Genomic DNA, 55,246 nt, shown 5'->3' with positions numbered 1-55,246 from the left:
TCGACCTGCTCGCGACGACCCCGATGCTCGAGCGCTTCGCCCGTCTCGGCATGCCGTGGGTGTTCGGGACCGACGCCCCGGCCGCGCTGCTCGCCGCGCGCGGATGGTCGAGCGACGTGCACACCGTGACCGCGGTGTCCACGGCGTTCGGCCGAGCGCCCGCGACCCCCGAGGGCGGGCCCGACGGTTACCTCGTGCACGCGACCCGCTGAGGCGGTAGGACGGGCGCGTGCGGGAGATCGCGGTGGACGACGTCGCCGACACCGTCCGGAAGCTCTGCGTCGAGGCCAACCACGAGCTGCGCGGCGACCACGTCGAGGCGCTGCAACGGGCCCGGGACCGCGAGCGATCGCCGATCGGGCAGGAGGTGCTCGACCGCCTGCTCGCGAACGCGGAGGTGTCCGCCCGCGAGCGGATCGCCTTCTGCCAGGACACCGGCTACGCGGTGTGCTTCCTCGAGATCGGCCAGGACGTCCACTTCACCGGGGGCTCGCTGGCCGCCGCGCTCGACCGCGGCGTCGCCGAGGGCTACCGCGAGGGATACCTGCGCGCCTCGCTCGTGCGCTCGCCCGTCGACCGCGTCAACACCGGCGACAACACCCCGGCGATGGTCCACTACGACCTCGTCGAGGGCGACGGCGTGCGGCTGACGCTGCTGGTCAAGGGCGCGGGCTGCGATAACATGTCGGCGCTGCGGATGCTCACGCCGGCGGCGGGCGTCGCCGGGATGCGGAAGTTCGTCGTCGAGACGATCGAGGCCGCCGGGCCGAGCGCGTCGCCGCCGGTGACCGTCGGCATCGGGATGGGCGGCACCTTCGACCGCGCGGCCGTGCTCGCCAAGAAGGCGCTGACCCGCGAGCCCACCGGCTCCCCGTCGCCCGATCCGAAGCTCGCCGAGCTGGAGGCCGAGCTCGTCGACGCCATCGACGCGACCGGTATCGGCCCCGCGGGCTTCGGCGGCACGGTGACCACGGTGGCCGTGCACGTCGAGGCCTACCCGACCCACATCGCCGCCTTCCCCGTGGCGATCAACCTCGACTGCCACTCCCACCGCGTCCGGACGGTGACCCTGTGACGGAGCTGTCCCTGCCCCTCGACGCCGAGGCCATCCGCGCGTTGCACAGCGGCGACTCCGTGCTCCTGTCCGGTCCGCTGGTGACCGGGCGGGACGCGGCCCACGAGCGGTTCGCGCGGGCCGTCGAGGGCGGCGAGCGGCTCCCCTTCGACCCGGCCGGCGAGACGCTCTACTTCGTGGGCCCGACGCCCGCACGGCCCGGCCACGCGATCGGCGCCGCCGGACCGACGACCGCGTCGCGGATGGACGCGTGGTCGCCGCTGCTCGTCGAGCGCGGGCTGCGCGGGATGATCGGCAAGGGCCGGCGCTCGGAGACGGTCAAGGAGTCGATGCTCGAGCACGGCTGCGTCTACTTCGGCGCGATCGAGGGCACCGCGGCGCTGCTCAGCCAGTGCATCACCGCCAGCGAGGTCATCGCCTACGAGGACCTGGGCGCCGAGGCCGTGCGCCGGCTCGAGGTCCGCGACTTCCCCGCCCTCGTCGTCAACGACCTCCACGGTGGCGACCTCTACCGCGACGGCCCCGCACGCTGGCGGCGCGCGCCCTCCTGAGGCAGCCAGCGCTCGGCACGCGCCAGGCCCCGGACGGTCGCCCGCAACGGCCCGAGCTCCCGCGGGCGGGAGATCATCGACCACGCGAACAGGGGCTCGGGGTCCGTCAACGGCCGGAACACCACGTGCCCGGGCGGGCGGTGCCACGCGAGCGTCGGGACGACGCAGCCGCCGCCCGCGACGGCCTCGGCGGCCGCCGACGATCCGTGGGTGATGCCCGGCCACCGGCGGGGCGTCACGCCGGCCTGGCGGCAGAAGAGCTCGACGAAGCGCACCCACTCGCCCGCCGCGTCGTCGGACGGCAACAGCAGCCGTTCGCCCGCGAGCTCGGCCACCGGGACGTCCGAGGCGGCCGCCAGACGGTGCTCCGCGCCGACGCCGAGCACGACGGGCTCCCGCCGCACGACCTCCTCCGCGAGGTCGTCGACGGGGTCGGTGACCAGGCCGAACAGGAGGTCGAGCCGACGATCACGCAGCATCGGGACCCCGGCGGCGACGCCGACCTCGACCTCGTGCACGAGCACCTCGGGGTGGGCCCGGCGCAGCGCCGCCACGATCCGGGCGCCGGTGTCCAGACCGCTGGAGGAGACGTCGACGCGGACCTCGACGGGCCCCGTCGCCGACCCGCGCGCCGTCGCGGCGGCCTCGGCGGCGGCGTCGACCGACCGGCGGGCCGGGTCGACCATCGCCCGCCCCGGCGCCGTGAGCGCCACGGACCGCGTGGTGCGGTCGAAGACCCGCACGCCGAGCTCGCGCTCGAGCTGGGCGACGAGGCGCGAGAGGCTCTGCTGCGTCATGTGCAGGCGCGTGGCCGCGGCGGTGAAGCTCGCCGTGTCCGCGACGGCGAGGAAGGCCTCGAGGTGCCGGAGCTCCACGACCGCACCGTACGTCCGGGATTCACTCGCCGGGCGTGTGGATCACGCCGCGATCGGTGTTTCCGTCGTCGCCGATCACGGACCTAGCGTCCGCCGCGTGCCGCCGCGCCGCCCCGTCCTGCTCGCCGTCGTCTGCGCCTCGATCTTCTTCGACGCGCTCGACCTCTCGATCACCCAGGTCGCCCTGCCCAGCATCCAGCGCGATCTGCAGGTCGGCCTCGCCGTCCTGCCGTGGGTCGCCGCCGCCTACGTCGTGACCTACGGGGGTGTCCTCCTCCTCGGCGGGCGGCTGACCGACGTCCTCGGCGCCCGGCGGGTGCTGCTGACCGGCCTCGCGGTGTTCGGTGCCGCGTCCCTGGCCTGCGGGATCGCCCCGTCGCCGGCGTGGCTGCTCACCGCCCGCGCGGTCCAGGGCGTCGGCGCCGCCCTGACGGTGCCGGCCGCCGTCGCGGTGCTCGCGGGGTCCTTCGCGGAGGGCCCGGCGCGCACGCGGGCGTTCGCGGCCTTCGCCGTCGCGGCCGCGAGCGGCTTCTCGGCGGGCCTGGTGCTGGGCGGGGTGCTCACCGACGGGCTCTCCTGGCGCTGGATCTTCCTCGCCAAGGTCCCCGTCGTCGTGCTCGTCCTGGTCACCGCGGCCGTCGTCGTCCCCCGGTGGACCCCCGCGGGGCGCCGCGCCCTGGACCTGACCGGGGCCGGCGCCCTCACCGGGGTGAGCGTCCTCGTGGTCCTGGGCGTCACGCTGGCCGGGACGCCCGCGGCGACCGCGGTCACCGTCGGCGTGCCCCTCGCGGCCGCCGCGCTGCTGCTCGCGGTCTTCCTGCTCGCCGAGCGCCGGCGCCGTGACCCGTTGCTGCCGCCCCGTCTGCTGCGACGGCGGCGGGCGATGGCGAGCGACGTCGCGGCGCTGACCGTGCTCGCGGCGCCGTTCGGCGTCTCCTACCTCGTGACCGTGTACCAGCAGGAGGTGCTGGGCCGCTCGCCGTGGGCCACGGCGCTCGTGCTGCTGCCCGGCGCGGTGCTCTCCGCGGCGGTCGGGCAGGTCCTCGCCGCGCGGCTGCTCGAGCGCCACGGCCTGCCCGTCGTCTACCCGGCGGCGCTCGTGGTGGTGGCGGTCGGCAACGCCGTCCTGTTCGCGCTGTCGCCCGCCACGGCGACGTGGGTGACCGTCCTCGCCACCGTCGTCTCCTTCGGGCTCGGCATGGGCGTCGCCTACCCGGCCGCCACGCTCGGCGGGCTGGACGGGGTCGACGCATCCGATCACGGAGCGGCGGCCGGGCTGAACAACACGGCGCTGCAGGTCGGCGGCGGACTCGGCCTCGCCGTCGTCGCCGCGCTGGTCGCTGGCGCGCTGGGCGGGAGCACCGTCGGGGCCCCGCCCGACGTCGCGCTGAGCGCGATCCGTCTCGGCGTCCTCGGGGTCGTCGCCCTTCCCCTGCTCGGCGCCGTCGTCGCCGCCGTCGGGCTCCGGACACCCGCCCCGGACCGTCTCGGGGAAGACTCGGTGGCGTGAGCACGATCGCGTTCGCCGACGGCCAGGAGATCACCGTCGAGGCCTCCGGGCCGGACTTCGTCTTCTCCGCGGTCCTGCCGCCGCGCCACGCCGGGCCGCCGGCCCACCGGCACCGTCACGAGCGCGAGGTGTTCACCGTCGAGTCCGGTCTCCTCGTGGTGCGGGTGGGGCCCGAGCGCCGGCTGGTCCAGCCGGGCGAGACGGTCGCCGTCCCGCCGGGGACGACCCACGGGTTCGCCAACCCCTTCGACGAGCCGGTCCGTCTCCGGACGGTCGAGACGCCCGCGGGACCGCTGCAGGCCCAGCTCCGGGCGATGGCCGCCGCGCCGGCCCGCCCGCCGCTGCGCGAGCTCGCCCGCATCAACGCCGAGCACGGCTTCTCGTTCACCGTGGCCGGTCTCCCCGACCGACCGCAGCGGCTGCTCTGGGCGCTGCTCGCGCGGTGGGCCGGCGGGCGGTGACACTTCGGTCGAACCTCGCCCCCGCTGTGCCGCACGGGCCCCTGAGTGCTCTGATCGAGCACACCAGCACGAGAGCGGAGGTCGCAGCATGCAGTACGACGCGGTCCTGGCCGAGACGATCGGCATCCGCGGGCACGGCGACGACGAGATCGAGGCCTACACCGCGCGCCCCATGGACGGGGCACCGCGCGGCGGCATGATCGTCATCCACCACATGCCCGGCTACGACGCCGCGACGAAGGAGATCACGCGGCGCTTCGCGACCATGGGCTACCACGCGATCTGCCCGAACCTCTACACGCGCGAGGCCCCGGGCGCCGACCCGGACGACGCCGCGGCGACCGCGCGTGCCCAGGGCGGGGTGCCCGACGAGCGGTTCGTCGGCGACGCCGCCGGCGCGGCGCGCTGGCTGCGCTCGCTACCGACGTCCAACGGCAAGGTCGGCGCCATCGGCTTCTGCTCGGGCGGGCGCCAGGCGGTGCTCACCGGCATCGCCGTCGACGTCCAGGCCGCGATCGACTGCTACGGCGCGTTCGTCGTCGGCACGCCCCCGGAGGGCTTCCCGCTGCAGGTCCAGCCGCTCGCCGACCGCATCCCCGAGCTCTCGGCGCCCCTGCTCGGCCTGTTCGGCAACGAGGACTCCTACCCCTCCCCCGACCAGGTCGACGAGCTCGAGAAGCTGTTGCAGGAGAACGGCAAGCCCTACGAGTTCCACCGCTACGACGACGCCGGGCACGCGTTCTTCTCCGTCGACCGTCCGGCCTACCGCGTCGCCGCCGCCGTCGACGGGTGGGAGAAGATCCGCGACTTCCTCGCGCGCCACCTGGGGGACTAGATGTGCACCTACAGCACCGAGAAGCTCGCCCTCGCGAAGTCGAGCGGGAAGGGCCCCGAGGGCTGGTTCCCGCTCGAGACGGCGACGGTCTACTACGACCACCCCGTCCACGCGCCCGACGAGCACACCGTCAACATCGACTTCCTCAACCCCGACCGCGGCCCGGGCGCCCGCGTCGCCGTCGAGCTGAGCCTCGACTCGGCCCGCGAGCTCCTGGCCGCCCTCGCCGTGACGGTGGAGCGCGCCGCGCACCACTGACCCCGCCGAACTGAGCGAAGGGCCCCGCCGGTCGAACCAGTCGACCGGCGGGGCCCTTCGCTCGTCGACGAGGGCTTGCCTTGCCGATAGTCGCGATATATCGTTGACGTGTCGCGAACGAACGAAGAAGGAGGAGCGACATGACGAGCTACGAGACTCCCGGCGGACGCCGGGACTTCGGAGACGGCCCGTTCGGGGACGGCCCCGGCGGGCGTGAGCACGGGCGCGGGCACGGCCCGCACCGGCACGGCGGTTTCGGCCGGGAGGCGATGTTCGGCGGCGAGTTCCCCGGCGGTCCGCGGGGGAAGTTCCGCCGTGGCCGGCGGGGCGGCCCGTTCGGTCGACCGGGTGGCTTCGGCGGCCCAGGTGGTGGCCCCGGCGGTTTCGGCGGCCCGGGCGGCTTCGGCGGCCCGCGCGGCGGTCACCGCGGACGTCGGGCGCGCGGTGACGTGCGCACGGCGGTGCTGGCCCTCCTCGCGGAGGAGTCGATGCACGGCTACCAGATCATCCAGGAGATCGGTGAGCGGTCCGGCGGCGCGTGGCGCCCCAGCCCCGGCTCGGTCTACCCGACCGTGTCGCAGCTGGCCGACGAGGGCCTGGTGCGCACCGAGAAGTCCGAGGGCCGGTCGGTGATCCATCTGACCGACGCCGGGCGCACGTACGTCGACGAGCACCGCGAGGAGCTCGACGCCGTCTGGAACACGGCCGCCGCCGAGGACGGTTTCACCGGTCTGCGCGAGTCCGGGCGGTCCCTCATGGGCGCCGTCGCGCAGGTCGCTCAGGTCGGCAGCGAGGAGCAGATCGCCGAGGCGGTCCGGCTGCTCGACGACACCCGCCGTCGCCTCTATCTGCTGCTCGCGGGCGAGGCGACCGCCGCGCCGTCGGAGGACGACGGGGACGAGACGGGAACGGCCGGGTGAGCGTCACGGGCCGGCAACACGCGTGTGACACCACGTCACACGCCCGGCCTAGGCTCCGATCTCGTTGATCGCGAGATCGAGGAGGCCTGAGGACCGGCCGTGCTCCTGCGCCGACCCCCGTCGGGACCCCCCTCGCCCGGACCCGTCCTCCGGGACGTTCCGGGCGAGGACTGGGCCCTGCAGTACCGCACCGTCCACGGGTACCGCCGTGCCTTCCGCATGGCCGGGTCCGGACCCGTCCTCCTGCTGATCCACGGGATCGGCGACGACTCCTCGACGTGGGGCCCGCTCCTCGACGACCTCGCTCGGGACCACACGGTCCTGGCCCCCGACCTGCTCGGCCACGGCGGCTCGGACAAGCCCCGCGGCGACTACTCGGTCGCCGCCTACGCCAACGGGATGCGGGACCTCCTCGGGGTCCTCGACATCGACCGGGCCACGCTCGTCGGGCACTCGCTCGGCGGCGGGGTGGCGATGCAGTTCGCGTACCAGTACCCCGAACGCACCGAGCGGATCATCCTGATCGGCGCCGGCGGGGTCTCCCAGTCGGTGAGCCCCGCGCTGCGGGCGGCCTCGCTGCCCGGCGCGCAGATCGTCCTCGGGATGCTCGGCCTGCCCGGCATGCGCACCCAGACCGAGGCCGTGATGTGGGCCCTCACCCGCCTCGACCACCCGCTGGGCCGCGACGCCGAGGACCTCGTGCGCCTCGTCGACGCCCTCCCGGACGCCACCAGCCGCAGCGCCTTCCTGCGCACGCTGCGCGCGGTGGTCGACTGGCGCGGCCAGGTCGTCACCATGCTGGACCGCTGCTACCTCACCGCCGGCATGCCGACGCTGCTGCTGTGGGGCTCCGACGACATGATCGTCCCGGTCGAGCACGCGCAGATGGCGCACGACGCCATGCCCGGCAGCAGGCTCGAGGTCTTCGACGGCGCCGGGCACTTCCCGTTCCACTCGCACCCGGAGAAGGTGCTCGGTGCGATGCGCGCCTTCCTCGCCGGCAGCGAGCCCGCGCACTGGAGCGCCGCGGAGTGGCGGGATCTCCTGCGCCGGGGACGCTAGCTCGCCAGCATCTCCGTCATCACCGCGTGGATGCGTCGCGTGTCCTCGTCGAGGAGACCGAACATCGCGAAGTGACCGGCCGGCGTGTCGATCACGCGCAGCTCGCCGTGGGGCATGTGGCCGGCGTCGACCTCGCAGTCCTCGACGGGGAAGAACTGGTCGCCGCCGAACGGCACGACGAAGAAGTGCCCCGGGATCTTCCCGAGCGCCTTGTGCAGCGAGCCGTTCCCGTGCGGCGAGAGGTCGGCCCGCCACCACTTCGACGCCTGCGTGACCAGGTTGTTCGGGTCCATCGGCGCGAAGTAGCCGCGGAGGAAGCCCTGGCGGAAGTCGTCGACCGACGCGAAGCCGAGCCGGCGCCAGTGCTCGTCGCGGTACCACGCGGGGGTGAAGCCGAGCAGCGAGAACGCGAGCGCGTGGCGGGCCAGGCCGAGCCGGACGTCGGCGGAGTCGGCGTAGAAGCCGCCGGCGAAGGCCGGGTCGGAGGCAACAGCTCGAGGTGGAGGTCGATGAAGATCTGGTTGTGGGCCGGCGTCCTCGCGGTGCCGGCGAACGCCGCCGCCCGCGGCACCATGTCCGGGTGGCGCACCGCCCACTCGTAGGTCTGCTGGGCGCCCATCGACCACCCGAGCACGGCGTGCAGGCGCTCGATGCCGAAGTGCTCGGTGACGAGACGGTGCTGCGCGACGACGTCGTCGGCGATCGCCACCGGCGGGAACTGCCCGCGGTCGAACGGTGCGGGGGTGTTGGACGGCGAGCTCGACATCCCGCCGCCGATCTGTCCGGGGCAGATGACGAAGTACCGCGCCGGGTCCAGCGGCGTGCCGGGCCCGATGTGCATGTCGAGCGACGACGGCGACCCCGAGTACATGTGCGGGAAGAGCACCGCGTTGTCCTTGGCGGCGTTCAACGTGCCGTGCGTCCGGTAGGCCAGCGAGGCGTTCGGCAGCGTGTACCCCGACTGCAGCACGAACGGGCCCAGGTCGAGGTACTCGTGCTCGCCCTGCTGCGCGTGCGTGTACCAACCGCGCCCGTCGGTCACCCTGGCCCCTCCCGTCGTCGACCCGCGGGTGGTCATCAGATCACGGCCACGAGCGTCGCCGTCCCGCGATGGGTGAGGATGGTTCGGTGACCTCCGCGAGCTCCCCGACCACCGACACCGACGACCCCTACCTGTGGCTCGAGGACGTCACCGGTGACGACGCCCTGTCGTGGGTCCGGGAGCGCAACGCCGAGTCGCTCGAGGTCCTGACCGGTTCGGAACGGTTCGGCGAGACCCGCGACGGCCTGCGCGCGGTGCTCGACGCCGACGACCGCATTCCCTACGTCCGCCGTCGCGGGGACCTGCTCTACAACTTCTGGCAGGACGCCACGCACACCCGCGGCCTCTGGCGGCGCACGACGCTCGAGAGCTACCGCACCGGCGACCCCGAGTGGGAGCTGCTGCTCGACGTCGACGACCTCGCGACGGCCGAGGACGAGAACTGGGTGTGGGCGGGCGCCGCGGTGCGCTACCCCGACTACTCGCGCGCGCTCGTCCAGCTCTCGCGCGGCGGGGCCGACGCGACGGTCGTGCGGGAGTTCGACCTGGGGACGAAGGAGTGGATCACCGACGGGTTCACGCTGCCGGAGGCCAAGAGCCGCGTCGGGTGGATCGACGAGGACACCGTCTTCGTCGGCACCGACCTCGGGCCGGGATCGCAGACCACCTCGGGCTACCCGCGGGTGATGCGGCGGTGGCGGCGGGGTCAGAACGTCACCGACGCCGAGGTGGTGTTCACGGCCGACGAGACCGACGTGTCGGCGTTCGCCGGCCACGACCACACCCCCGGCTACGAGCGCGACTTCGTCGGCCGCAGCCCCGACTTCCACACCACCGAGGAGTTCCTCCTGCGCCCCGACGGGACGCAGGTGCTCATCGACGTCCCGCCCGACGCCGAGACCGACGTCGAGCGCGAGTGGCTGCTCGTGCGGACACGCTCGCCGTGGACGGTGGCGGGCGTCGAGCACCCCGCCGGGGCGCTGCTGTGCTTCGACTTCGAGGCCTATCTCGCCGGCGACCGGACCGCGCGTCTGCTCTTCTCCCCCACCCCGAGCAGCTCGCTGAGCTACCACGCCTGGACGAAGAACCACCTGGTGCTGGCCGTGCTCGCCGACGTCGTGACGCGTCTCGAGGTGCTGACCCCGGCGCAGGACTGGGCCCGCCGGGAGTTCCCCGCGGGTCCGGAGCTCGGATCGGTGGACCTCATCGGCGTCGACCCGGACCGCGGCGACGAGTACTTCCTGGACACCGACAGCTACGTGCAGCCGTCGACGTTCCTGCGCGGTGAGCTGGGGTCGGAGTCCGATCCGGAGCCGGAGGTCCTGCGGACGGCGCCCGCGCGCTTCGACGCGACCGGGCTGGAGGTGCGGCAGTTCTTCGCGACCTCGTCCGACGGCACGAGGATCCCGTACTTCGTGGTGGGCGACCCGGCTCGTGTGCCGGGCCCGACCCTGATGACCGGCTACGGGGGCTTCGAGATCGCCCTGACCCCCGGCTACAGCGGGATCATCGGGCGCGGCTGGCTCGCCCGTGGCACGTACGTCGTGGCGAACATCCGCGGCGGTGGCGAGTACGGGCCGACCTGGCACACCGCCGCCCTCGGCGAGCACCGCCACCGCGCCTACGAGGACTTCGCCGCGGTCGCGCGGGACCTCGTCTCACGCGGCATCACGACGCCGTCGCAGCTGGCGATCCACGGCGGCAGCAACGGTGGCCTGCTGATGGGCGTGATGCTCACGCGCTACCCGGAGCTGTTCGGGGCGATCGTGGTGATGGTGCCGCTGTTCGACATGCGCCGGTTCCACCTGCTGCTGGCCGGAGCGTCATGGATGGCGGAGTACGGGGACCCGGACGTGCCCGAGGAGTGGGCGTGGATCGCGCAGTACTCGCCGTACCAGAACCTCTCGGCTTCTGCGTCGTACCCGCCGGTGCTGGTCACGACGTCGACCCGCGACGACCGCGTGCACCCGGGGCATGCTCGGAAAGCCGTGGCGCGGCTGCGGGAGCAGGGGCACGCGGTCGAGTACTACGAGAACATCGAAGGCGGCCACGGCGGCGCGGCGGACAACGAGCAGCGCGCGTTCCAGTGGGCGTTGGTGTTCGAGTTCTGCTGGCGGCAGGTGGGGTGAGGGCGTTGCGCAGGCACCGAGTGTGCGCCGTCATGGTCGACTCGGTCTGTTCACCATGACTGACGCACACTCGGCGCCTGGCCGCCGTTGCACGGCTGTCGCGGGCTGTCTCACTTCCTCTTTCTGAATGGCCAACAACCGCTCAGCCATCTCGGTAGCGCACGGGACGGTTCGACGACCTCGGACTCGCCCTCGGACTCGCCCTCGGTCTGCGACTCGCCGGCCGACCTCGATGCTTCGGCCGAGACGGCTCCGATCCTCCTGATGAACCAGAAGGGACAGATCGGGAAGAACCGCTCGGCGGCGTCTACTCCATCACGCTTGTATACCCAACCGACGAAGGCCAGGAACAGCGCGTAACAGAAGGAGAAGAGACCGACCACAGCGACGACGATGATTGCCCAGATCATGACAGTCCCCGATTCTACTGGGGAGAGTCAGTGACACGTGACCGCTAGAAATCTGCTCGTTCCTTGACCCAGTCGACGAGAACCATCCAATCCGTGTGAGTGAATGAGAGTTGCCCGCCGTCGGGATTCTTCGAGTCCCGCACGAGCACGCGATCTTCGCTGAACGCGACCTCAACACAGTTACCCGGACCGCAGAAAGACGATCGAAGGAATCGGGGAGCAGAATCGGTCACACGTCACCTCTCTTGTGTACCGCACGGTCGGCCAACCGTCGGAGAAGACCTGCGCTCTCTTCGGGGGAGAGCGAGGACAGCTGGAGGTCATTGAAGGATGCGAGGAACGGATTCACGTCGTCCGCATCGTAGAAGTACGCGTCGTGGAAAGCGCTCTCGAGGTTGACGACCGTTGGATCGATCTCTCGTTCGCGCGGCAGGAACACAGTGAACGGGCTGAGCAACGCCGAGTGGGGCGGAGCATCGAGCAACCGAACCCGGACATCGAAACGCGTTGCCATATCAGCGAGGTGCTCATACTGGGCCCGCATGAGGGCGGCGCTACCCACAGGTCGCTGAAGCACCGACTCGTCGACCACGATGTGCAGTTCCGGCGGGTCCGGTTGGTCAAGGATTGCCTGCCGACCGATGCGCACGGTTATCAGACCCTCAATGGCCGCGTCATCGAGATCGCTCATCATCGCCCGGATGAGCGCGCCAGCGTACTCGCGCGTCTGAAGTAATCCGTGCAGGTAGGGAGAACAGTAGGAGCGGAGCTCCGCCGCCTCCGCCTCAAGGGATACGTAATGATCCAGGTCTGCGGGACTGGCATCTGAGTACGGGTGCCACCAGCCCTGACTCTTACCCTCGTTCACCCACCGTTCCGCACGGCGGCGGTAGTCCTCGTCCTCGACGCCGTAGAGGGTCAGCAGGTTGCGGACGTCCCAGACCTTGGCGGGCGACTGGCCGTTCTCGAGCCGACTGATCTTGCTCGGCGAGACCTCGAGCTCGCGGGCGACCTGGTCGAGGCTCATGCCGGCCCGGTCGCGCAGGCGGCGCAGCTCGGAGCCCAGACGACGGCGGACGACGACCGGTCCGAACGAGCGCTCGGCCACCGACCCCCCCCTCGCGCCGGCCGACTCATAAGCCCCAACTTCTGCAAGCATTCAGCCGTGCAACTTGCACGATAGACCCTTGCTCAAACGTTGATTCCCGCGACGGCGCACCTTAGCGTCGAGTCAGCGGACGGTCGCACCGGGTCAGACACGACACGCCGGACCCACCCAGGCGACGAACGACGAGTGACGGTTGGGAGAGCACGCACCAGCACCACCTCGCGGGGGAGGCACTCACATGGCACCGGTTCCAGCAGGCGACGACGTACCCGGCACGACAGCACCCGAGCAGCGGTCACAGCGCCCGCGCGACGTGCTCGAGCGGGCGAAGAGAGCCGCGGGAGTCGAGTTCAACCTCCGCCGCCGGGTCGAGGCGATGCTCGCCAACATGCGCGCCTTCGGACGCCAGGAAGAGCTGGGACCGGACGACCAGCGGTGCACGGTGATGGCGTACCAGCTCAGCTGCCTGCGGGCGCGACTCCCCGACCTGGACCCGCGGCCAGCTCCCCCGTCGACCCTCGAACCCGCCTGAGTACACCTGAGTGCAGACGCCCTGATCAGACGCTGTTGCATCGGACGTCCGACCTTCCTGGACTGTCGTCTGTGCTACGTAATACAGTCGGGCGATGCGCACTCCGGGAACCGACTGATGGCGGCCGCCGACTCGTCGCCGGCGACGTTCCGCGTGAGCCCGGAGGAGCGCTATCTCCTCGAAGCCGTGGCGCACTACACCGGGAAGACGATGTCGGCGTTCGTGCGCGAGGCGGCTCTCGTCCTGGCGCGCAAGGTCGTCGACGACGCCGGGCCGGAGGCGGTCCTCGAGGGCGACCGCGAGTGGAGCCAGAAAGGCCGGCTCACCGTCGAGGAGCGGCGCCAGGCACTCGAGCACCAGCGAGAGATGTCCCACGACGACACCCGCTGAGCCCTACCGCACGCTGAAGAGCCCGTTCGGCGGGCCGCCGGTGTCGCGGACGAGCGACCACGCCGCCTCGTAGAGACGGTCGCGGGCGAGGTTCAACAGCGCGCGGTGCTCACTCGACCGTGCGGCGAGATCCTCGAGCACCGGGCTGAGCAGGACCAGCACGCCGACCAGGCTCTCCGTGTCGACCGGTTGGTTCGGCGCCGCGTAGTACCGCACGATCTGCAGGTAGCGCATCGCGTACGCCGCGACCTCCACGGAGGATGCGCCCTCGACGACGTGGTCGACGTCGTGCAGGGCGAGGGGGAACCGCGCCGGGACGTCGAACCCGTCGCGCAGCGCCTCGAAGACACGACCGGACAGTCCGTGGAGGTCGAGCACCTCCTGGGGCTTGTCGCCCTCGGATCGCACCCGGTCACCCCCCGATCCAGCACCTGCACGAACGGTAGGCATTCACTCGGCCGAACGACAGGGGTCGGACGTGATCGCTCGTCACCAGAGGTCGCGGCTGAACCAGTGGTGGGCGTACGGGTTGGCGTTGTACGGCTCCGTCTCGACGAAGCCCTCTGAGGCGTAGAGCGCGCGCGCCTCGGTCAGGTCGTCGGCGGTGTCGAGGACCAGACGGCGCAGGCCCGTCTCGCGGGCGAGGTCGGTGAGATGGGCGAGCAGGCGTCGCCCGACGCCGTGGCCCCGCGTCCCGGGATCGACCCACATCCGCTTGATCTCGCCCGCCCCCGGGGGGACATCGGCGCCCTCGAAGCGCAGACCCGCGCACCCGACGACCCGGTCGCCCTGCTTCGCGACGACGAAGACGCCCAGCGGTGGAGCGAAAGCCAACGGGTCGTCGGCGAGGAAGTCCTCCGACCAGGACGGCTCCGGCGCCTTCTCCGGCCAGCGCCGGGCGAGCTCGCCTGCGTAGGCGCGCAGGGCGGTCAACCCGTCGGGCGAGTCGGGGCGCACGGCAGCCAGGACGATCTCCACACGTCCATCATCCGTTCCAGTCGACGAGCTGCACGATCACCCCGTTCGGATCGCGGACCTGGAACGCGCGCTCACCCCAGGGCTCGACGGTCAGGGGCATGGTGATCGCGACGCCTTCGCCCTCGAGCCGTGCGAGCTCGCCCTCGAGGTCGTCGACGACGAACGCCAGGATCAGCCCCGTGGCGTGGTCGTCGCGCTGGTCGGCGGGCAGGGTCTCCAGTCCGGTGCGCAGGAAAACGACGGACATCCCGGCGTCGTCGCGCGCGAGCGAGGCGAACCCGTCGGCGGCCATCGCCTGCGCGAAGCCGAAGTGGCGGACGAGGAAGGCGGCCGACGCCTCGGAGTCGGCGACGTTCAGCGAGACCGCGGAGGCAGTGATCTTCATGAGCTCCTCGTTTCTCTGTACGCTGTACATCGTACGTTGTACAGGAATTCGTGGGAGCATGCCGCCGATGACCGACGACCCCGCTCGCACGCTCGCCCTGCTCTGGCGCGTCGATCAGCCCACGGGGACGCGCGGACCGCGCCGGGGACTCGACCTCGACGACGTCGTCGCCCGCGCGACCGCGCTCGCCGACGCCGGAGGACCCGACGGGCTCACGACCCTGACGGTGCGCTCGCTGGCGAAGGAGCTCGGGGTCGCGCCGATGACGCTCTACACCTACGTCCCGGGCCGCGAGGAGCTCGCGGACCTCGTCGTCGACGCCGCGTACGCCGCGATGCCCCGGGCCGACACGGCGGGCCGCCCCTGGCGGGAGCGCCTCACCGCGGTCGCCGAGGAGAACCGCGCGCTCCACCGCCGGCACCCGTGGGCGGCGCGGGTCGATCCCTCACGGCCGGTGCTGGGTCCCGGGGAGACCGGCAAGTACGAGCACGAGCTCGCCGCGTTCGACGAGCTCGCGGAGCTCGCCGGGCTCGACGACGTCGACCGGGACGCCGCGCTGACCTTCCTGCTCGACGTCACCCGAGCCGCGGCGCTCGTCGAGCAGGGCGCCGCCGGCGACGACACCGGGTCCTGGTGGGCGGCGCGAGCGCCTGTACTGACCCGCGTCCTCGACCCCGAGCGCTACCCCCGCGCCGTCCGCGTCGGGACCGCAGCAGGTGCGGCGCAGGGCTCCGCGCGCGATCCCGACCGGGCCTGGCGCTTCGGGCTGGCCCGGACGCTCGACGGGCTCGCGGCGCTCGTCGACTGACCTGGCCCGCCTGTCGGGAGCCCGCGCACGCCTACTGGCTGGTATCCCTCGCCAGGAGAGGGATACCAGCCAGTAACCGCCGCCGCTCCCCCCGCTCGAGGCCCGCGGGCGCCGCGGAGCCCGCAGCTACCGGTCAGGGCGGACACCGCGTCGCTGTCGAGATCACGAGCACCTCATCCACCGACGTGCACCCGCCGAGGTGTATGACGTGCTCCTGATCAGCTGATTGCCGGGCGCGACCACGCTGCTGACACTTCCGAGAGATCATTTCGGAGACGTCGCCCGGGCCTGCCCTCGACGATCAGGGCGCCGCCGCTCAGCCGAGCACGTGGCGGTCGCGCCCGGCGTACACGCCCATCAGGACGGTCGGGACGACGAGCACCAGCATCACCACGAGCGGCACCGTCCACCCGCCGCTGAGGTCGTGCAGCGCGCCGAGCGCGAACGGCCCGATCGACGCGAGCGTGTAGCCCACGCCCTGCGCCATGGCCGACAGCTCGGCGGTGTGCTCGGTGTCGGGCGAGCGCAGGGTGATCAGCAGGAGCCCGAGGGCGATGTTCGAGCCCTGCGCGATGCCGAGCACGATCATCCAGAGCACGGCCAGCGACCCGGGCGCGGTGATCAGCCCGATGTAACCGACCACGTAGAACGCGCAGGTCAGCATGATCAGCCAGCCCTGGGAGGGGCGGCGCATCGCGAGGGACGGCGCCATCGCGGAGAAGAAGAGCCCGACGAAGCCGGCCAGTGACAGGAGCAGCCCGGCCTCGGTGGGCTCGCGGCCGGCGTCGACGAAGATCGTCGGGACCCAGGCCGTGATCGCGTAGAACTGCAACGACTGCAGGCCCATGAACAGGGTGACCTGCCAGGCGAGGCGGTCGCGGGCCAGCGCCCGCCACAGCGGCGGACCCTCCCGCGGAGGCGGCGGCACCGTGCGCCGACGGGCCCGCGGCAGCCACACGACCAGCGTGAGGACGGTCAGGATCCCCCACAGCCCGAGGGTCCAGCGCCAGTCGAGCCCGGTGATGCGCTGCAGCGGGACGGTGACGGCGGCGGCTACGGCGCCCCCACCGGTGAGCACCATCGAGTAGGCGCCGGTCATCGCGCCCGTGCGGTGCGGGAAGTCGCGCTTGACCAGGGTCGGCAGCGACACGTTGCCGACGGCGATCGCGGTCCCCACCAGCACGCTGCCGACGAGGATGACGAGGAGCGCGTCGACGAGCCGCAGCGCGATGCCCACGCCGAGCACGAGCAGGGCGGAGACGAGCAGACGCTCGAGGCCCCACCGGCGCGCGAGCCGCGGCGCCACCGGCGACAGGAGTCCGAAGCAGAGCACCGGCAGGCTCGTCAGCAGCCCGGCGACACCGCTGGAGACGCCGAGGTCCTCGCGGGCCTGGTCGACCAGGGGCGCGACACCGACGACCGGCGGCCGCAGGTTGGCCGCGAGCAGCAGGACCGCGAATGCGGCCAGCGCGCCGCCGCGACGGACCGCCGTCGGGGACGTGGTGGACGTGCTCACGTCCAGAACCGCGCGATCTCCTCGGCCCGCGCCCGTCCCTGCGCCCGCCCCGCCTTCGCCGACGCCGGCATCGTCGCGGGGTCGAGGACGTTCGTGCCGAAGGCCGCGACGGAGGTCTCGTCGGCGAGGATCGACGCGGCGGAGGTCTCGGGGTGCTGCTCCTGGCGGTACTCGATCTCCTGGGTCACGGACCGGAACGGCCCGCCGGCCGGCGGGTCGAGCGGCGCGACGACCAGTACGCGGTCGGCCGGGCCCTGGATCTCGAACCCGTCGTCGTCGGCCCGCGCCACGTGCACCACCGACGCGACGCCGCCGTCGATGTAGCGGCGTGTGCCGACCGTCATCGGCGGCCAGACCCCCGGCACGGCGCAGCTCGCGGCGACGGCGTCGACCAGGCCGACCCGGGCGTCGCGGGTGAAGACGGCGAGCTCGCCGGTCTCGGCGTCGACGGCGGAGATCCGCAGGTCCGTCCGGGGCCACTCCTTGACCGGCAGCCGGGCGTCGATGACCTCGCGACGCTCGGCCTCGGGCGGGGTGTCGGCGGCCAGCGCCCAGGCACCCAGCCGGGCCCGCATGTCCCCCGCGTGGCGGGCGCCGTCCATCGCGGCGACGAGCTCGGCGCCCAGGGCCTCCATGTCGAGGTTCGCGGGCGGTCCGCTGCTGTCCCCCGCCTCCCCCGCGAGGTGGCGCTGGTGCAGCTCGGCAAGATCCACGCCGGTCGTCAGCAACGACCCGACGACGGAGCCGGCCGAGGTCCCGACGACCCGGTCCGCGAGGTGCAGGTCGACCCCGCCCTCGGCGAGCCCCACGAGCACGCCCACCTCCCAGGCGATCCCGGCGAGCCCACCCCCTCCGAGGACGAGGGCGCGCGTGATCGAGGAAGGAGCGTCGGCGGTCACCGCGCCACCTTCCACCCGCCGGGCCCGCGCCGCACGGCCGGATCGGGCAGATCACGCAGCGGGCACGCGCACGACGAGGTCGTAGAGGCGGGTGGTCTGCGCGGGGTCCTGGTTGTCGTCGCTGACGAGCAGGACCCGCAGGGCGCCGTCCGGGGTGCGGCCGAGGACCGTCATGCCCTCGATGTTGTCGAGCAGCGGGTTGGCCTGCGCCTGCTGCGCGGTGGCGCCCAGGGTCGGGCAGGTGCCGAGGTCGGCGAGCAGGGTCCGGGCCACGGGCTCGGTGCCGAGGCGGGGGTCGGCGAGGGCGAGGTGCACGGTGTTGCCGACGCCGTCGGTGTACGAGCGCTCGAGCACCAGCAGCCGCCCGTCGCCGACGGCCGCGATCTCGGAGACGTCGAGCCCGGGGTCGGGCCGGTAGGCGTACGTCGGGCCGGGTGCCGGGCCGCTCCACGTCGGGAAGCGCCGGACCTGCGGGTCATCACCGGCGAGCGCGCCCTCCAGAGCGCCGACGACGGTTCCGCCGGGGTTCACCGCGACGCCCTCGAGGGAGGTGTTGGGCGCGGCCCGGCCGGCGAGGTCGGGCGGGAGGTCGAGCCGCCCGATCAGCCGGCCGTCCGGCGCGTACCGGCGGACCGACGGCTCGGTCTCCGACGTGACGAGCCGGGTCCCGTCGGCGTCGACCGCCAGGCCCTCGGCGTCGAGCGGGGTGCCGGCCTCGTCCGCCAGAGGTGTCACGCCGAGGGGTTGGCGGGTGCGCGGGTCGAGGGTGAACAGCACCGAGCGGTCGCTCAGTGCCAACAGCGACCCGTTGCGATCGACCGCGAGCCCCGAGAGCCCGGTGACCGGCCAGACCCGTCGCGCCCCGTACTCCGCGCCGTCGAGGACGTCGGAGTACCCGGCGATCGCGACGCTCTCCGAGCACTTCTCGGGCAGGGGCGGGACGGCCGACGCGGGCGGCCCGCTGCACGCGGCGAGCGCAGCCAGCAGCACCCCGAGCAGCGCTGCTCTCCTCATGCCCGCCACCGTGCCGCATCGCGGTGAACGGCGCGTGCTTCCTCGGTGATCGAAGTACCGATACGGACGCTCTGAGTGTCGATGAGAGGAGCACGCCGATAGGGGCACTTCGCTGACACACCTCAGCCGCCCCCGCGCGACCCCTTCTCGGCCTCGGCGACGCGTTCGATGACGGTGAGGACGCTGTCGGGGTTCAGCGACATCGAGTCGATCCCCTGCTCGACGAGGAACTCGGCGAGGTCGGGGTGGTCGCTGGGGCCCTGGCCGCAGATGCCGACGTAGCGGCCCTTCGCGTGCGCGGCCTCGATCAGCATCGTGATCATCTTCTTGACCGCCGGGCTGCGCTCGTCGAACAGGTGGGTGAGGCGGTCGTCGTCGCGCCCGATGCCCAGGGTCAGCTGGGTGAGGTCGTTGGAGCCGATGGAGAACCCGTCGAAGCGGTCGGCGAACTCGTCGGCCTGCAGGATGTTCGACGGGATCTCCGCCATGACGTAGACCTGCAGCTCGTCCTGCCCCCGCTCGAGCCCGTACTCCGCCATCGTCTCCAGCACCCGGTCGGCCTCCTCCGGGGTGCGGCAGAACGGGACCATGACGATGACGTTGGTGAAGCCCATCTCGGTGCGGACGCGGCGCAGCGCGCGGCACTCGAGCGCGAACGCCTCCTTGTAGTCGTCGCTGTAGTACCGCGACGCCCCGCGCCAGCCGAGCATCGGGTTCTCCTCGTCGGGCTCGAACTGCGTCCCGCCGATCAGCCCGGCGTACTCGTTGGTCTTGAAGTCCGACAGCCGCACGACCACGGGCTCCGGGTACTGGGAGGCGGCGATGGTGGCGATGCCGCGGGCGAGGTGGTCGACGAAGTACTCGCCCTTGTCGTCCCAGCCGGCGGTCAGCTCCTCGATCTGCCGCCGCGCGTCGTCGTCCTCGACGTCGTCGAGGTGCAGCAGCGCGAGCGGGTGGGCCTGGATGACGTTGTTGACCAGGTACTCCATGCGCGCCAGGCCGATGCCGTGCGCGGGCAGGCGCCACCACTGCATCGCGGCCGCCGGGCTGCCGATGTTCATCATCACGCGGGTCGTGGCCTCGGGGACACCTCCGAGGTCGAGCTCGCGCTCCTCGTAGTCGAGCAGGCCCTCGTAGACGTGGCCCTCGTCGCCCTCGACGCAGGAGATCGTCACCTCGCGGCCTTCACCGAGGATCTCGGTGGCGTTGCCGGTGCCGACGATCGCCGGCACGCCGAGCTCACGGCTGACGATCGCCGCGTGCGACGTGCGCCCGCCCCGGTCGGTGACGATCGCGGCGGCGCGCCGCATGATCGGCACCCAGTCCGGGTCGGTCATCTCGGTGACCAGGACCTTGCCGTCGGTGAACTGGTCGACGTCGTCGGCGGACGCGATCACCTGGACCTCACCGGCCGCGACCTGCTGCCCGATCGCGAGACCGGAGACGATCACCTCGCCGGATTCGTTCAGGTGGAACGTCGACAGCGTCCCGGCCCCGGCGCGGGACTGCACGGTCTCCGGGCGGGCCTGGACGACGTAGAGCTCGCCGCTGCGCCCGTCCTTGGCCCACTCGACGTCCATCGGGCGCCCGTAGTGCTCCTCGATGACCGTGCCCCAGCGAGCGAGCTGGAGGATCTCGTCGTCGTCCAGGACGAGGGACCGCCGCTCCTCCTCGGTGGTGTCGACGTTCTCGGTGGGCTCCTCGGAGGAGTCGGTGTAGACGAGCTTGCGCTCCTTCGCGCCGACCGTGCGCGCGATGATCGGTCGCAGCTCCTCGCGGTCGAGGAACGGCTTGTAGACCGTGTACTGGTCCGGGGTGACCTCGCCGCCGACGACGTTCTCGCCGAGGCCCCAGGCGGCGTTGATGATCGCGGTGTCGGGGAAGCCGGTGTCGGAGTCGATCGTGAACATGACCCCCGCGGACCCGAGGTCGGCGCGCACCATCGTCTGGATGCCGATGGAGAGGGCGACGTCGGTGTGCTCGAAGCCCTGCTCGACGCGGTAGCTGATCGCCCGGTCGGTGAACAGCGAGGCGTAGCAGTCCTTGCAGGCGGCGAGCAGCGCCTCGGCGCCGGTGATGTTGAGGTAGGTGTCCTGCTGGCCGGCGAAGCTCGCGTCGGGCAGGTCCTCGGCCGTCGCGCTGCTGCGCACGGCCACGTCGATGTCCTCGGTGCCGTGGCGCTCGCCCAGCTCGGCGTAGGCCGACCGGATGGCCTCGGCGGTCGCCTCCGGGAACACGGCCTGGTCGAAGAGGTCGCGGATCGCCTGCCCGGCGTCCGCCAGCTCGCGCTCGCCGTCGGAGAGCTCGGACAGGATGCCGGCGATCTTCTCGTCGAGGGCGTTCTCCGTGAGGAACGACCGGTACGCCGTCGCGGTCGTCGCGAAGCCCCCCGGCACGCGGATGCCCCGCTCGGAGAGGTTGCCGATCATCTCGCCGAGCGAGGCGTTCTTGCCGCCCACCTCCTCGACGTCACCGGACCCCACCGACTCCAGCCACCGGACCTCGTCCGCCACCGTGTCCTCCTCGGTCGTGGGCCGGACGCTCCGACGTTCCCGCCACGTCGGTTGCGCACGGCCGAGCACCGGGCGGAGTCCCCGCTGCGGTGCACCGGGGAAACGGCGGACCGATTCAGGAGGTCGGGCGGACCAGGCGGGTGACCAGCCGTTCGATCTCCGCCTCCGGGTCCGCGGTGAGACCCGTGTGCACCGGGCCGGGCTGCAGGACGGTGCTGCGCGGCGCGGTCAGCCACCGGAACCGCTCGCCCGGCGAGAGCACCGCGGCCGGCCCCTCGCCCTGGACCGCGCGCTCCCAGGCGTCGAGGGCGTCCCGGAGAGCGTCGAGGTCGGTGTGCGGGTCGAGCGCGCGGACGCGGTCGACGTCGAGGGCGATGCGCGCCGCGACGTGCTCGCGGTGCCGGCAGTAGAGCAGCACGCCGACGTTGACCAGCTCGCCGCGCTCGATGTCGGGCACGACGCGCAGCAGGGCGTACTCGAAGGTGTCCCGGTCCGTCTCCCGGCTCATCCCGGCACCCACGCCTCTCGCTCGGCGAGCCGGGCCAGGAGGTGCTCGACGTAGTCGGCGCGCTGGGTGCCGTCGTCGAGCCACTCGTCCGGGACGAGCGCGACGACCTCGGTCAGCAGCGCCCGGTCGATCCGCGCCGCGAGCTCGCCGTCGGCCTCGGCGCGGGCGGTCGCGACCGGGGCCAGCACGTGGTCGGCGAGGTCGTAGGGGCGGGCGACGACCGCGGCCGCGCGGGCCCAGCTGTGGTGGAAGTACAGGCAGGCGCCGTGGTCGATCAGCCACAGCTCGCGGTGCCAGCGCAACAGGTTGGGGTTGCGCCAGGAGCGGTCGACGTTCTCGACGAAGGCGTCGAACCACAGGACCCGGGACGCCTCGAGCGGGTCGACGGCGTGCGCGACCGGGTCGAAGCCGATCGCGCCGGGCAGGAAGTCCATGCCGAGGTTGGCCCCGCCGCTGCGGGCGAGGAGCTCCTGGACCTCCCAGTCCGGCTCCGCGCGGGCGATGACGGGGTCGAGGTCGAGCACCACCAGCTCGGGCACCCGCAGCCCGAGCCGCCGGGCCAGCTCCCCGGCGACGACCTCGGCGACCAGCGCCTTCGGTCCCTGCCCCGCGCCGGTGAACTTGGCGACGTACGTGCCGAGGTCGTCGGCCTCGACGAGCCCCGGGAGCGAACCGCCCTCACGGAGCGGGGTGACGTACCGGGTGGCGGTCACCCGGCGCAGTGCGGACACCCGGTCATCCTGCCCGGTCGCCCACCGGGCAACCTTGGGGGTCGTGCGCCTCGGGACCTGGAACGTGCTGCACGGCGCCGCGACCGCCGACGGACCGGTCGACGGCGACCGCTTCGCCGACGCGGTCGCCGGCCTCGACGTCGACGTCCTCGGGCTCCAGGAGGTCGACCGGGCCCAGCCGCGGTCCGGCGGCCTCGACCTCACCGCGGTCGCCGCCGAGGCGATGGGCGCGGTCGAGCACCGGTTCGTGCCGACCCTGCACGGCGTGCCCGAGGCGTGGACGCCGGAGAACGGGGCAGGGAGCGCGCCGGCCTACGGCATCGCGCTGCTCTCGCGTCTCCCCGTCGTCGACTGGCGGGTGGTGACACTGCCGCGGCTGCCCCGCGACGTGCCCCTGGTGCTCGGGCATCCCCGCCGCCTCGTGGTGGTGCGCGACGAGCCCCGCACGGCCGTCGCCGCCCGCGTCGTCGGTCCCCACGGGCCGGTGACGGTGGTGACCACGCACCTGTCGTTCATCCCGGGCTGGAACCTCGTCCAGCTGCGCCACCTCGCCCGCAGCCTGCGCACCGAGGACCCGCTCGTGCTCACCGGCGACCTCAACCTCGGCGTGCGGCGTGCCCGCCTCGTCGGTGGCCTGACCGGGCTCGTCAGCGGGCGCACCTTCCCCGCCGACGCTCCCCGCCGCCAGATCGACCACCTGCTGGGCCGTGGTGTCGTCGCCTCCGCCCCACGCGTGCACCGCCCGCCGCTGTCGGACCACCGGGCGCTCTCGGCGACGGTCGTCCCCACGGCCTGATCCGGTCGCTGTCACCACCGGGGGCGCCCGGAGCCGGACGGGGCTCCGGGCGCCCCGGCGGTGCCGGGGAGCGGATCAGGGGTGTGTCAGCTGCAGCCGCTGGTGGAGCCGCAGCCCTCGCAGACGTAGCAGGAGCCGGCCGGACGCATCTTCGTGCCGCAGGTCAGGCACAGCGGCGCGTCGGCCGCCTTGCCCTGCTGCAGCTCGAGCAGCTCGGTGGAGCTGCCGACCGAGACATCGGCCTTGCGCTGTGCCGGGCTGCGCTCCTCGGTCTCCGAGGTCGACACCTCCAGCGAGGTGCGCAGCGAGTCGACGTCGACCGCCGGCTCGGCCGCCGGCGCCGCGGGGGCCGCCGTGCCGTAGTCGGTGGCCGCGACCTGGGCCGAGCGCTCGTCCGCGGAGAAGATGCCGAGCTGGGCCCGCTTCTCGTAGGGCAGGTGGTCGAGCGCGATGCGGCGGAACAGGTAGTCGACGACGCTGGTGGCCATGCGGACGTCGGGGTCGTCGGTCATACCGGCGGGCTCGAAGCGCATGTTGACGAACTTCGAGACGTAGGTCTCCAGCGGCACCCCGTACTGCAGCGCGATGGAGATCGACATCGAGAAGGCGTCCATCACGCCGGCGAGCGTCGAGCCCTGCTTCGACATCTTGACGAAGATCTCGCCGAGACCGTCGTCGGGGTACGAGCCCGCCGTCATGTAGCCCTCGGCGCCCGCGACCGTGAACGACACCGTCTCGCTCGGGCGCTTCTTCGGCAGGCGCTTGCGCACCGGGCGCTGCTCGACGACCGCGGGCGCCGCCTCGGCGGTCTTCTCCGCGGTCGAGGTCTTGCCCGTGGACAGCGGCTGGCCGACCTTGCAGTTGTCGCGGTAGATCGCGAGCGCCTTGAGCCCCAGCTTCCAGGACTCGAAGTAGATCTCCTCGACGTCCTCGACGGACGCCTGCTCGGGCATGTTGACCGTCTTGGAGATCGCGCCGGAGATGAACGGCTGGACCGCGGCCATCATGCGCACGTGGCCCATCGGTGCGATCGAGCGCTGGCCCATCGCGCAGTCGAACACCTCGTAGTGCTCGGGGCGCAGGCCCGGGGCGTCGACGACGTGGCCGTGCTCGGCGATGTACTCGACGATCGCCTCGCTCTGCTCGGCCTGGTAGCCCAGCAGGTCGAGCGCGCGCGGGATGGTCTGGTTGACGATCTGCATCGAGCCGCCGCCGACCAGCTTCTTGAACTTGACCAGCGAGAAGTCCGGCTCCACCCCGGTGGTGTCGCAGTCCATCATGAAGCCGATCGTCCCGGTGGGGGCGAGCACGCTGGCCTGCGCGTTGCGCCAGCCGTCCTTCGACCCGATCTCGAGACCCGTCTGCCACTGCCGCGTGGCCGCGTCGCGGATGCGGCCGTCCTCGCGGTGCATCGTGCGGATGGCGTCGTTGGCCGCGGCGTGCTTGCGCATGACCCGGCGGTGCGCGTCGGCGTTGCGGGCGTAGCCGTCGTACGGCGCGACGGCGCCGGCGAGCTCCGCGGAGCGGCGGTAGGCGGTGCCCGTCATCAGCGAGGTGATCGACGCCGCGAGGGCGCGGCCGCCCTCGGAGTCGTACGCCCGGCCGGTGGCCATCAGCAGCGCGCCGAGGTTGGCGTAGCCGATGCCGAGCTGGCGGAACGCGCGGGTGGTGTCGCCGATCGCCTCGGTGGGGAAGTCGGCGAAGCAGATCGAGATGTCCATCGCGGTGATGACCAGCTCGACCGAGCGCACGAAGTCGTCGACCCGGAAGGTGTTGTCGTCGTCGAGGAACTTCATGAGGTTCAGCGACGCGAGGTTGCAGCTGGAGTTGTCCAGGTGCAGGTACTCCGAGCACGGGTTGGACGCGGTGATGCGCCCGGACTCCGGCGACGTGTGCCAGTCGTTGATCGTGTCGTCGTACTGCAGCCCCGGGTCGGCGCACTCCCACGCGGCCTCGGCCATGCTGCGGAAGAGCTGCTTCGCGTCGACGGTGTCGATGACCCCGCCCGTCATCCGCGCGCGCAGCCCGAACTCCGAGCCGGACTGGACGGCGCGCATGAACTCGTCGGAGACGCGCACCGAGTTGTTGGCGTTCTGGTACTGCACCGAGGCGATGTCGCTGCCGCCGAGGTCCATGTCGAACCCGGCGTCGCGCAGCACGCGGATCTTGCGCTCCTCGTCGCGCTTGGTGGCGACGAACTCGGCGACGTCGGGGTGGTCCACGTCGAGGACGACCATCTTCGCCGCGCGCCGGGTGGCGCCGCCGGACTTGATGGTGCCGGCCGAGGCGTCGGCGCCGCGCATGAACGACACCGGGCCCGAGGCGGTGCCGCCCGAGGACAGCAGCTCCTTCGACGAGCGGATGCGCGAGAGGTTGAGACCGGCGCCGGAGCCGCCCTTGAAGATCAGGCCTTCCTCGCGGTACCAGTTGAGGATCGACTCCATCGTGTCGTCGACCGACAGGATGAAGCAGGCGCTGACCTGCTGCGGCGAGCTCGTGCCGACGTTGAACCAGACCGGCGAGTTGAAGCTGAAGTACTGGTGCAGCAGCATCCAGGTCAGCTCGTGGGAGAAGACCTCGGCGTCCTCGGGCGTCGCGAAGTAGCCGTGGTGCGTGCCCGAGCCGGTGTACGTGCCCACCACCCGGTCGATCAGCTGGCGCAGGCTCGACTCGCGCGCCTCGGTGCCGAGGGCGCCGCGGAAGTACTTGCTGGTGACGATGTTGACGGCGTTGACCGACCAGGCCTGCGGGAACTCGACACCGCGCTGCTCGAAGTTGATCGAACCGTCGCGCCAGTTCGTCATCACCACGTCACGGCGCTCCCACACGACCTCGTCGTACGGGTGGACGCCCGGGGTGGTGTGGACACGCTCGATGGTCAGGCCCCGCCGCGGCGCGGCGGTGTCCGACTCCCCGGACGTGGTGCCGACGGTCTCCGTCATCCGTGTCATCCCTCTACTCGTCGTTCCGCGACGGTCCGGCGGCGCTTCCCCACGCTCCGACCCGTCACCCGTGTCCCCGACTGTCAGTCCCCGGCCCGTGCCCCGACGGTGTCCGCCGCCGGTTCTCCCGCAGTGTCGCCCGCACCCCCGACAGCGCCGTCGACCGAGCCGTCCCGCGAACCGCGCAGGTCGGCGATCTCGGCCTCGAAGTCGGCGACGCACGAGAAGTTCCGGTAGACGCTCGCGAAGCGCAGGTAGGCCACCTCGTCCAGCTCCCGCAGCGGGCCGAGGATCGCCATGCCGACCTCCTGGCTGGGCACCTCGGCGGTGCCCCCGGCCCGGACGGTCTCCTCGACCTTGTGCGCGAGCTGCGCCAGGGCGTCCGGGTCGACCGGGCGTCCCTGGCAGGCCCGTGCCACGCCGCGCACGACCTTGTCGCGGCTGAACGGCTCGGTGACCCCGCTGCGCTTGAGCACGGCGAGCACCGGCTCCTCGACGGTGGTGAACCGCTTCCCGCACGACGAGCACGACCGGCGTCGCCGGATCGCCTGACCCTCGTCGGCCTCGCGCGAGTCGACCACGCGGGAGTCGGTGTGCCGACAGAACGGACAGCGCATGCGGACTCCTCCTCCCCCGTGGGCGCCCCGACCGGAGTTGTCCCCACCCACGCGTGGACCGTGCCCGGATTCCCCGCCGCCCTGGGGACGGATTGGGGATCGCCGGGCCCGGTCCGTGGATCGGGCGCCCCCGCCGGTGGAGCACCACCGCCGTTCCGGTGGAAAGCCCTGTGGAGAGCCGTCCGACCGGTGTGCACAAGCTGTGGACTAACTACACCAGTGTAACCACTAGATGTTGGGGTGGGACGGTAGCGACGCGCGGACACGCCGCGCAAGCCACCGGACCGTTGCCGGACACCCGGGCGCCGAGCGGACGTCACCCGTGGATCAGCGGATCTCCGTGGGGACCAGGGAGACGGGCGGTGCCCGAGTGGGTGGACACGGAGCACCGGCAGCGGCGCGGACCGGACAGCGGGGGGCGCCGCGCGCCTCGCGGGGCACGACGCCGGCCGCCGGGAACGGCGTGGCGGAGGGGGTCGGAGACCACGGATCGGGTGACGAGATGCCGCGACGGGGCGGCCGATCGTCATCGGATCGGCGATCTCCGCGAGCCTCCGGCGCCGGCCGGGGCGGACCCGGGCCTCACCCGGCGAGGGACGAGGACCCCGGGACCACGAGCGGGCGGCCCGGCACGACGGCGGACCCCTCGAGCCCGTTGAGCTCGCGGATCCGAGTCACGACGGCCTCGGTGTCGGCACCCGGGGCGACACGGCCGGCCACGTCGTCGAGCGACTCGCCGGCACCGACGACCGCCACGGAGGTGCCCGCCGGCACGGGAGTGGTGGGCGCCGCGGCGTCGGGCACGACGAGGCCGACGAGCACCCCGACCAGCACCCCCAGCAGGACCCCGAGGACCACGACGGCGGCGACACGACGGCGCCGCAGCACCGCCGGCGGCGCGACCGCGGGCGCGGCGACCGGGGCGTGCGCGCCACCGCCCGCGACCCGGGGGCGGACCGGGGGCAGCGCCGCCGGGGACCGCCGGCCGGCGGGGCGCACCGACCCGCGCGTCTCCTCCGGCCGCGCGGGCCGCGACCCGGCGGGCTGCGGGCGGGTCGCGGGACGGACGCCTGGGACGGCCCCCGCGACGGCGCCCGTGGCACCGGCCGAGGTCGCGCCGAAGGGGCCCTCCTCGCGCGGACCCGGCACCTCGACGTCGCAGCGGCTCGTCCCGACGGACATGGTCGACCTCCTCGGCTCGCACACGCGTTCGATCGAACGCGTGTGCGATGTCTAGCATCGACCCCCGACAACGTCGACGGATCGCTCGGCGTGTCGTTCGAACACGTGTTTGATCCCGTCGGTCCGCGGCGCTAACTTCGCTGCTCGAGACCCCTGCGGGCGTGCCGCCCGCCGGGACGGAAGGACACGACCGTCGGAAGGACACACGGCCATGGCACGCACGCCCCAGGGCCCGGACGGCCCCGAGGAGCCCGGGGTCCGGGCCGAGATGGCCGACGCCGTCGTCCCCGCCCGGGTGCACCCGTTCCCGGAGCCGGCCGACGCCGACGCCTCCCCCGGGCTCACGCCCCGCCAGCGCAAGGTCCTCGAGGTCATCCGCGACCACGTCGAGCGCAACGGCTACCCGCCGAGCGTCCGTGAGATCGGGGACGCGGTCGGGCTGACGTCCACGTCGTCGGTGGCCCACCAGATGCGCACCCTCGAGAAGAAGGGCTACCTGCGGCGCGACCCCAACCGTCCGCGCGCCCTGGACGTCCGCCTCCCCGAGGAGCTCGAGGGCGCCGAGGCGGCGGACCACACCGAGGAGCTCCGCGCCGACCGGCCCGCGCCCACCTTCGTGCCGGTCGTCGGGCGCATCGCCGCCGGTGGCCCGATCCTCGCCGAGCAGGCCGTCGAGGAGGTCTTCCCGCTGCCCCGCGAGCTCGTCGGCGAAGGGTCGCTGTTCCTCCTGCGTGTCGCCGGCGACTCGATGGTCGACGCCGCGATCACCGACGGCGACTGGGTGGTGGTGCGCCAGCAGCCGGTCGCCGACAACGGCGAGATCGTCGCCGCGATGATCGAGGGCGAGGCGACGGTCAAGACGTTCAAGCGCAAGGACGGGCGGGTCTGGCTGCTGCCCCACAACCCCGACTACGAGCCCATCCCGGGCGAGGACGCCACGGTGCTCGGCAAGGTCGTCGCGGTCCTGCGCCGCCTCTGACGCACGGCGTCGCGCACCCCGGTCGCCACCACCAGGGCCGCACCGGCGAGCACCGCCAGCAGGACGAGGACGCCCGCCGCCCACGCCGCCGACCCGCCCTGCGAGGCCAGCACCCCGCCGGCGAGCACGACCGGGGCGAGCAGCGACGGCAGGGCCCGTCGCACCGCTACTCCGAGCGCGGGCGACGGATCGCGGCGGGCATCGGGCCGGGGTGAGCGCTCCACGCGGTCGAGCGTCGCCCTCTCGGCCCGCCCGCACCATGCGCGATCGCGGAACCCTGCCTTCGGCTCAGACAGAGGCAGCCGCCTGCCGCAGGTGCTCGGCGAGGTCGTCCACGCCGGGACCGGGGCGGGCCCCGCGGCGCAGCACGAGCGTGCGCCGGGCGAAGGGCTCCGCCAGCTCGCAGACCGCGAGGCCCCGCGCCGGGTCGACGGTGTGGCGCGGCACGACGGCGAGGCCCACGCCGGCCGCGACCAGGTCGACGACGGTGCCGAGGTCGACCGCGCGGCCCCGGTAGCGGGCGACCGGCGTGGGACGGACCCCGCGGCGCCCGCGCACGAGCAGGTCGACCCCGGCGTGGTGCTCGAGCGCCCGGAGGCGCGCGCTGGCCGACGGCAGGCTCAGGTGCAGCCGCGCCGCACCCGCGGTGATCGACCCCTCGGCGACGACGGCACCGAACAGGCGCAGGTCGAGCACGTCGTACCGCACGCGATGAGGCTACGTCGCACGCAGAGCCAGAAGAGGACGAGCCACCCGGGGTCGAGATCAGGAGCGCGCAGTGCACCGTCGCGGGACGTGAGGGGTGCACACAGCGCTCGTGATCTCCGTTCCCGCGGGGACGAGCGCCCGCGAGCGGGGACTTTGCGCGCAGAGAAGCAGCGAGCAGCCGGTTCGCTGCGACACCTACCGGCGCCGGCGACGCACCAGGACCACGACGGCGAGGAGCGCGGCGACCGCGACGGCGGCGGCGAGGACGACACCGATGCTCGCGAGCGGTTCGGGCAGCCCCGCGCGGTCGGAGGCCGGCGCCGGGCCCGCCGACGGCGTCGCCGCGGTCGGCGCGCCGTCGACCAGCGCCGTCGCCCCGGGGATCGCGTGCAGCGGCGCGGGCGCCTCCCCGGCGGGCGTCTCCCCCGTCGCCAGCAGCATGCCGTCGGGCGCGAAGGCCAGCGCCTCGCCCTGGGCCTCGGCGGGCAGCGGGACCCGCACGGGCGCGGTGCGCAGGGCGGCGACGACGTCCTCCGCGGTGCCCGTGCCCCGCGGCGCCGGGTAGAGCCAGGCGTCGGTGTAGGTGCGCAGCGCGACGACGCGCCCGTCGGCCGAGAGGGCGCCGCCGGTGAAGGTGCCCGCACCCAGGGCGGTCATCGCCTCCCCGGGCACGACGACCTCGCCCGCCTGCCGCAGGGTCGACCCGTCGGCGACGTAGACCCCGCTGCGCCCGCTGAGGTCCTTGGTGACGACGACGGGGCGGCCGTCGGCCGGCACGAGCAGCGACTCGGCGTCGTGCGGGCCGTCGGTGTAGGTCAGGCGCTCGACGGTCTCCGCTCCGGAGCCGTCGAGGCGCAGCACCGCGACGGTGTCCCGCCGGCGCCCGTTGTCGCCGACGTCGGCGAGCCAGAGGGTGCCGTCGAGAGTGCGGGCGAGGTCCTCCACGTCGCGGCCCCGGTGGGGCACGGCGCGCTCCCCGACCACGGCGCAGCGGTCGTCGAGCCGGTACACGGTGCTGGGGTTGCCGCTGTCGTTGACGACCTCGTAGCCGCCCGCCGGGTCCGCGACGAGGCCCGACGCCTCCGCGAGACGGTCGTCGGCCAGCACACACCGCACCATCGGGTCGGCCGCCGCGACCCCCGGGAGCCCGAGGACCCCGACGAGCACGAGCAGGACGAGCGCGACCTGCCTCAGGGCACGCGCGCGGGGTCGACGGCCGCGGCGCGCAGCGCGGCGGCGAGCTCCTCGGAGACGCGGGCGTGCAGCGCGGTGCCCTCGGCGGTGTGGCGCTCGGCGAGCACCTCGCCCTCCGCGTGGGCGCGGGCGACGAGGGCGCCGTCGGTGTAGCCCAGGAGCACCTCGAGCTCGACGTCGGGGTGCGGCAGCTGCTCGGCCAGACGGACGCGGAGCCGGTTCAGCCCCTCACCGGTCCGCGCCGACACGAACACCGCGCCGGGCAGGGCGCCGCGCAGCTCGGCGAGCGCCATCGGCTCGGCCGCGTCGACCTTGTTGACCACGAGCAGCTCCTGCGGCGCCGGCGAGTCGAGCCCGCCGATCACCTCGCGGACCGCGGCGATCTGGTCCTGCGCCGACGGGTCGGAGCCGTCGACGACGTGGAGCAGGAGGTCGGCGTCGGCGACCTCCTCCAGCGTCGAGCGGAACGCGTCGACGAGCTGGTGGGGCAGGTGGCGCACGAAGCCGACCGTGTCGGTGAGCGTGACCTCGCGCCCGTCCTCGGTCTCCCAGCGCCGCGTGGTCGGGTCGAGGGTCGCGAACAGCGCGTCCTGGACCAGCACCCCGGCGTCGGTGATGGCGTTGAGCAGGCTCGACTTGCCGGCGTTGGTGTAGCCCGCGATCGCGACCGACGGGACGGCGCGGCTCTGGCGGCGCCCCCGCTTGGTCTCGCGGACCGTCGACATCGCCTCGATCTCCCGCCGCAGCTTGGCGATGCGGCGGTGGATCCGGCGGCGGTCGGTCTCGAGCTTGGTCTCACCGGGACCGCGGGTGCCGACGCCGCCGCCGCCCGCGCCGCCACCGCCGCCGGCGCCGCCGCCCTGCCGGGACAGCGACTCGCCCCAGCCGCGCAGGCGCGGGAGGAAGTAGCGCAGCTGCGCGAGCTCGACCTGGGCCTTGCCCTCCTTGGAGCGGGCGTGCTGGGCGAAGATGTCGAGGATCAGGGCGGTGCGGTCGACGACCTTGACCTTGAGCTTCTCCTCGAGCTGGCGCAGCTGCCCGGGCGAGAGCTCACCGTCGGCGATCACGGTGTCGGCGCCGGTGGCCTGCACGGTCTCGCGGAGCTCGACGACCTTGCCCGAGCCGACGAACGTGCCCGGGTCGGGCGTCTGCCGGCGCTGGACGAGTCCGTCGAGCACCTCGGACCCCGCCGTCTCGGCCAGGCGCGCGAGCTCGACGAGCGAGGCCTCCGCCTCCCGCGACGTGCCCTCGGTCCAGACACCGATGAGCACGACGCGCTCGAGGCGCAGCTGCCGGTACTCGACCTCGGTGACGTCGGTGAGCTCGGTGGACGAGCCGGTGAGACCCGGGACGCGCCGCAACGACGAGCGCTCCTCGAGGTCGAGCGCCCCGCCGGTGGGCTCGACCGACTCGTCGGGCGCGGCCGCTCCGGTGTCGAGCCGGATGTCGCTGCTGCGATCGCGGCGGCCCGTGGGGGCGTGCGGCGTCGCGGTGCGGGGGGCCTGCGGTGCGGGTTCTGTCATGTTGCCGCCCATGGTTCCACGACGGGCAACGCGAAAACCACCTCGACGCGGGAGACGGCGCGCAGCGGGATCTCGACCCGTCGATCCGGCCTCAGCGCGCCGCGGGGACGGGCGCGCCCCACGTGCCGTGGGCCACGAGCTCGGCCGGACCGGTGAGCGTGGTGGTGGCGCCGTCCACGCCGACGACGAGCACGCCGCCCGGGGTGTGGACCGTGACGGTGCCGGTGCCCCGGCCCTCGGCCTGCAGCGCGGCGACGGCGCCCGCCACGGTCCCGGTACCGCAGGAACGGGTCTCGCCCGAGCCGCGCTCGTGCACGCGCAGGTGCACGGCCCCGTCGACCAGGGGCGTCAGCACCTCGACGTTGACGCCGTGCGGGAACAGCGCCCCGTCGTGGCGGGGCGGGCGGGCGAGGTCGAGGTCGTCGAGGGTGCCGGCGAGGTCGGCGGGCAGGACGCACGCGAGGTGCGGGTTCCCGACGTCGACCGCGACGCCGGCCATCTCGAGCGTGTCGACCACGGCGCGCGAGGCGGGCCCTAGGAGCGCCGGCCCCATGTCGACGGTGACCGGGCCCTCGTGGTCGACGGTGACCCACCGGGTGCCGGCGCGGGTGGCGACGGGATGGGTGCCCGGCGCGACGAGGCCCGCGACCACGAGGTGACGGGCGAAGACCCGCACGCCGTTGCCGCACATCTCGGCCAGTGACCCGTCGGCGTTGCGGTAGTCCATGAACCACGTGGCCTCGCCGCCGCCCACCCCGGCGGCGATCGCGGCGGGCGCGTCGGTGCGCACCACACGCAGCACGCCGTCGGCACCGATGCCGCGGCGGCGGTGGCACAGCGCGCGCACCAGGTCCTCGCCGAGGTCGATCTCGCCGTCGGGGTCGGTGAGCACGACGAAGTCGTTCTCGGTGCCGTGCCCCTTGACGAACTCCACGCCACCCAGCGTAGCGACGGCGTCCCTCCCGCCCGCGCACGACCGCCTGCGTGATCTGCAAAACAACGCGCTCCGCAAAAATGCACTCACTGCAAGATCGGCGTAGAGTTCAGGGCGTGACCACGGGACTGCGCGAGCGCAAGAAGCTGCAGACGCGGCACGCGCTCGGCGCGGCCGCCCTCGAGCTGGCGGTCGCGCACGGCCTCGCCGAGGTGACCGTCGAGCAGATCGCCGAGGCCGCCGACGTCTCGCCCCGCACGTTCTTCAACTACTTCTCCTCCAAGGAGGAGGCGATCGTCGCCGCGGACGTCGAGCGCGCCCGCCTCATGGGCGAGCGCCTCGCGGCACGGCCGGCGGACGAGCCCGTCCTGGCGTCGGTCCGGGCCGTCGTGCGCGAGATGGTCGCGGGCGCCGGCGACCGGCAGCGCGAGTGGATCCGCCAGGTCCGCCTCGTGCGCGCCAACCCGACGCTCGTGCCCCACCAGCTCGCGGCCTACGCGACCATCGAGCTGCACCTCGCGCAGGTCATCGCCGAGCGCACCGGGCTCGACGCGCACGACCTCTACCCCGCCGTGACCGCCGCGGCCGTCATGTCCGCGACGCGGGCCGCGACCACCCGCTGGCTCGCCGCGGACGGGCGCGCCGACCTCACCGCCTGCCTCGACGAGGCGCTCGACCTGCTGGCCCACGGTCTGGAGAACCCGCCGGTCCCGGGCCACGCGTCGCCGCGGGCGCCCTGACGGCCACGTCCCGCGCACCGCCCACCACCCACGCCGCTCCCCTCCCGGAGAACACGCTCATGTCCGCACCCGCGACGTCCGCCCCCGCGACGTCCGCACCCGACGCCACGCCGGCCACCCGACACGTGCTCGTCGCGCTGTCGGGCCTGCTCATGGCCCTGTTCGTCGCGATCCTGTCGTCGACGATCGTGTCGAACGCGCTGCCGCGGATCCTCGCCGACCTCGGCGGGACCCAGGCGCAGTACACGTGGGTCGTCACCGCCTCGCTGCTGGCGATGACCGCCTCGACGCCGATCTGGGGCAAGCTCGCCGACCTCTTCTCGAAGAAGCTGCTCGTCCAGATCGCGATCACGCTGTTCATCGTCGGGTCGATGCTCTGCGGCCTGACCACGGGCACCGCCGAGCTCATCGGCTTCCGCGTCATCCAGGGCCTCGGCATGGGCGGGCTGATGGCGCTGGCCCAGGTCGTGATCGCGGCGATCATCCCGCCGCGCGAGCGCGGCCGGTACTCCGGCTACCTCGGCGCGATCATGGCCGTCGCGACGGTCGGCGGCCCGCTGATCGGCGGCGTCATCGTCGACACCATCGGCTGGCGCTGGTGCTTCTACGTCACCGTGCCGATCGCCGTCGTGGCACTCGTCGTGCTGCAGCGCACGCTGACGGTGCCCACGGTCAAGCGCGAGGTGCACATCGACTACCTCGGCGCGATCCTCATCGCCGCGGGCGTCTCCGCGCTGCTCATCTGGACCTCGCTGGCCGGCCACCAGTTCGCCTGGGGCTCCTGGACCTCCGTGGCCATCGTCGGCGGCGGCGTCCTCGCCCTCGTCGCGGCCGTGGTCGTCGAGTCGAAGGTGCGCGAGCCGATCGTGCCGCTGCACCTCTTCCGCAACCCGACCGTCGCGCTCGCCACGGTCGCCGGGCTGTTCGTCGGCGTCGCGATGTTCGGCTCCACGGTCTACCTGAGCCAGTTCTTCCAGCTCGCCCGCGGCGCCACGGCCACCGAGGCCGGCCTGCTGACCCTGCCGATGATCGCCGGGCTCTTCCTGTCCTCGACGATCGTCGGGCAGCTGATCACCCGCTACGGCCGCTGGAAGCCCTACCTCGTCGGCGGCGGCATCCTGCTCACCCTCGGCCTGCTCGGCGAGGGCCTGTTCGTCAGCGCGACCGTGCCCTACGGGCTGCTCGCGGTGTTCATGGCGATGGTCGGCATCGGGGTCGGGTCGACCCAGCAGAACCTCGTGCTCGCCGTGCAGAACCAGGTCGCGATGAGCGAGATGGGCGCGGCCAGCTCGACCGTCGCGTTCTTCCGGTCGCTCGGCGGCGCCGCCGGTGTGGCCGCCCTGGGCGCGCTGCTCAGTTCGCAGGTCAGCACGAAGATCAGCGAGGGCCTCACCGCCCTGGGCGTCCCGGCCTCGGCGACGGGGGCCTCCGGCCAGATCCCGAACCTCGCCACGCTGCCGGCCCCGATCCGGTCGGTGATCGAGAACGCGTACGGCGACTCCGTCGCCCTGCTGTTCCTGTCGGCGGCGCCGCTGGCGCTCATCGCGCTGGTCGCGATCCTCTTCCTGCGCGAGGTGCCGCTGCGCCGCACGATCGACGTCGAGGAGACGGCGACGGTCCCGGCGGAGCCCGCCGCGGAGAGCACCGTGCACGACACCGAGACCGGACTGGTCACCGCGCCCGTGCCCGCGGCGCGCCCGATCCTGTCCGGGACCGTGCGCCACGCCGGCGAACCCGCGGCGAAGGCCGTCCTGACGATGGTCGACGCCGACGGCCGCCAGCTCGGCCGCGCCGTCGCGGGACGGGACGGGAGCTACGCGGTGTACGCCGCCGCGGCCGGGAGCCCGCACCTCCTGGTCGTCCAGTGGCGCGGCACCCCGCACGTCGAGGCGCTCGGCGGGGCCACCGGGCCCCAGCACCGCGACATCGTGCTCACCCCCGCCCCCGCGGACCGGCCCACCACCTGCCGGCACGCCCTCGACGCGCCGACGGTGACGATGGGCGCGCAGCGGTAGCTCGGGCGGACGTCGTTCCTGAACGAGGGGCACCTTCGGTCGGCTGGATCGACCGGAGGTGCCCCTCGCTCGTTACCGGGACGCCGACCCTGGATTCCGGCCGGGGCGCCCGTCGCCCATCTCTGCGATCGAGGGTGCCCTTCGCTCAGCCCACGGGTGTTCGCCACGCCGCCAGCACCGCCGCGACGAGGTCGTCGGCGCCGGCGTCGACCCAGCGCACGCGATCGTCGCGGCGGAACCACGAGCGCTGCCGGCGCACCAGCCGCCGGGTGGCGACGACCGTGCGTCGGCGTGCCTCCCCGAGGTCGATCCCGCCGTCGAGGTGCTCGAGGACCTCGCGGTACCCCACGGCGCGTGACGCCGTGGCGCCGTCACGGAGACCGCGGGCCGCGAGGGCGCGCACCTCGTCCACCAGCCCGGCGGAGAGCATGCCGTCGACGCGCCGCGCGATCCGCTCGTCGAGCACCGCGGTGTCGCGGTCGAGCCCGATCAGCACCGCGTCGTGCCGCGGCCGGCCGGGGCGGGGCAGGCTCGCGGCGAAGGGCCGGCCGGTGAGCTCGACGACCTCGAGGGCCCGGACGATGCGCCGCCCGTTGCTCGCGAGGATGTCGCGGGCGGCGTCGGGATCCCGGGTGGCGAGGCGGGCGTGCATCGCCGCCGGCCCGACCTCGGCCAGCTCGCCGTCGAGGCGGGCGCGCAGGGTCGGGTCGGTGCCGGGGAAGTCGAGGTCGTCGAGCACGGCCTGCACGTAGAGCCCCGACCCGCCGACCACCAGCGCGACCCGCCCGCGCTCCCGGATCGCCGCGACCGCCGCACGGGCGTCGCGCTGGTAGGCCGCGACGGTGGCGGTGTCGGCGACGTCGAGGACGTCGAGCAGGTGGTGCGCCACGCCGCGGCGGGCGTCGGGCGGGAGCTTGGCGGTGCCGACATCCATCCCGCGGTAGAGCTGCATGGCGTCGGCGTTGACGACCTCCGCCCCGACGCCGAACCGGCCCAGCTCCGCGGCGACGTCGAGCGCGAGGTCGGACTTGCCGGTCGCCGTCGGCCCGAGCAGGGCGATCGGGCGAGCGGCTGGGGTCATGGCCCGGAGGATCCCAGCTCCCACACCGCCACGTGGTACGCGACCCCGTACGGCGCCGAGGAGTGCTCCAGGCGGGTCGCCGCCGGGTGGGGCACCGCCCCGGCCAGCACCTGCCACGGCACGCGCCCGGCCGCGAGCAGCTCGTCGGACAGGCCCGGGTCCAGGCCGGCGAGCGCGGCGGCGTCCCCGGTCGCGAGGGCGTCGGCGACGCCGCGGTCGTAGCCCTCGGCGCGCTCGTCGAACGCCCCCGGCGCCCGGGCGGTGTGGGTCGCCGCGCCGTCGCCCAGCACGAGCAGGACGTCGGCGCCGTCGGACTGCGCGAGCTCCTCCCCCGCCTTCCGGGCGTCGTCGGGGCCGGTCGTGTCGGCGAGGACGTGGGCCTCGATCCGCACCCGCTCGCCGGCCGGCCCGGCCTGGGCCCGCAGCCAGCCGGCCACGAGCACGGGCAGCGGGAGCTCCGGGTCGAGCGTCGCGGCCTCCGGCCCGAGCGCGACGCGGACGTCGGCGCCGTACCCGGCGAAGGTGCCCCGGGTGTCCGGGGTGTGGGTCGACGCCTCCGGCGCGGCGCCCACCGCGAGCCACCGGTCGCCGACGCCCGCGAGACCGGTGGCGACGCCGCGGCACGCCGCGCGCAGGGCCGCCGTCTCGGCCGCCGCCGTGCCCGCGAGCTCGGCCACGAGCAGGGGCGGATGGGGCACCACCGCCGCCGTCAGGATCACTGGACCGAGGCTATCCGGGGCCGCCCGCACCGGCATGCGGGCGAGCGCTCCGCCACGCCTCCCCGCTGTCGCACCGGGGGAAGGGAGTTCCTGCACGGTCGGCCGACCTGCTTGAATGCCCGGACCGTAGGAGCGGGAGGTGTCGGGGCCGATGACCGACGAGCAGGCTGCGGGGGCCGCCGACGGTGCCGTGGCCGACCAGCCCGACCAGCCCGACCAGCCCGACCACGCGTCGGCGCCGGACGGTCAGGCGACGGCGCCCGCGGTCCCGGCTGCTCAGACCGCTCCCGCGCCCCCGACGACCCCGACGACCCCGACACCCCCGACGACCCCGACACCTCCGTCCACCTCGCCACCTCCGACCACGCCGACGACCCCGGGCCCCGCTCCCGACGTCGCGGGCGGCGAGGACACCGCCCCGGCGGGCGCGTCCGGCGCGACCCCGCCGTCGTTCCCCACCGTCACGTCCGCGGCCACCGATCCCGGGCGCTGGGGGCGCGTCGACGACGACGGCACGGTCTGGGTCCGCACGGCCGACGGCGAGCGTTCCGTCGGCTCCTGGCAGGCCGGTGACGCCCAGGAGGGGCTGGCCCACTTCGCGGTGCGCTTCGACGACCTGCGCACCGAGGTCGACCTGCTCGTCCGGCGCCTGAGCTCGGGCCGCGGCGACGCCCGCTCGACCCTGCGCAGCGCGACCGCCCTGCGCGAGCGCCTCGCCGACGCCGCGGTGGTCGGCGACGTCGTCGGCCTCGGCGGGCGCCTGGACGCCGTCGTCACGGCGGCCGAGCAGGCCGAGGAGACCGAGCGCGCGGCCCGCGCCGGCGCCCGCGACGACGCGGTCGCGCGCAAGGAAGCCCTGATCGCCGAGGCCGAGGCGCTGGCCGAGGAGACCACGCGCTGGAAGCACGCGGGCGACCGCTTCTCGTCGATGATCGAGGAGTGGAAGGCGGTCAAGGGGATCGACCGCAAGACCGACGACGCGCTGTGGAAGCGCTTCTCCCGCGCCCGCGAGACCTTCGCCCGCCGCCGGGGCGCGCACTTCGCCGAGCTCGACCGGGCCCGCACCGCGGCCAAGGCGCGCAAGGAGGAGCTGGTCACCGAGGCCGAGTCGCTCGTCGACTCCGACGACTGGGGACCCACCGCCGGGCGCTACAAGGAACTGATGGTCGAGTGGAAGGCCGCCGGCCGCACGAGCAAGGACGCCGACGACGCCCTGTGGGCGCGGTTCCGCGGCGCGCAGGACACGTTCTTCTCCCGTCGCTCGGAGGCGTTCTCGGCCCGGGACGCGGAGTTCGTCGCCAACGCGCGCGCCAAGGAGGAGCTCCTCGTCGAGGCCGGGCGCATCGACCTCGCCGACGTCGACGCCGCGCGCGCCGCCCTGCGCGACGTCCAGGAGCGCTGGGACGCGATCGGCAAGGTGCCGCGCGAGCGGGTCCGCGAGTTCTCGACCCGTCTCAAGGAGGTCGAGGACCGCGTCCGGGCCGCGGTCGACCGCCGCTGGCAGACCGCCGACCCGGAGACCGAGGCGCGCGTCGGCCAGTTCCGCAGCCGGGTCGAGCAGTACGAGGCGCAGGCCGCGAAGGCCCACGCCGCGGGCGACCACCGCCGCGCGCAGGAGGCCGAGCGCCAGGCCGCGCAGTGGCGGGAGTGGCTCGCCGCGGCCGAGCAGGCGGCGCGCTGAGGGCGCGCTACCGCCGCGAGAGCGCGTAGGACGCCCAGCGTCCCGCGAGCACGATCATCGCCAGCAGCGCGAGCCAGAGCCCCACGCCGGGCCCGACGCCCGCGCTGGTGTTCTGCGACCAGATCGCCCACAGCCCGGTGACCGACGTGATGGTGCAGCCGGCCGCGGTGACGAACACGGCGGGCCAGCGCCGCGTCGACAGCGTCACCGCGGTGCCGACGACCCCGAAGACCACGGCGAGGGTGCCGAACAGCCGCGGCAGGCCGGTGACGCCGGGACGGCCGAGGACGACCTCCCAGCCCGAGGCCCCGAGACCCGTCCACGGCAGGACCGCCGCGAGCAGCAGGACCAGCACCGCGACCGCCGCGACGAGGGCGCCGGGACCGAAGTCGACGCGGGCGCCGGCCGCCGAGGGCTCCGGAGCGCGGGCGTCGGTGTCGGTGCCGTTCTCGCTCATGACGGGACCTCCTGCAGGGCCGCCGAGCACCCGGCCGCGACGGGCTCGGCCGCGGGGGCGGGCGGGCCGAGGGTCGGCAGGCCCAGGCCGGTGGTGCGCGGCGTGGTGGGCCGCTGACCGGCCTCGTGGGCGTCGCCGGCGCGGGTGCGCCGGTGGGTCAGGACGTCGCCGTCGGCGACGACGTGGTGCGGCGCCCCGTAGGTGGCGCGGACGGTCACGACGTCGCCGGGCCGGATCTCCTCCGCGGTCCCCGTCGGCGTGAAGTGCACCAGCCGCCCGTCGCGGGCGCGCCCGCTCATCCGTCGGGTCGCGGTGTCCTTGCGGCCCTCGCCGGTGGAGACGATCAGCTCGAGCTCGCGCCCGACCTGCTCGCGGTTGCGCTCGAGGGAGATCCCCTCCTGGAGCGCGACGAGGCGGTCGTAGCGCTCCTGCACCACGGCCTTCGGGACCTGGTCGGGCAGCGACGCGGCCGGCGTGCCCGGGCGCGGCGAGTACTGGAAGGTGAAGGCCTGGCTGAACCGCGACGCCTCGACGACCCGCAGCGTCTCGGCGAAGTCCTCCTCGGTCTCGCCGGGGAAGCCGACGATGATGTCGGTGGTCAGCGCCGCGTCCGGCATCGCCGCGCGCACGTCGTCGACGATGTCGAGGTAGCGCTTCGCGCGGTACGAGCGGCGCATCGCCCTGAGCACGCGGTCGGAGCCGGACTGCAGCGGCATGTGCAGCTGGGGACAGACGTTCGGCGTCTCGGCCATCGCGGTGATGACGTCGGAGGTGAAGTCGCGCGGGTGCGGGCTGGTGAACCGCACCCGCTCGAGCCCGTCGACCCGGCCGCAGGCGCGCAGGAGGTCGGCGAACGCGGTGCGCCCGCTCGCGCGGTCGTCGAACGAGACGCCGTAGGCGTTGACGTTCTGTCCCAGCAGCGTCACCTCGAGCACGCCCTCGGCGACGAGCGCCTCGACCTCGGCGAGGATCTCCCCGGGCCGCCGGTCGACCTCCTTGCCGCGCAGCGACGGGACGATGCAGAAGGTGCACGTGTTGTTGCAGCCGACCGAGATCGACACCCAGCCCGCGTAGGCGGAGTCGCGGCGGGCGGGCAGGTGGGACGGGAACGTCTCGAGCGCCTCGAGGATCTCCACCTGGGCCTCACCGTTGTGGCGGGCGCGCTCGAGCAGGGCCGGCAGCGACCCCGTGTTGTGGGTGCCGAACACGACGTCGACCCACGGCGCCCTCGCGACGACGGTGTCGCGGTCCTTCTGCGCGAGGCACCCGCCGACGGCGATCTGCATGCCGGGCCGGCGGGCCTTCTCGGGGGCGAGGCGGCCGAGCTGGCCGTAGAGCTTGTTGTCGGCGTTCTCGCGCACCGCGCAGGTGTTGAACACGACGAGGTCGGCGCCGTCGGCGTCCTCGGTGTGGGAGTAGCCGGCCTCCTCGAGCACCCCGGCGAGGCGCTCGGAGTCGTGCACGTTCATCTGGCACCCGTGGGTGCGGATGTGGAAGGTCGCCGGCGACACAGCAGTCATCGCCGCTCAGGATAGGCGCCGGGCGTGTGCTCGCGCCGGGCACCGAGACCATCCCGGCGCCGCACACGCCACCACACCTCGCGTGGGCCATTCGGTCCAGTCCCCGACCTCGTCTGCGCGCGGTATCTGACGAGCGCGTGACGATCCGCGACGTCCTTCTTGTCCTGTCCGAGCTTTCCGTGCTCACTCCACGGTCATGTCCGATCTCGCCGCGTTCCCACCCGTCGCACCGGATGTCCTCGCCTCGGCGGAGGGTGCGTCCAGCGGCGTCCTCGCCGCCGTCGAGGACGCCATCGAGGCGGTGTTCACGCCACTGTCCGAGGGTCTGTCCGCCGTCGTCTTCGCCGAGATCCCCATCGGCGACACGGGCTTCCCGTGGATCGTGGGCTGGCTGATCCTGGCCGCGATCATCTTCACGGTCTCCTTCGGCTTCGTGCAGTTCCGGAACTTCCGGCTCGCCACGAAGATCGCCCGGGGCCGGTTCACCGGCGACGACGAGCCCGGCGAGATCCCGCACTTCCACGCGCTGACCTCGGCGGTGTCCGGCACCGTCGGGCTCGGGAACATCGCCGGCGTCGGGGTCGCGGTGACCATCGGCGGCGCGGGCGCGACCTTGTGGATGATCGTCGCGGGTCTGCTCGGGATGGCCACGAAGTTCGTCGAGTGCACGCTGGGCGTGCGCTACCGCGAGCACCACCCCGACGGCACGGTGTCCGGCGGGCCGATGCACTACCTGCGCAAGGGCGTGGCCGAGCGGATGCCGACGGCGTTCGGCCGCCGACTGGGCGCGACGCTCGCGGCCCTGTCCGCGGTGTTCATCCTCTTCTTCGGGGTCGCCGGCGGGAACATGTTCCAGACCAACCAGACCTTCGCCCAGCTCACCGAGGTGACCGGTGGTGATGCCGGCCCGCTCGGCGGCGACGGTGCCGCCCTCGTGTTCGGCATCGTGCTCGCCGTGCTCGTCGGATGGGTCCTGGTCGGCGGCGCGCGTTCGCTCGGGCGCACGACCAGCCGGCTCGTCCCGGCGATGGCGATCATCTACGTGAGCGCCTGCCTGATCGTCATCCTGGTCAACATCCCCCTGATCCCCGCGGCCGTCGGCGCGATCGTCTCCGGTGCCTTCACCGGGGCGGGCGTCGTCGGCGGTGTCGTCGGTGCGCTGATCGTCGGCTTCCAGCGCGCGGCGTTCTCGAACGAGGCGGGCCTGGGCTCGGCGCCGATCGCCCACTCCGCGGTGAAGACCCGGCACCCGGCGACCGAGGGCTACGTCGCGCTGCTCGAGCCGTTCGTCGACACCGTGGTGATCTGCACGATGACCGCCCTGACGATCGTCATCGCCGACACCCCAGTGTGGCGCGACGCGCAGGCCACCTACGCCGCCACCGGCGAGGACCCGGGCGGCGTCACGATCACGTCGTCGGCCTTCGAGTCGGTCCTGCCGTGGTTCCCCTATGTGCTCACGCTCGCGGTCGCCCTGTTCGCGGTCTCCACCATGCTGACCTGGGGGTACTACGGGCAGAAAGCCTGGACCTACCTGTTCGGGCGCGGCCCCGTGCGCCTGCGGGTGTACTACGGCGTGTACTGCGCCTTCATCGTCGTCGGCTCCGTGCTCACCCTCGGCGCCGTGCTCGACTTCGCCGACTCGGTGCTCTTCCTGCTCGCCCTGGTCAACATCATCGGCCTCTACATCCTCGCTCCGGTGGTGAAGGAGGAGGTCGTCCGGTTCCGCGTGGCCCGGCGCTCGGGCGAGTGCGTCGAGATGCACCCCGGCGAGCGCCGGGAGCTCACCGCGGCGGTGTCGTCGAGCGACGAGTAGCCGGTCCCCGAAGCCTGGCACGATGCCGCGGTGAGCCCGATCCCCCGGCGCACCGTGCTGCGCGGCACCGCGGCGGCGCTCGCGATGGGCGTCGGAGCGGGCGTCGCCGCCTGCGCCCGCCCCGGGGACCGAATCCCGGTGGCGCTGGCGACCGGGGGGCCGCAGGGGGTCTACCGCCGTGTCGGGGACGCCCTGGCCGGGCTGTGGGCGGCCGAGCTCGGTCTCGACACCCGGGTGGTGGGCAGCGAGGGCTCGGTCGACAACGTCGGCATGCTCGTCTCGGGGCAGGCACAGGTGGCGTTCTGCGCGGCCGACGTCGCCGTGGACGGGGCGGTCGACGGCGCCCGTCCGCGCTTCGGGCTGCGGGCGCTGGCGAGGGTGCACGACGACGCCATCCAGGTGGTCGTGCCCGCCGAGTCACCGGTGCGCACCCTCGCCGACCTGGCCGGACGCCGGGTCTCGGTGGGCGCGCGCAACTCCGGCGTCCTCGTCATCGCCCCGCGGCTGCTCACTACCGTCGGGCTCAACCCTGCCCGGGACATGACCGCGGTGATGCTGGGGCTCGGCGAGTCGGTGGCGGCGCTCGAGCGCGGGGAGATCGACGCGTTCTTCTGGTCCGGCGGCGTCCCGACCGCGGGCGTCGAACGCCTGGTGGGGGCGCGCCCGGTCCGCCTGCTCGACCTGGCCGCGCCGACCGCCGTCCTGCGCGCGCGCTACCCCGTCTACGACCTCACGACCGTCCCGGCCCGCACCTACGGCCTGCCGGACCCGGTGACGGTGACGTCGGTGCGCAACGTCCTGCTGGTGACCGCCGACATGCCCGACGCGCGCGCCGAGGCCCTGACCCGGGTCCTCCTCGAGGGCCGCGAACGGCTCTCGGCCGCCGACGCCGCCGGGCGCGCCATCGATCCGCGCACGGCCATCGGCACCCAGCCGGTGCCGCTGCACCCCGGGGCCGTCGCGGCCTACCGCGGGCTCAAGGGTCTGTAGCACTCAGGCGCCGGCCAGACGCAGGGCGACCCGCAGCCCCCCGCCCTCGGGCAGATCGAGGCGCAGCTCGCCGCCGCAGCGCTCGGCGGCGCGGGCCGCGATGGCGAGGCCGAGGCCGGATCCGTCGCGGCCCCGCTGGGTCGGCGAGCGCCAGAACCGGTCGGTGGCACGGGCGAGCTCGTCGGGATCGATCCCGACGCCGTGGTCGCGCACGGCGATCTCGACGTCCCCCTCGACCCGAGCCGTCGCGATCTCGACCTCCGTGCCCGGAGGCGCGTACTTCAGGGCGTTGTCGAGCACCGCGTCGAGCACCGCGACCACCGAGTCGAGGTCGGCCTGCGCGACCAGGCCCGTGGGGCCGCGCCGGACCAGGCGCAGGCCCTCGTGCCCGGCGAGCACGTCCCAGACGTCGACGCGCTCGGTGAGCACCGGGTCGACCCGCATCGGAGCCCGCTCCGGCGGCCGGCCCTCGGCCCGGGCGAGGGCGAGCAGCCCGTCGAGGACCTCGGTGAGCCGGTCGGTCTCCTCGAGCGCCGCGGCGTGCTCGTCGCGCAGGCTCTCGTCCACCCGCGCCCCCGGCTCGGCGAGGGCTGCGCCCACGTTCTGCAGGCGCAGCCGCAACGCGGTCAGCGGATTGCGCAGCTGGTGCCCGGCGTCGGCCACGAAGGAGCGCTGCGACTCCAGCGCGTGCGTCACGCCCGCCGCCATCTGGTCGAAGTGACGGCGCAGGCGTCGCAGCTCGGGCGGGCCGCGTCCGTCACCGACCGGCTCGGCTCCGCGGCCGGCCCGCACCGCGGCGGCGACCCGCGCCGTGCCCGCGTCCAGGCTCTCCACCGGCGCGAGGATCCAACGCACCAGGGGCAGCGCCGCCGCCGCGGCCAGACCCAGCGCCACCATCCCGGCCGCGGCGAGCAGTGCCCAGCCGCGCAGCGTCGCCGCTCGCGCCGGCCAGGTCGGCGACACGGTCACCGCGGCGCCGCGGACCTCCCCGCCGACGAGCACGGGCTCGGCGAGCAGCAGCGGCGCGGTGTCCCAGGGCCAGATCACGTCCGGGGGCTCCGAGCGCTGCCCGACCAGGGCGAGCAGCACCCGCGCCGCCGTGGGATCCAGCGGCGCGGGGCGCGACGCGGCGAGCACCCGCCCGTCCCGGTCGAGGATCATCGCGGGAATCCCGTAGACCTCGTCGTAGCGGGCGAGCTCGGCGGTCAGCGGGCCGGTCTCGTCGTCGGTGACCGCGCGCTGGGCCAGCGCGGCGAAGCGGGTCGTGTCGCCGAGGCGGTCGGCGAACAGCCGCGAGGTGTCCGCCGCGGCCGTCGCCCCGGCCAGGGGCACCCCGAGCCCGAGGACCAGCAACCCGACCAGCACCGAGAACACCACGAGCAGCCGGGCGCGCACCCGTCAGCCGCCCTCTCGGCCGTCGGGGACCAGCCGGTAGCCCACCCCGCGGACCGTCGCGACCAGCCCGGGACGCCCGAGCTTGGTGCGCAGCGTGGCGACATGGACATCCAGCGTGCGGTCCGCGCCCGGCCAGCGGCGGCCCCAGACCTCGGCGACGAGGTGGTCCCGCGTGCAGACCGCGCCGTCGGCGTCGGCGAGCAGCGCCAGCACCGCGAACTCCTTGCGGGAGAGGGCGACCTCCCCGCCCTCGACGGTGAGCACGTGGCGGGCCCGGTCGAGCACGACCCCGCCACCGAGGTCGCGGGCCGGTGTCGGCGGCGGGCCCGCCGCCGGGCCCCGCCGGCGGCGCACCGCGTGGATGCGCGCCACCAGCTCGCCGACGTCGTAGGGCTTGACCAGGTAGTCGTCGGCGCCGTGGTGCAGCCCGACGATGCGCTCGTCGACCCGCCCCCGCGCGCTGACCACGATGACGGGCGTCTCCCCCGCTTCTCGGATCGACCGGCACACCTCGAGGCCGTCGACGTCGGGCAGCCCCAGGTCGAGCAGCACGACGTCCGCGGCGGGCAGATGGTCCAGGACGTCGCGCCCGGTCGCGAGGCGATCGACATCCATGCCGTATCGGGCGAGCGCCGTGCGCAGCGCGGCGGCGACGCGGTCGTCGTCCTCCACCACCAGCACTCTCACGCCGCTCTCCCGGGTCGAGCTACGCAGGCTCCGTCTTCGGGGAACCCTAAGTCTTCCTCAAGAGAATGGACGTTGCGTGCAAAGCCCTGCCACGGTCCGTCACACCTCACGGCGATCTCGATCGGACAGGTGACCCCTCGATGAGCGACGCGACACCGATGGTGCGCATGGCTGGGGTGAACAAGCACTTCGGCGCCCTGCACGTCCTGCGCGACATCGACCTCGAGGTCGCCCGTGGCGAGGTCGTCGTGGTGCTCGGCCCCTCCGGCTCGGGCAAGTCGACACTGTGCCGGGCGATCAACCGTCTGGAGCCGGTGGACGAGGGAAGCATCGAGATCGACGGGCGGCCGCTGCCCGCCGAGGGTCGCGACCTCGCCGCGCTGCGCTCCGACGTCGGCATGGTCTTCCAGCAGTTCAACCTGTTCTCGCACCTGACGATCATGGACAACGTCACGCTCGCCCCGATCCGGGTGCGCGGGGTCTCGCGGTCCGACGCCGAGTCCGAGGCACGGGTCCTGCTCGACCGCGTCGGGATCGGGGAGCAGTCGGGCAAGTACCCCGCCCAGCTCTCCGGGGGCCAGCAGCAGCGGGTCGCGATCGCCCGCGCGCTGGCCATGGCGCCGAAGGTCATGCTCTTCGACGAGCCCACCTCCGCGCTCGACCCCGAGATGGTCGGGGAGGTCGTCGAGGTGATGGCCGACCTGGCCCGCGACGACATGACGATGGTCGTGGTGACCCACGAGATGGGGTTCGCCCGGCGCACCGCGCACCGCGTGGTGTTCATGGACGACGGCGAGATCGTCGAGGACACGACCCCGGAGAGCTTCTTCTCCCGGCCCGCGACCGATCGGGCCCGCGACTTCCTCAGCAAGATCCTCACCCACTGATCCACCGACAGCAGAAGGAGCCGCTCATGCGACGCGTCCCGATCCGGGTCCTCGGTGTCCTGCTCGCGGTGCTCGCCCTGGCCCTCGGGGCCGCGTGCGGCCGCGAGGGCAGCCCGAGCGGTGCCGCGCCGGTGGCCGGCGTACCGGTGGCCCAGAACGTGCAGGTCCCTGGCTCGCCGACCTTCGCGGCGATGCAGCAGCGCGGCCGGATCGTCATCGGGGTCAAGAACGACCAGCCGGGTCTGGGCATCCAGGACCCGACGACCGGGCAGTACACCGGCTTCGACATCGAGATCGGCCGCATGATCGCTGCCGGGCTCGGTTTCGGGCCCGAGCAGATCGAGTACAAGGTCGTGCCGTCGGCCGCCCGCGAGGACGCCATCTCGCGCGGCGACGTCGACATGTACGTCGGCACCTACACGATCAACGACAGCCGCAAGCAGCGCGTCTCGTTCGCCGGCCCGTACTTCGTCGCCGGCCAGGACCTCCTGGTCCGCGCCGACGACCAGTCGATCACCGGGCCCCAGACGCTGCAGGGCAAGCGTGTCTGCTCGGTCACGGGGTCGACACCCATCCAGCGGGTCCGGGACCAGAACCTGACGACCAACGTCGTGGAGTTCCAGAACTACTCGCAGTGCGTCGACGCGCTGCGCGGCGGTCAGGTCGACGCGGTGACCACCGACAACGCGATCCTCGCCGGCTACGCCGCCCAGGCGCCCGACCAGCTGCGCGTCGTCGGTCAGACGTTCTCGAGCGAGCCCTACGGCGTGGGGCTGCCGCTGAACGACGCAGCACTGCGGAACAAGGTCAACGACCTGATCCAGCAGGCCGAGAACGACGGGACCTGGCAGCGGCTCTACAACGAGACCCTGGGCCGCTCCGGCACCCAGGCCAGCCCGCCGCCGATCCAGCGCTACTGACCCGCGGTCCCGCGCGTGGGGTCCCCGTGCTCCGGCACGGGGACCCACGCCGGGCCCCGACCAAGGAGGGGCCGTCGTGTCGGTCCTGCTCGACAACCTCGACGACTTCCTGTCGCGCTTCGGGGTGACGCTCGGCCTGTTCGTGCTCTCGGGGGTCGCCTCGATGATCCTCGGGACACTCCTGGCGGCGATGCGGGTCAGCCCGGTACCCGCGATGCGCACGGTCGGCACCGGCTACGTGACCTTGCTGCGGAACACGCCGCTGACCCTGGTGCTGTTCTTCTTCGCGCTCGGCTTCACCAAGCTCTTCTTCTACCTGCCGTTCTTCCTGCTCGCCGTGGTCGGGCTCTCGCTCTACACCGCGGCGTTCGTCTGCGAGACGGTGCGCGGCGGCATCAGCACCGTGCCCGCCGGTCAGTCCGAGGCGGCCCGGGCCCTGGGCCTGGGCTTCACCCAGACGCTCTCGCTGATCGTCCTGCCTCAGGCCATCCGCTCGGTCGTGCCCCCGCTGACCAGCGTGCAGATCGCGCTGCTGAAGAACACCACCGTCGCCGCCGGCTTCTCGGTGGTCGAGGCGGGCGGGTTCTACCGCGTGGTCAACGAGCAGGGCGGCTCGACCCTGGTCGCCCTGCTCTGGGTGGCGCTGGGCTTCGTCATCCTCGTCGTCCCCCTCACGGCGGTGCAACGCCGCCTCGAGAAGCGCTGGAGCGTGGCCCGATGAGCGCGCCGACGACGGTCCTGTTCGACGTCCCCGGCCCGCGGGCGCGGGCGCGCAACACCGCCGCCGGGGTCGTCACGCTCGCGGTCGTGGTGGCGCTGGTCGGGGTGCTCGTCTGGCGCCTGGCCGCCACCGGCCAGCTCGACGCGCGGATGTGGGAGTGGATCCTCTACGAGCGGATCCAGCTCGACGTGCTCGACGGGCTGGTCATGACGCTGCAGGCCTTCGCCTCGGCCGCGGTGCTGGCCGTGGTCTTCGGGGCGGTCCTCGCCCTGGGCCGGGTCTCCGACCACCCCTGGCTGCGGCGGACCTCGTCGGGCGTCCTGGAGGCGTTCCGGGCGATCCCGGTGGTCGTGCTGATGTTCCTGCTCTATTACGGCATGCCGTCGGTGGGCGTCACCGTCTCCACCTACGTCGCGATCGTCCTGGCGCTCACCGTCTACAACGGCGCCGTGCTCGGCGAGATCTTCCGGGCCGGAATCCTCGCGGTGCCCCGCGGGCAGTCCGAAGCCGCCTACGCGCTGGGGCTGCGCAAGTCCGGCGTCATGCGCTTCGTGCTCCTGCCCCAGGCGGTGCGCTCGATGCTGCCCTCGATCGTGAGCCAGCTGGTCGTGCTGCTGAAGGACTCCGCGCTGGGCTTCCTGATCACGTACCCGGAGCTGCTCTTCCAGGCCCAGCGGCTCGGGTCCAACGCCGAGCTCGGCTACCCGCTGATCCCGGTCGCGATCGTGGTCGCCGTCGTCTACATCACCCTGTGCCTGCTGCTCTCGGCCCTGGCCACCTGGCTCGAGCGCCGCAGCCGCCGCAACCCGGCCGTCCGCACCGTCGCGCCCCGCCCGGAGGACGGGGAATAGTGCCCGGGTGACCATCCGGCCCGCTCGCCCGGACGAGCTCGAGGTCCTGCGCGCGATCGAGGTGGCCGCGGGAGCGCTGTTCCGCGACGTCGGCCTCGGCACGGTCGCCGACGAGGCCCCGCCGTCGGCGGTCGTCCTGCGCGGCGCGCTGGACCGGGGCGGGTTGTGGGTCCTGGAGGTCGACGGGCGTCCGCTCGCCTACCTCATGGACGACGTCGTCGACGGCGAGGCCCACCTCGAGCAGGTCTCGGTGCACCCCGACGGCGCCCGGCGGGGGCTCGGCGCGCGGCTCGTCGAGCACCTGGTCGACCGCGCCCGGGCGGCCGGGTTCGCCGCGGTGACGCTGACGACCTATCGCGACGTGCCGTGGAACGGGCCGTACTACGAGCGCCTCGGGTTCCGGCCGCTCGCCGACGACGAGCTGGGCCCGGGCCTGCGGGCGGTGCGGGCGGCCGAGACCGCCCGGGGCCTCGACCGGCAGCCGCGGCTCGCGATGCGCCGCGAGCTGTAGCGACCGCCACCGTCCGCCGCACGGGTCGGCCTGCGGGTCGGACTCCTGACTCCCGGCGTCTGCCGTCCGGCAGACGATCCCGTGCCCGGGCGTCCCTAGCGTCGGAGCACACCGATCACCAGCACGGGGGACGATCATGACCAGCACCGGCCTCGCCGAGCACCCGAACGTCACGCACACCCGCGACGCGTTCCTCGCCGCCCAGCAGGGTGACGTCGGACCGTTCGACGCGATGCTCCCCGACGACTTCGTCATGATCAACTACGACAACGGCGTGCCCGCCGACCTGCACGTCGTCGACGGCAAGGCCGCCTTCTTCGGCTTCTACGGGCAGTGGCTCGCGTTCTTCGAGGGCACCTTCGCCCAGGAGCCGCTCGGCATCTACGGCGACGCCGACCGCGTGGTCATGCTCGTCCACGAGACCGGACGGCGCGGCGACGCGGTGTTCGACAACCAGGCCGTCTACGTGATCACGATGCGGGACGGGCAGTGGGCGCGCCTGGAGACCTTCGACCGCGACCGGGAGGCCAACGAGCGCTTCTGGGCCGCGGTCGGCGGGACGGACGCGCTGCGCGCCGCCGGCTGACTCCCTCCCGACACACGACGGACCCGTGTCCCGGGGGGATCACGGGTCCGTCGCGGCGGGTCGACCTGCCGCGGGGCGACCTCAGGTCGTGCCGACCGGGCCGATCCGGTCGGCGTCGAGCGACGAGCCGTTGTCCGGCCCCGGGTTCTCGAGCGAACGCGCTCCGGTGGCGCCGCGCTGCTCGGCCTCCAGGTCCTCACGCTTGAAGATCTTCTTGCCGAGCCAGACCAGCGGGTCGTACTTCCGGTCGACCACGCGCTCCTTCATCGGGATGAGCGCGTTGTCGGTGATCTTGATGTGCTCCGGGCAGACCTCGGTGCAGCACTTGGTGATGTTGCAGAAGCCCAGGCCGGCGTCCTCCTGCGCGTCCTCCTTGCGGTTGCGCACGTCGAGCGGGTGCATGTCCAGCTCGGCGAAGCGCATGAGGTAGCGCGGGCCGGAGAACGGCTCCTTGTTCTCCTCGTGGTCACGCACCACGTGGCAGACGTTCTGGCACAGGTAGCACTCGATGCACTTGCGGAACTCCTGCGAGCGCTCGACGTCCGCCTGCGCCATCCGGTACTCGCCCGGGGCGAGGTCCTCCGGCGGGGCGAAGGCCGGGACCTCACGGGCCTTCTGGTAGTTGAAGTCGACGTCGGTGACGAGGTCGCGGATCACCGGGAACGTCCGGATGGGCGCCACCGAGATCGTCTCGTCCTCGGTGAACGTCGACATGCGCGTCATGCACATCAGGCGCGGGCGCCCGTTGACCTCGGCGCTGCACGACCCGCACTTGCCGGCCTTGCAGTTCCACCGCACCGCCATGTCCCCGGCCTGCGTGGCCTGGAGGCGGTGCATGATGTCGAGGACGACCTCGCCCTCCTCGACGTCGACCGTGTAGTCGACGAAGTCGCCGCCCTCCGCGTCGCCGCGCCAGACCTTGAAGCTCGCTGCGTATCCCATGCCTAGGCTCCCCCTCCGGTGTGCTCGCTACCGGGGTCGTCGGCGTTGACCTCGTCCTTCCGGACCGGGGCGTCGCTGCGGTGGCCACCCAGCTCGTCGCCGGTGTAGTACTTCTTCAGCTCGTCGAGCTCGAAGAGGTCGAACAGGTCCGAGCGCATGTCGGGCTGGCCCTGGTGCTCGAGGACGACCTCCCCGTCCCGCAGCGAGCACACGAGCAGCTCGCGCCGCCACGTCTCGTCCATCGTCGGGTAGTCGTCGCGGGTGTGCCCGCCGCGGCTCTCCTGCCGCTCGAGCGCCGCCTTCGCGATGCACTCGCTGACCATGAGCATGTTGCGCAGGTCGAGCGCGAGGTGCCAGCCCGGGTTGTAGGCGCGGCGCCCGTCGACCGCGACGCGCGGGACCCGGTCCTTGAGCTCGTGGAGCTTCTTGAGGGCCAGCTCCATCTCGTCGGCCTTGCGGATGATGCCGACGAGGTCGTTCATCGTCTGCTGCAGTTCCTGGTGCACGGTGTAGGCGTTCTCGCCGCCCGAGCTCTCGATCGGGCGCTCGACGTCCTCCCGCGCCGCGGTCACCGACGCGTCGGAGACCGTCGGCACGTTCCCGAGCCCGTCGAGGTAGGCCGCGGCCCCCGCGCCGGCGCGGCAGCCGAAGACCAGCAGGTCCGACAGCGAGTTGCCGCCGAGGCGGTTGCTGCCGTGCATGCCGCCCGCGACCTCGCCGGCCGCGAAGAGCCCCGGCACCGCGGACGCCGCGGTGTCCGGGTCGACCTCGACGCCGCCCATGACGTAGTGACAGGTCGGTCCGACCTCCATCGGCCCGGCGGTGATGTCGACGTCGGCCAGCTCCTTGAACTGGTGGTACATCGACGGCAGCCGCCGCGTGATCTCCGCGGCAGGCATGCGGCTCGAGACGTCGAGGTAGACACCGCCGGCCGGGGAGCCACGGCCCTCCTTGACCTCGTTGTTGATCGCGCGGGCGACCTCGTCGCGCGGCAGCAGCTCCGGCGGGCGCCGGTTGTTGTCGGCGTCGGTGTACCAGCGGTCGCCCTCGGCCTCGCTGGTCGCGTACTGCTCGCGGAACACCTCGGGGATGTAGTCGAACATGAAGCGCTTGCCCTCGGAGTTCTTGAGGACGCCGCCGTCGCCCCGCACCGACTCGGTGACGAGGATGCCCTTCACGCTGGGCGGCCAGACCATCCCGGTGGGGTGGAACTGGACGAACTCCATGTTCAGCAGCTTCGCGCCCGCGCGCATCGCGAGCGCGTGGCCGTCGCCGGTGTACTCCCACGAGTTGCTGGTGACCTTGAACGACTTGCCGACGCCGCCGGTCGCGAGCACCACCGCCGCGGAGTGGAAGCAGACCAGCTCGCCGGTCGGACGGCGGTAGCCGAACGCCCCGGCCACACGGTCGCCGTCCTTGAGCAGCTCGGTGATCGTGTACTCGTGGAAGACCGCGAGGTCGGACTCGTAGTCGCCGGTGCGGGCGAAGTCCTCCTGCTGCAGCGAGACGATCTTCTGTTGCAGGGTGCGGATCAGCTCGAGCCCCGTGCGGTCACCGACGTGGGCGAGGCGCGGGAAGTTGTGCCCGCCGAAGTTCCGCTGGCTGATCTTGCCCTCGGGCGTGCGGTCGAACAGCGCGCCGTAGGTCTCGAGCTCCCAGACCCGCTGCGGCGCCTCCTTGGCGTGCAGCTCGGCCATGCGCCAGTTGTTGAGGAACTTCCCCCCGCGCATGGTGTCGCGGAAGTGGACCTCCCAGTTGTCGCGCGGGTTCGCGTTGCCCATGGACGCGGCGATCCCGCCCTCGGCCATGACCGTGTGGGCCTTGCCGAACAGCGACTTGCAGATGATCGCGACCCGCTTGCCGCGCAGGCGCGCCTCGATCGCGGCACGCAGACCCGCGCCGCCCGCCCCGATCACGAGGACGTCGTACGTGTGGTGGGTGACCGGGGTGTCGCCGCCGGTGCTCGCGTCGGCCGCCTCGAAGGCGGTGGGGGTGCCGGGGTCCGTCATCAGTTCACGATCCGCAGGTCGGAGATGGTGCCGCTCGAGACGAGCATGATGTAGAAGTCGGTCAGGATCAGCGTCCCGATCGTCAGCCACGCGAACAGCATGTGGCGGGTGTTCAGCTTGGAGACGCCCGTCCAGATCCTGTAGCGCACCGGGTGCTTGGAGAAGTGCTTGAGCCGCCCGCCCGTGATGTGGCGGCACGAGTGGCACGAGAGCGTGTACAGCCACAGACCGACCACGTTGATCAGCAGGATGAGCGTGCCCAGGCCCAGCCCGAACGACGTCTGCCCCGTGGCGGGGTCGGTGCTCTGGAAAGCCAGCACCATGTCGTAGGTGTTGAGCAGCGAGATCACGAAAGCCACGTAGAAGAAGTACCGGTGCGCGTTCTGCAGGATCAGCGGGAAGCGTGTCTCGCCGGTGTACTTCGTGTGCGGCTCGGCCACGGCGCACGCGGGCGGCGACGACCAGAACGCCCGGTAGTACGACTTCCGGTAGTAGTAGCACGTGAGCCGGAAGAGCAGCAGGAACGGCAGCGAGACCAGCGCGTAGGGCAGGAACCACGGCATCTCGCCGAACCACTGGCCCAGATGACTCGCCTCCGGGACGCACGAGGCGCTCACGCACGGCGAGTAGAACGGCGAGAGGTAGTGGTACTCGTCGACGTAGTACGCGGCGCCCCAGAGCGACCGGATCGTCGCGTACACGACGAAGGTGGCCAGGCCCAGCGCGTTCGCCAGCGGCGGCAGCCACCAGCGGTCGGTGCGCAGGGTGCGCTGTCGGATGTCGGGGCGTCCCGGCGCCGGCGGCCGGTACGTCCCGGAGTCGTGTGTGGTGGTCACGGCACCGGTCCTGTCTGCGTGGTCTCGTCTGCGGTGACGCGCACGCGTCGGCGGGTGGCGGCACCGTCCGATGCGCCCGGCCGTGGCCGGCGACGGAGCGGAGAACCCGCGGACGCCACGCTCTGTGGTGCGCCGCACACTACGACGCGTCAATCCGTCATGTCGCCCGGGCCACCCCCGTGGCCGGGCGTGACGATGGCCACGTCCGAGATCGAGAGCGATCACCGCGCCGGTCACGGCGGGGTCGGCGGCCCGGTCGTCCCCGGGCGCCGGCGTCCGGATCAGCGCTCGTGGTCGGGCTCGTCGGGCTCCGGATCCGCGCCGGCGAGGACGTCGTCGAGCGCGTCGTGCTCACCCTCCGGAGCGGGCCGCTCGGCGAGCGCCTCCCGGACCACCCCGTACGCGACCCCGGCGTCGTACCCCTTGCGCGCCAGCATCCCGACGAGGCGGCGCGCGGCCACCGCGTGGTCGTGGCGGGCGAGGGAGGGCAGGCGCCG

The 55,246-nt window shown here is 73.4% G+C and carries 59 protein-coding genes (1 of these 59 cut by a window edge); 27 read left to right on the top strand and 32 right to left on the bottom strand.

The genetic code is table 11. The features are described from left to right. Positions 1–23 precede the first annotated feature (23 nt). The 3 genes from QSK03_RS07125 to QSK03_RS07115 are packed head-to-tail and all read left to right on the top strand — an operon-like array spanning position 24 to position 1,626. A complete protein-coding gene (locus QSK03_RS07125; RefSeq protein ID WP_285649800.1) occupies positions 24–212 on the top strand; it encodes a hypothetical protein in 189 nt (62 codons plus the stop codon). Positions 213–229: 17 nt separating this feature from the next. Next, the gene (locus QSK03_RS07120; RefSeq protein ID WP_285649796.1) at positions 230–1,075 is read left to right on the top strand and encodes a fumarate hydratase; all 846 of its coding nucleotides are present in this window, start codon (positions 230–232) and stop codon (positions 1,073–1,075) included. Further along, entirely contained in the window at positions 1,072–1,626 is a 555-nt protein-coding gene (locus QSK03_RS07115; RefSeq protein ID WP_285649794.1) for a fumarate hydratase C-terminal domain-containing protein, read from the top strand. Before QSK03_RS07120 ends, QSK03_RS07115 begins: the two co-directional genes overlap by 4 nt. On the opposite strand, the gene QSK03_RS07110 is transcribed toward QSK03_RS07115, so the two are convergent. Further along, on the bottom strand, positions 1,584–2,501 hold the full coding sequence (locus QSK03_RS07110) for a LysR family transcriptional regulator (RefSeq protein WP_285649792.1): 918 nt from the start codon (positions 2,499–2,501) through the stop codon (positions 1,584–1,586). The two genes, QSK03_RS07115 and QSK03_RS07110, sit on opposite strands and share 43 nt — an antisense overlap. A 97-nt stretch (positions 2,502–2,598) precedes the next feature. On the opposite strand from QSK03_RS07110, the gene QSK03_RS07105 reads away from it, so the two are divergent. From QSK03_RS07105 to QSK03_RS07080, 6 genes are all read left to right on the top strand, one after another. Further along, positions 2,599–4,011 (top strand): MFS transporter, encoded by a 1,413-nt coding sequence (locus QSK03_RS07105; protein WP_285649790.1) that lies wholly within the window; start codon positions 2,599–2,601, stop codon positions 4,009–4,011. After that, positions 4,008–4,472, top strand: a complete 465-nt coding sequence (locus QSK03_RS07100) for a cupin domain-containing protein (RefSeq protein ID WP_285649788.1) — start codon at positions 4,008–4,010, stop codon at positions 4,470–4,472. Before QSK03_RS07105 ends, QSK03_RS07100 begins: the two co-directional genes overlap by 4 nt. An 88-nt stretch (positions 4,473–4,560) precedes the next feature. After that, entirely contained in the window at positions 4,561–5,307 is a 747-nt protein-coding gene (locus QSK03_RS07095; RefSeq protein WP_285649785.1) for a dienelactone hydrolase family protein, read from the top strand. Next, a complete protein-coding gene (locus tag QSK03_RS07090) occupies positions 5,308–5,565 on the top strand; it encodes a DUF6295 family protein (RefSeq protein WP_285649783.1) in 258 nt (85 codons plus the stop codon). It begins immediately after the preceding gene. Positions 5,566–5,705: 140 nt separating this feature from the next. After that, entirely contained in the window at positions 5,706–6,485 is a 780-nt protein-coding gene (locus QSK03_RS07085) for a PadR family transcriptional regulator (RefSeq protein WP_285649781.1), read from the top strand. A 99-nt stretch (positions 6,486–6,584) separates the two neighbouring features. Beyond that, the gene (locus QSK03_RS07080; protein WP_502872143.1) at positions 6,585–7,547 is read left to right on the top strand and encodes an alpha/beta fold hydrolase; all 963 of its coding nucleotides are present in this window, start codon (positions 6,585–6,587) and stop codon (positions 7,545–7,547) included. Positions 7,548–7,638: 91 nt separating this feature from the next. Here the strand turns inward: QSK03_RS07080 and QSK03_RS07075 are convergent, their stop codons facing one another. Continuing rightward, positions 7,639–8,382: an alpha/beta fold hydrolase gene (locus tag QSK03_RS07075; protein ID WP_352231958.1), complete on the bottom strand. Its 744-nt coding sequence runs from the start codon at positions 8,380–8,382 to the stop codon at positions 7,639–7,641. Between QSK03_RS07075 and QSK03_RS07070 the strand changes: the two genes are divergently transcribed. Both QSK03_RS07070 and QSK03_RS07065 read left to right on the top strand, forming a co-directional pair. Beyond that, positions 8,291–8,476: a hypothetical protein gene (locus tag QSK03_RS07070; protein ID WP_285649777.1), complete on the top strand. Its 186-nt coding sequence runs from the start codon at positions 8,291–8,293 to the stop codon at positions 8,474–8,476. The genes QSK03_RS07075 and QSK03_RS07070 overlap by 92 nt on opposite strands. A gap of 181 nt (positions 8,477–8,657) precedes the next feature. Further along, a complete protein-coding gene (locus QSK03_RS07065; protein WP_285649775.1) occupies positions 8,658–10,718 on the top strand; it encodes a prolyl oligopeptidase family serine peptidase in 2,061 nt (686 codons plus the stop codon). Positions 10,719–10,828: 110 nt separating this feature from the next. On the opposite strand, the gene QSK03_RS07060 is transcribed toward QSK03_RS07065, so the two are convergent. From QSK03_RS07060 to QSK03_RS07050, 3 genes are read right to left on the bottom strand one after another with little or no spacing between them, the layout of a single operon-like run. Continuing rightward, a complete protein-coding gene (locus QSK03_RS07060; protein ID WP_285649773.1) occupies positions 10,829–11,128 on the bottom strand; it encodes a hypothetical protein in 300 nt (99 codons plus the stop codon). 44 nt (positions 11,129–11,172) lie between these two features. Beyond that, positions 11,173–11,361 carry a DUF397 domain-containing protein gene (locus tag QSK03_RS07055; RefSeq protein ID WP_285649771.1) on the bottom strand — a complete coding sequence of 63 codons (189 nt, stop codon included), beginning with the start codon at positions 11,359–11,361 and terminating at the stop codon, positions 11,173–11,175. Next, positions 11,358–12,236, bottom strand: coding sequence for a helix-turn-helix domain-containing protein (locus QSK03_RS07050; RefSeq protein ID WP_285649769.1), 879 nt, complete (start codon positions 12,234–12,236; stop codon positions 11,358–11,360). The genes QSK03_RS07055 and QSK03_RS07050 overlap by 4 nt, the downstream gene beginning before the upstream one ends. 238 nt (positions 12,237–12,474) lie before the next feature. Here QSK03_RS07050 and QSK03_RS07045 point away from each other — a divergent pair, with 238 nt between their 5' ends. After that, positions 12,475–12,768: a hypothetical protein gene (locus QSK03_RS07045; RefSeq protein WP_285649767.1), complete on the top strand. Its 294-nt coding sequence runs from the start codon at positions 12,475–12,477 to the stop codon at positions 12,766–12,768. Positions 12,769–12,885: 117 nt separating this feature from the next. Continuing rightward, positions 12,886–13,158 (top strand): type II toxin -antitoxin system TacA 1-like antitoxin, encoded by a 273-nt coding sequence (locus tag QSK03_RS07040; protein WP_285649765.1) that lies wholly within the window; start codon positions 12,886–12,888, stop codon positions 13,156–13,158. A gap of 3 nt (positions 13,159–13,161) precedes the next feature. On the opposite strand, the gene QSK03_RS07035 is transcribed toward QSK03_RS07040, so the two are convergent. From QSK03_RS07035 to QSK03_RS07025, 3 genes are all read right to left on the bottom strand, one after another. Then, complete coding sequence (locus tag QSK03_RS07035; RefSeq protein WP_285649763.1) at positions 13,162–13,566, bottom strand: hypothetical protein; 405 nt, start codon at positions 13,564–13,566, stop codon at positions 13,162–13,164. Between the two features lie 81 nt (positions 13,567–13,647). After that, positions 13,648–14,136, bottom strand: a complete 489-nt coding sequence (locus QSK03_RS07030; RefSeq protein WP_285649761.1) for a GNAT family N-acetyltransferase — start codon at positions 14,134–14,136, stop codon at positions 13,648–13,650. Between the two features lie 7 nt (positions 14,137–14,143). Then, complete coding sequence (locus QSK03_RS07025) at positions 14,144–14,521, bottom strand: VOC family protein (RefSeq protein WP_285649759.1); 378 nt, start codon at positions 14,519–14,521, stop codon at positions 14,144–14,146. A 67-nt stretch (positions 14,522–14,588) separates the two neighbouring features. Here QSK03_RS07025 and QSK03_RS07020 point away from each other — a divergent pair, with 67 nt between their 5' ends. Continuing rightward, on the top strand, positions 14,589–15,329 hold the full coding sequence (locus QSK03_RS07020) for a TetR/AcrR family transcriptional regulator (RefSeq protein WP_285649757.1): 741 nt from the start codon (positions 14,589–14,591) through the stop codon (positions 15,327–15,329). A 316-nt stretch (positions 15,330–15,645) separates the two neighbouring features. Here QSK03_RS07020 and QSK03_RS07015 read toward each other — a convergent pair whose 3' ends face one another. The 6 genes from QSK03_RS07015 to QSK03_RS06990 form a co-directional block, all read right to left on the bottom strand. Continuing rightward, positions 15,646–16,845 carry a CynX/NimT family MFS transporter gene (locus tag QSK03_RS07015; protein WP_285649755.1) on the bottom strand — a complete coding sequence of 400 codons (1,200 nt, stop codon included), beginning with the start codon at positions 16,843–16,845 and terminating at the stop codon, positions 15,646–15,648. Next, positions 16,842–17,744: a patatin-like phospholipase family protein gene (locus tag QSK03_RS07010; protein WP_285649753.1), complete on the bottom strand. Its 903-nt coding sequence runs from the start codon at positions 17,742–17,744 to the stop codon at positions 16,842–16,844. Before QSK03_RS07010 ends, QSK03_RS07015 begins: the two co-directional genes overlap by 4 nt. A gap of 51 nt (positions 17,745–17,795) precedes the next feature. Beyond that, positions 17,796–18,758: an esterase-like activity of phytase family protein gene (locus QSK03_RS07005; protein ID WP_285649751.1), complete on the bottom strand. Its 963-nt coding sequence runs from the start codon at positions 18,756–18,758 to the stop codon at positions 17,796–17,798. A 122-nt stretch (positions 18,759–18,880) separates the two neighbouring features. Beyond that, positions 18,881–21,271: a phosphoenolpyruvate synthase gene (gene ppsA / locus QSK03_RS07000; protein ID WP_285649749.1), complete on the bottom strand. Its 2,391-nt coding sequence runs from the start codon at positions 21,269–21,271 to the stop codon at positions 18,881–18,883. A gap of 115 nt (positions 21,272–21,386) precedes the next feature. After that, positions 21,387–21,779: a DUF3037 domain-containing protein gene (locus QSK03_RS06995; RefSeq protein WP_285649747.1), complete on the bottom strand. Its 393-nt coding sequence runs from the start codon at positions 21,777–21,779 to the stop codon at positions 21,387–21,389. Continuing rightward, the gene (locus tag QSK03_RS06990) at positions 21,776–22,510 is read right to left on the bottom strand and encodes a HipA family kinase (protein WP_285649745.1); all 735 of its coding nucleotides are present in this window, start codon (positions 22,508–22,510) and stop codon (positions 21,776–21,778) included. Before QSK03_RS06990 ends, QSK03_RS06995 begins: the two co-directional genes overlap by 4 nt. A 43-nt stretch (positions 22,511–22,553) precedes the next feature. Between QSK03_RS06990 and QSK03_RS06985 the strand changes: the two genes are divergently transcribed. Further along, a complete protein-coding gene (locus QSK03_RS06985) occupies positions 22,554–23,306 on the top strand; it encodes an endonuclease/exonuclease/phosphatase family protein (RefSeq protein ID WP_285649743.1) in 753 nt (250 codons plus the stop codon). An 86-nt stretch (positions 23,307–23,392) separates the two neighbouring features. Here the strand turns inward: QSK03_RS06985 and QSK03_RS06980 are convergent, their stop codons facing one another. From QSK03_RS06980 to QSK03_RS06970, 3 genes are all read right to left on the bottom strand, one after another. Beyond that, positions 23,393–26,248: a vitamin B12-dependent ribonucleotide reductase gene (locus tag QSK03_RS06980; RefSeq protein ID WP_285649740.1), complete on the bottom strand. Its 2,856-nt coding sequence runs from the start codon at positions 26,246–26,248 to the stop codon at positions 23,393–23,395. Between the two features lie 83 nt (positions 26,249–26,331). Beyond that, complete coding sequence (gene nrdR / locus QSK03_RS06975; protein ID WP_285649738.1) at positions 26,332–26,865, bottom strand: transcriptional regulator NrdR; 534 nt, start codon at positions 26,863–26,865, stop codon at positions 26,332–26,334. A gap of 582 nt (positions 26,866–27,447) precedes the next feature. Further along, on the bottom strand, positions 27,448–28,047 hold the full coding sequence (locus QSK03_RS06970) for a hypothetical protein (protein ID WP_285649736.1): 600 nt from the start codon (positions 28,045–28,047) through the stop codon (positions 27,448–27,450). Between the two features lie 268 nt (positions 28,048–28,315). On the opposite strand from QSK03_RS06970, the gene lexA reads away from it, so the two are divergent. Beyond that, a complete protein-coding gene (gene lexA, locus QSK03_RS06965) occupies positions 28,316–29,026 on the top strand; it encodes a transcriptional repressor LexA (protein ID WP_285650078.1) in 711 nt (236 codons plus the stop codon). Here lexA and QSK03_RS06960 read toward each other — a convergent pair. From QSK03_RS06960 to dapF, 5 genes are all read right to left on the bottom strand, one after another. Then, complete coding sequence (locus QSK03_RS06960) at positions 28,957–29,250, bottom strand: hypothetical protein (RefSeq protein ID WP_285649735.1); 294 nt, start codon at positions 29,248–29,250, stop codon at positions 28,957–28,959. The two genes, lexA and QSK03_RS06960, sit on opposite strands and share 70 nt — an antisense overlap. A gap of 64 nt (positions 29,251–29,314) precedes the next feature. Then, on the bottom strand, positions 29,315–29,734 hold the full coding sequence (locus QSK03_RS06955; protein WP_285649733.1) for a LysR family transcriptional regulator: 420 nt from the start codon (positions 29,732–29,734) through the stop codon (positions 29,315–29,317). Positions 29,735–29,929: 195 nt separating this feature from the next. Beyond that, entirely contained in the window at positions 29,930–30,901 is a 972-nt protein-coding gene (locus QSK03_RS06950; protein WP_285649731.1) for a hypothetical protein, read from the bottom strand. A gap of 23 nt (positions 30,902–30,924) precedes the next feature. Further along, positions 30,925–32,451 (bottom strand): GTPase HflX, encoded by a 1,527-nt coding sequence (gene hflX / locus QSK03_RS06945; protein WP_285649729.1) that lies wholly within the window; start codon positions 32,449–32,451, stop codon positions 30,925–30,927. Between the two features lie 91 nt (positions 32,452–32,542). Beyond that, the gene (dapF, locus tag QSK03_RS06940) at positions 32,543–33,394 is read right to left on the bottom strand and encodes a diaminopimelate epimerase (RefSeq protein WP_285650077.1); all 852 of its coding nucleotides are present in this window, start codon (positions 33,392–33,394) and stop codon (positions 32,543–32,545) included. A 107-nt stretch (positions 33,395–33,501) separates the two neighbouring features. Here dapF and QSK03_RS06935 point away from each other — a divergent pair, with 107 nt between their 5' ends. Together QSK03_RS06935 and QSK03_RS06930 are read left to right on the top strand one after the other, a co-directional pair. After that, on the top strand, positions 33,502–34,125 hold the full coding sequence (locus QSK03_RS06935; RefSeq protein ID WP_285649727.1) for an acyl-CoA-like ligand-binding transcription factor: 624 nt from the start codon (positions 33,502–33,504) through the stop codon (positions 34,123–34,125). A gap of 59 nt (positions 34,126–34,184) precedes the next feature. Further along, complete coding sequence (locus QSK03_RS06930; protein WP_285649725.1) at positions 34,185–36,140, top strand: MDR family MFS transporter; 1,956 nt, start codon at positions 34,185–34,187, stop codon at positions 36,138–36,140. Between the two features lie 145 nt (positions 36,141–36,285). On the opposite strand, the gene miaA is transcribed toward QSK03_RS06930, so the two are convergent. Continuing rightward, entirely contained in the window at positions 36,286–37,221 is a 936-nt protein-coding gene (gene miaA / locus QSK03_RS06925; protein ID WP_285649723.1) for a tRNA (adenosine(37)-N6)-dimethylallyltransferase MiaA, read from the bottom strand. Beyond that, complete coding sequence (locus QSK03_RS06920) at positions 37,218–37,940, bottom strand: class III extradiol ring-cleavage dioxygenase family protein (protein WP_285649721.1); 723 nt, start codon at positions 37,938–37,940, stop codon at positions 37,218–37,220. The genes miaA and QSK03_RS06920 overlap by 4 nt, the downstream gene beginning before the upstream one ends. Positions 37,941–38,091: 151 nt before the next feature. Between QSK03_RS06920 and QSK03_RS06915 the strand changes: the two genes are divergently transcribed. Further along, positions 38,092–39,621, top strand: a complete 1,530-nt coding sequence (locus tag QSK03_RS06915; protein WP_285649720.1) for a DUF349 domain-containing protein — start codon at positions 38,092–38,094, stop codon at positions 39,619–39,621. Positions 39,622–39,628: 7 nt separating this feature from the next. On the opposite strand, the gene QSK03_RS06910 is transcribed toward QSK03_RS06915, so the two are convergent. Both QSK03_RS06910 and miaB read right to left on the bottom strand, forming a co-directional pair. Further along, complete coding sequence (locus tag QSK03_RS06910) at positions 39,629–40,078, bottom strand: Rv2732c family membrane protein (protein ID WP_285649718.1); 450 nt, start codon at positions 40,076–40,078, stop codon at positions 39,629–39,631. Further along, positions 40,075–41,598: a tRNA (N6-isopentenyl adenosine(37)-C2)-methylthiotransferase MiaB gene (gene miaB / locus QSK03_RS06905; protein WP_285649716.1), complete on the bottom strand. Its 1,524-nt coding sequence runs from the start codon at positions 41,596–41,598 to the stop codon at positions 40,075–40,077. The genes QSK03_RS06910 and miaB overlap by 4 nt, the downstream gene beginning before the upstream one ends. Before the next feature lie 196 nt (positions 41,599–41,794). On the opposite strand from miaB, the gene QSK03_RS06900 reads away from it, so the two are divergent. Both QSK03_RS06900 and QSK03_RS06895 read left to right on the top strand, forming a co-directional pair. After that, entirely contained in the window at positions 41,795–43,414 is a 1,620-nt protein-coding gene (locus tag QSK03_RS06900; RefSeq protein WP_285649714.1) for an alanine/glycine:cation symporter family protein, read from the top strand. 30 nt (positions 43,415–43,444) lie between these two features. Continuing rightward, complete coding sequence (locus tag QSK03_RS06895; RefSeq protein ID WP_285649712.1) at positions 43,445–44,404, top strand: TAXI family TRAP transporter solute-binding subunit; 960 nt, start codon at positions 43,445–43,447, stop codon at positions 44,402–44,404. A gap of 3 nt (positions 44,405–44,407) precedes the next feature. Here QSK03_RS06895 and QSK03_RS06890 read toward each other — a convergent pair whose 3' ends face one another. Further along, positions 44,408–45,799, bottom strand: a complete 1,392-nt coding sequence (locus QSK03_RS06890; RefSeq protein WP_285649710.1) for a sensor histidine kinase — start codon at positions 45,797–45,799, stop codon at positions 44,408–44,410. 3 nt (positions 45,800–45,802) lie between these two features. Beyond that, a complete protein-coding gene (locus QSK03_RS06885) occupies positions 45,803–46,486 on the bottom strand; it encodes a response regulator transcription factor (protein WP_285649708.1) in 684 nt (227 codons plus the stop codon). Positions 46,487–46,644: 158 nt separating this feature from the next. On the opposite strand from QSK03_RS06885, the gene QSK03_RS06880 reads away from it, so the two are divergent. The 6 genes from QSK03_RS06880 (at position 46,645) to QSK03_RS06855 (ending at position 50,962) form a co-directional block, all read left to right on the top strand. Next, positions 46,645–47,373: an amino acid ABC transporter ATP-binding protein gene (locus QSK03_RS06880; protein ID WP_285650075.1), complete on the top strand. Its 729-nt coding sequence runs from the start codon at positions 46,645–46,647 to the stop codon at positions 47,371–47,373. 26 nt (positions 47,374–47,399) lie between these two features. After that, positions 47,400–48,293: a glutamate ABC transporter substrate-binding protein gene (locus QSK03_RS06875; RefSeq protein WP_285649706.1), complete on the top strand. Its 894-nt coding sequence runs from the start codon at positions 47,400–47,402 to the stop codon at positions 48,291–48,293. 76 nt (positions 48,294–48,369) lie between these two features. Further along, positions 48,370–49,014, top strand: coding sequence for an amino acid ABC transporter permease (locus QSK03_RS06870; RefSeq protein WP_285649704.1), 645 nt, complete (start codon positions 48,370–48,372; stop codon positions 49,012–49,014). Further along, positions 49,011–49,865 (top strand): amino acid ABC transporter permease, encoded by an 855-nt coding sequence (locus QSK03_RS06865; RefSeq protein WP_285649702.1) that lies wholly within the window; start codon positions 49,011–49,013, stop codon positions 49,863–49,865. The genes QSK03_RS06870 and QSK03_RS06865 overlap by 4 nt, the downstream gene beginning before the upstream one ends. Before the next feature lie 7 nt (positions 49,866–49,872). Then, positions 49,873–50,376, top strand: a complete 504-nt coding sequence (locus tag QSK03_RS06860) for a GNAT family N-acetyltransferase (RefSeq protein ID WP_285649700.1) — start codon at positions 49,873–49,875, stop codon at positions 50,374–50,376. A 136-nt stretch (positions 50,377–50,512) separates the two neighbouring features. Further along, on the top strand, positions 50,513–50,962 hold the full coding sequence (locus tag QSK03_RS06855; protein ID WP_285649698.1) for a nuclear transport factor 2 family protein: 450 nt from the start codon (positions 50,513–50,515) through the stop codon (positions 50,960–50,962). An 81-nt stretch (positions 50,963–51,043) separates the two neighbouring features. Here QSK03_RS06855 and QSK03_RS06850 read toward each other — a convergent pair whose 3' ends face one another. The 4 genes from QSK03_RS06850 to QSK03_RS06835 form a co-directional block, all read right to left on the bottom strand. Then, positions 51,044–51,904 (bottom strand): succinate dehydrogenase/fumarate reductase iron-sulfur subunit, encoded by an 861-nt coding sequence (locus QSK03_RS06850; RefSeq protein ID WP_285649696.1) that lies wholly within the window; start codon positions 51,902–51,904, stop codon positions 51,044–51,046. Between the two features lie 2 nt (positions 51,905–51,906). Continuing rightward, positions 51,907–53,913, bottom strand: a complete 2,007-nt coding sequence (locus tag QSK03_RS06845; RefSeq protein WP_285649694.1) for a fumarate reductase/succinate dehydrogenase flavoprotein subunit — start codon at positions 53,911–53,913, stop codon at positions 51,907–51,909. After that, complete coding sequence (gene sdhC / locus QSK03_RS06840; RefSeq protein WP_285649692.1) at positions 53,913–54,749, bottom strand: succinate dehydrogenase subunit SdhC; 837 nt, start codon at positions 54,747–54,749, stop codon at positions 53,913–53,915. Before sdhC ends, QSK03_RS06845 begins: the two co-directional genes overlap by 1 nt. A 281-nt stretch (positions 54,750–55,030) precedes the next feature. After that, positions 55,031–55,246, bottom strand: the 3' end of a protein-coding gene (locus QSK03_RS06835; RefSeq protein WP_285649690.1) for a regulatory protein RecX. It continues 444 nt past the right edge of the window; 216 of the gene's 660 nt are visible here — the last part of the coding sequence; its start codon lies off the right edge, out of view — the gene reads right to left on this strand; it ends in the stop codon at positions 55,031–55,033.

It is taken from the genome of Actinomycetospora sp. NBRC 106375 (assembly GCF_030269665.1).
In the GTDB taxonomy this organism is placed as follows: domain Bacteria; phylum Actinomycetota; class Actinomycetes; order Mycobacteriales; family Pseudonocardiaceae; genus Actinomycetospora.
The sequence above is the reverse complement of the archived record's forward strand: the minus strand, read 5'-3'. Positions and strand labels throughout refer to the sequence as shown.

Bases quoted from the DNA above. Each gene is read 5' to 3' on its own strand.
- QSK03_RS07125 (WP_285649800.1), top strand. From the start codon at position 24: ATGCTCGAGCGCTTCGCCCGTCTCGGCATGCCGTGGGTGTTCGGGACC.
- QSK03_RS07095 (WP_285649785.1), top strand. From the start codon at position 4,561: ATGCAGTACGACGCGGTCCTGGCCGAGACGATCGGCATCCGCGGGCAC.
- QSK03_RS07090 (WP_285649783.1), top strand. From the start codon at position 5,308: ATGTGCACCTACAGCACCGAGAAGCTCGCCCTCGCGAAGTCGAGCGGG.
- QSK03_RS07085 (WP_285649781.1), top strand. From the start codon at position 5,706: ATGACGAGCTACGAGACTCCCGGCGGACGCCGGGACTTCGGAGACGGC.
- QSK03_RS07065 (WP_285649775.1), top strand. From the start codon at position 8,658: ATGGGTGAGGATGGTTCGGTGACCTCCGCGAGCTCCCCGACCACCGAC.
- QSK03_RS07060 (WP_285649773.1), bottom strand. From the start codon at position 11,128: ATGATCTGGGCAATCATCGTCGTCGCTGTGGTCGGTCTCTTCTCCTTC.
- QSK03_RS07045 (WP_285649767.1), top strand. From the start codon at position 12,475: ATGGCACCGGTTCCAGCAGGCGACGACGTACCCGGCACGACAGCACCC.
- QSK03_RS07040 (WP_285649765.1), top strand. From the start codon at position 12,886: ATGGCGGCCGCCGACTCGTCGCCGGCGACGTTCCGCGTGAGCCCGGAG.
- QSK03_RS07025 (WP_285649759.1), bottom strand. From the start codon at position 14,521: ATGAAGATCACTGCCTCCGCGGTCTCGCTGAACGTCGCCGACTCCGAG.
- QSK03_RS07020 (WP_285649757.1), top strand. From the start codon at position 14,589: ATGACCGACGACCCCGCTCGCACGCTCGCCCTGCTCTGGCGCGTCGAT.
- QSK03_RS07005 (WP_285649751.1), bottom strand. From the start codon at position 18,758: ATGAGGAGAGCAGCGCTGCTCGGGGTGCTGCTGGCTGCGCTCGCCGCG.
- QSK03_RS06995 (WP_285649747.1), bottom strand. From the start codon at position 21,779: ATGAGCCGGGAGACGGACCGGGACACCTTCGAGTACGCCCTGCTGCGC.
- QSK03_RS06980 (WP_285649740.1), bottom strand. From the start codon at position 26,248: ATGACGGAGACCGTCGGCACCACGTCCGGGGAGTCGGACACCGCCGCG.
- nrdR (WP_285649738.1), bottom strand. From the start codon at position 26,865: ATGCGCTGTCCGTTCTGTCGGCACACCGACTCCCGCGTGGTCGACTCG.
- QSK03_RS06970 (WP_285649736.1), bottom strand. From the start codon at position 28,047: ATGTCCGTCGGGACGAGCCGCTGCGACGTCGAGGTGCCGGGTCCGCGC.
- lexA (WP_285650078.1), top strand. From the start codon at position 28,316: ATGGCCGACGCCGTCGTCCCCGCCCGGGTGCACCCGTTCCCGGAGCCG.
- hflX (WP_285649729.1), bottom strand. From the start codon at position 32,451: ATGACAGAACCCGCACCGCAGGCCCCCCGCACCGCGACGCCGCACGCC.
- QSK03_RS06930 (WP_285649725.1), top strand. From the start codon at position 34,185: ATGTCCGCACCCGCGACGTCCGCCCCCGCGACGTCCGCACCCGACGCC.
- miaA (WP_285649723.1), bottom strand. From the start codon at position 37,221: ATGACCCCAGCCGCTCGCCCGATCGCCCTGCTCGGGCCGACGGCGACC.
- QSK03_RS06915 (WP_285649720.1), top strand. From the start codon at position 38,092: ATGACCGACGAGCAGGCTGCGGGGGCCGCCGACGGTGCCGTGGCCGAC.
- QSK03_RS06910 (WP_285649718.1), bottom strand. From the start codon at position 40,078: ATGAGCGAGAACGGCACCGACACCGACGCCCGCGCTCCGGAGCCCTCG.
- miaB (WP_285649716.1), bottom strand. From the start codon at position 41,598: ATGACTGCTGTGTCGCCGGCGACCTTCCACATCCGCACCCACGGGTGC.
- QSK03_RS06900 (WP_285649714.1), top strand. From the start codon at position 41,795: ATGTCCGATCTCGCCGCGTTCCCACCCGTCGCACCGGATGTCCTCGCC.
- QSK03_RS06880 (WP_285650075.1), top strand. From the start codon at position 46,645: ATGGTGCGCATGGCTGGGGTGAACAAGCACTTCGGCGCCCTGCACGTC.
- QSK03_RS06875 (WP_285649706.1), top strand. From the start codon at position 47,400: ATGCGACGCGTCCCGATCCGGGTCCTCGGTGTCCTGCTCGCGGTGCTC.
- QSK03_RS06865 (WP_285649702.1), top strand. From the start codon at position 49,011: ATGAGCGCGCCGACGACGGTCCTGTTCGACGTCCCCGGCCCGCGGGCG.
- QSK03_RS06855 (WP_285649698.1), top strand. From the start codon at position 50,513: ATGACCAGCACCGGCCTCGCCGAGCACCCGAACGTCACGCACACCCGC.
- QSK03_RS06850 (WP_285649696.1), bottom strand. From the start codon at position 51,904: ATGGGATACGCAGCGAGCTTCAAGGTCTGGCGCGGCGACGCGGAGGGC.
- QSK03_RS06845 (WP_285649694.1), bottom strand. From the start codon at position 53,913: ATGACGGACCCCGGCACCCCCACCGCCTTCGAGGCGGCCGACGCGAGC.